This is a genomic window from Vandammella animalimorsus (genome assembly GCF_002285265.1).
Lineage (GTDB): Bacteria > Pseudomonadota > Gammaproteobacteria > Burkholderiales > Burkholderiaceae_C > Lampropedia.
Map to the genome: position 1 here is coordinate 449,399 of NZ_NSJB01000001.1, position 55,550 is coordinate 504,948.

Sequence of the window (55,550 nt, forward strand, 5' to 3'; positions counted from 1 at the left end):
TATGATGAATGCTTGTAAAAATGCAGGCAGCAAGAGGCAAGAAGGCAGCCCTATGCCGCCGACTTCTTGGAAATTATTTTGATAAGGACAAGCTCTGCGCCTCTTCCTCCAGGCGGCGCAGCTTGGCCGTCATGGCATCGGCCTTCTTTTGGCATTGATTGAGCATTTCTTCCATTTCTTTTTTGTTTTGCTTGGCCACATTTTTCAGCCAATAGATTTTGCTTCTGTCCCGATCAGAAATGGATTTCTCGCATGCCTCGGTGTCTGCGGCGATTTTTCGCCTCAGGTTGGGAATCAGATGGTTTTGCAAGTCATGCAGCCGCCGTTTGTCTTGGCTGGCGCGAATTTGCTGGTGCAGCTTCTCGGTTCGGCTCGTTGGCGTGTAGGAATCTTGGTGGTCCGTCTGTTGCGGCGATTGGTAGGCCGGAGTCACCACGATTTTTTCTGCATTGTGGCCGCAAGGGGTCTGGCTGTAGGTGTTGCCGCATTTGTACACTTGTACTTGCGCGATCGTCACTCCAGCGAAAATGCTCAGGAATGCGCCTGCCAGGAATGGTTTGTGCAGAATGTTGGATGAAGTCATCTTGAATCCATGGGGGTATAAAAACATTTTCATTGATCAAGAATGAATTTGATTGGTATGGTTTTTGTATTTTGATTGGGCATTGAGGCAATGCTTTTGGAGCAATGCCGAGCTGCCCCGAAGGGGCTGCTGCAAAGCGGCCTTTGGATTTTTCACCTTTTCGCAATATGCCGCAAGGCATTTGTGGCCATGGAGGGATTACGGCTGCCTCTGAAGGCCGGATGGCAGGGCGAGGGCATCCTCGCTTTCCCTATGAGCGCGCCTTGGCTATGCCTGCGGCGCACCCCGTCAAGGCCATAATCGCTTCCCTCATTGCCATGCCTGCGGCCATGCCCGTGGGCTTTTCACCTTGCATCAAAGGAGTCAACGACCATGAAGACGACATTCAAACTGCTGGCGACCAGCATGGCCGCAGCCTGTGCGCTGGCCGCCCCGGCCCAGGCCGAGACCGTGCGCCTGGGCTTTGCCGCGCCGCTGACGGGCCCGCAGGCCCACTATGGCGAAGACATGCGCAACGGCCTGCAGCTGGCGCTGGAGGAGGCCAATGCGCAGGGCATCGAGCTCGATGGCTCCAAGGCCCAGTTCGAACTGGTCTCCAAGGACGACCAGGCCGACCCGCGCACGGCCGTGCAGGTCGCCCAGCAAATCGTCGATGAGGGCGTGCAGGGCGTGTTGGGGCACTTCAACTCGGGCACGACCATCCCGGCCTCGCGCATCTACAACGACGCTGGCCTGCCGCAGATTGCCATGGCGACCTCGCCCGAGTACACCCAGCAGGGCTACGACACGACCTTCCGCATGATGACCAGCGACACCCAGCAGGGCGCGGCCGTGGGCGTGTTCATGGTCAAGGACCTGGGCGCCAAGAACATTGCCCTGATCGACGACCGCACCGCCTATGGCCAGGGCCTGACCGACCAGGTGGCCAAGGCCGTGCAGCGCGCCGGCGGCACCGTCGTGGCGCGCGAGTACACCACCGACAAGGCCAGCGATTTCACTGCCATCCTGACCAACATCAAGGCCAAGAACGCCGATGCGATCTTCTTTGGCGGGCTGGATGCGCAATCGGGCCCGATGCGCCGCCAGATGGCCACGCTGGAGATCAAGGCCCCGCTGGTCTCGGGCGAGATGACGCGCAGCGACACCTTCCTGCGCCTGGCCGGCGACACGGCCAACGGCACCTATGCCTCGCTGGCGGGCGTGCCCATCGACAGCATGGCCCAGGGCGGCAAGTTCGCTGAGGCCTACAAGAAGCGCTTCAACAAGGAGCCGGGCGTGTACTCGCCCTATGCCTACGACGGCGCCTGGAACATGATCAGCGCCATGCAGCAGGCCGGCTCGGCCAAGCCCGAGAAGTATTTGAGCAAGCTCGCCGGCCTCAAGCGCAGCGGCGCGACCAGCGAAAACATCGCCTACGACGAGCGCGGCGACCTCAATGAGGTGTCGGTGACCATCTACCAAGTCAAGGACGGCAAGTGGGAAATGGTCAAGACCATGGTGGATTCGGCCAAATAAGCCCGCCGCCGCATTGACCTCAATGCACTGAGCTGCCCGCTGCCGCTGCGCACTTTGCGTGGCGGCAGCGGGCAGCTCTGATGGATGGGTTCGCCCTGGCAGCGCTTTTCTTTCGTCTTTTTTCTTCTCGTCGTTTTCTTCGCTGTGGCCGGCTGCGGCCCCGGGGCCTGGAGCGCTCCCGCATGGATACCTTTTTGCAACAAATCATCAACGGGCTGACGGTCGGCAGCGTCTATGCGCTGGTGGCGCTGGGCTACACCATGGTGTACGGCATCATCGGCCTGATCAACTTCGCGCATGGCGATGTGGTCATGGTGGGCGCCATGGTGGCCACCAGCGTGGTGCTGGCGCTGGCCGGCGGCGGCGCGGCCTGGCCGGCGCTGGCGCTGCTGGGCCTGGCGCTGCTGGCGGCCATCCCGGTGTGCATGGCCATCGGCTGGACGGCCGAGCGCTACGCCTACCGCCCGCTGCGCCGCGCGCCACGGCTGGCGGCGCTCATCACCGCCATTGGCGTGTCCATCATCATCCAGAACCTGGCAATGATGTTCTGGGGGCGCGGCTATCTGAACTTCCCGCACGTCATCGAGCCGGTGGTGCTGCAGCTGGGCCAGGCGCGCATCAGCCTGCTGCAGATCGGCATCATCGCCAGCGCCGCGCTCATCATGGGCGCGCTGCTGCTGCTGGTGCTCAAGACTCGGCTGGGCACGGCCATGCGCGCCACGGCGCAAAACCGCGAGGTGGCTGGGCTGATGGGCGTGAACATCAATACCGTGATCTCCGCTGCGTTCCTGATCGGCTCGGCCCTGGCGGCCGTGGCCGGCGTGATGATCACCGCCTACTACGGCGTGGCCCAGTACACCATGGGCTTCATGCTTGGCCTCAAGGCGTTCACGGCGGCGGTGCTCGGCGGCATCGGCAACCTGCCCGGGGCCATGCTCGGCGGGTTGCTGCTGGGCCTGATCGAGGCCCTGGGCGCGGGCTACATCGGCGATCTGACCGGCGGCGTGTTCGGCAGCCATTACCAGGACGTGTTCAGCTTCATCGTGCTGATCGCGGTATTGATTTTCCGCCCATCCGGTTTGCTGGGTGAGCGTGCAGGAGACCGGGCATGAGCGCTGTATCCACTTCCTCCCGACCCGAGCCCGGCGCGCCGCAGCGCCGGGCCATTCCGGCCCGCGTCTGGCTGGGCACGCTGCTCATCGGCGCGGTGCTGCTGGTGCTGCCCTTCGTGCTGGGCAGCGTGGCCGGCCAGGGCTGGGTACGCATTCTGAACTTTGCGCTGCTGTACGTGATGCTGGCGCTGGGGCTGAACATCGTCGTGGGCTTTGCCGGGCTGCTTGACCTGGGCTACATCGCCTTCTATGCCGTGGGCGCCTACGTCTGGGCCATGCTGGCCTCGCCGCATTTTGGCCTGCACCTGCCGTTCTGGGTGGTGCTGCCGCTGGGCGTGATGCTGGCGGCGCTGGCGGGTATGTTGCTGGGCTTTCCGGTGCTGGGCCTGCGCGGCGATTACCTGGCCATCGTCACGCTGGGCTTTGGCGAAATCATCCGCATCTTCATGAACAACCTGGATGCGCCGGTCAACATCACCAACGGCCCGCAGGGCATCAACCGCATCGACACCTTCCGCGTTGGCGACTTCGCCTTCGGCCGGGCCGAGACCATCCTGGGCTGGCGCATCACCGGGCCGGAGAAGTACTACTACCTGCTGATGGCGCTGGTGCTGCTGATCGTTTTCATCTGCGTGCGGTTGCAGAACTCGCGCATCGGCCGCGCCTGGGAGGCCGTGCGCGAAGACGAAGTGGCCGCCAAGGCCATGGGCATCAACACCCGCAACATCAAGCTGCTGGCCTTTGCCATGGGCGCATCTTTTGGCGGCGTGGCCGGCTGCCTGTTCGCCTCGATGCAGGGCTTCGTCAGCCCCGAGAGCTTCGGCCTGACCGAATCGATTGCCATCCTGTGCATGGTGGTGCTCGGCGGCATGGGCCACGTGCCCGGCGTGATCCTTGGCGCGTTGCTGCTGGCCGTGTTCCCCGAATTCCTGCGCGCCGTGGTCGAGCCGCTGCAGCACAGCCTGTTTGGCGCCGTGGTGATCGACCCGGACGCCATTCGCATGCTGCTCTTTGGCCTGGCGCTGGTGCTGGTGATGATCTTCCGCCCCGAAGGCCTGTGGCCCTCGGCCGTGCGCAAGCGTGAGCTGCACGCCAACCAGCAAAGGGGGGGCGGAGCATGATGCAGGCATCGACCACCACCACTGCAGCCAGCGCCAGCCCGGCGCGCCCGGCCATCGGCCAGCCGCTGCTCGTGGCCAGCGGCCTGAGCAAGCGCTTTGGCGGCCTGCAGGCGCTCGATGACGTGGGCTTCACCATCCGCCAGGGCGAGATCTTCGGCCTGATCGGCCCCAACGGCGCGGGCAAGACCACGCTGTTCAACGTCATGACCGCGCTGTACGTGCCCGAGGCGGGCAGCTGCCTGTTCCAGGGCGTGGACTTGACGCGGCTCAAGCCGCACCAGATCGCCCAGCAGGGCCTGGCGCGCACCTTCCAGAACATCCGGCTGTTTGCCAGCCTCAGCGCGCTGGAAAACGTCATGATCGGCCAGCACCTGCGCACCCGCGCTGGCGTGCTGGGCGCCATCCTGCGCGGGCCGCGCACCCGCGCCGAGGAAGCGCGCATCGAAGCGCGCGCGCTGCAGCTGCTGGACTACGTGGGCATCGCCCACTGCGCCAATGAAGTGGCCGCCTCGCTCTCGTATGGCGACCAGCGCCGCCTGGAGATCGCCCGCGCGCTGGCCACCGAGCCCACGCTGCTGGCGCTGGACGAGCCGGCCGCCGGCATGAACCCATCGGAAACCCTGGTGCTGCGCGCGCTGATCGAGAAAATCCGCGCCAGCGGCATCACCGTGCTGCTCATCGAACACGACATGAAACTCGTCATGAACCTGTGCGATCAAGTGCTGGTGCTGGAATACGGCAAAGTGCTGGCCCAGGGCGAGCCCCAGACCGTGCAGCGCAACCCGGCCGTCATCGAAGCCTACCTGGGCAAGGGCGCGGCGCAGGAGCTGGGCCTGCTGCCCGCCAGCGACGCGGCCGCCACAGCCAGCGAGGAGGGCGCGCGCCATGGCTGACACCATTACCGCAACAGCGGCGGCGGCGACCGCCAACGCTGGGCAGCAGCCCATGCTGGAAATTTCGCGCCTGGACGTGGCCTACGGCGGCATCCGCGCCGTGCGCCAGCTCGATCTGCACGTGCACCAGGGCGAACTGGTGGCCCTCATCGGCGCCAACGGCGCGGGCAAAAGCACCACGCTGCGCGCCATCTGCGGCCTGGTGCCCGCCGCCAGCGGCGACATCCGCTACCTGGGCCAAAGCCTGCTTGGCAAGCCCAGCTACACCCTGGTGCGTCAGGGCCTGGTGATGGTGCCCGAGGGGCGCGGCATCTTCCCGCAGCTGACCATCGAGGAAAACCTGCTCATGGGCGCCTACAGCCGCCGCGACCAGGCCGCCATCGCGCAGGACACCGAGCAGGTCTACGCCATGTTCCCGCGCCTGGCCGAGCGCCGCCGCCAGACGGCCGGCACCCTCTCGGGCGGCGAGCAGCAAATGCTGGCCATGGGCCGGGCCATGCTCGCCAAGCCCCGGCTGCTGCTGCTGGACGAGCCCACCATGGGCCTGGCGCCCATCATGGTCGAGAAAATCTTCGAAGTCGTGCGCGGCATCGCCCAATCGGGCGTGACCATCTTGCTCATCGAGCAAAACGCCAAACTGGCGCTGCAGCTGAGCCAGCGCGGCTACGTCATGGAATCGGGCCAGGTCATCCTGCAAGGCCCAGCCGCGCAACTGCTGCACGACCCCAAAGTGCGCGCGGCCTACCTGGGCGAATGAGGCCGCCTGCCCTGGCGGCAGGCCTGCTGCCTGATCGATCGCGTCTCAAAACCGCTTCAGCATCTTGGCGCGGGGGAGGGAAAGAATCGATTGGGGATGGGCCGCAGACTGCCGGCAAGCCATTGAAGCGGGCCATCACATTGGAGCCTTCAAGCAAATGAAGCATGTCAGAAACCCCCATCACATCAGCATTCGCTGCGTACTGGCACCCAAGTACGCTTTGGCAGATGTGGCCACAGCCCTGTTAGAAAAATGGAGGCCTGAGCATCAATTCGTGGCCAAGGGTGGTTTTGATTACGAGCGCGACGAAAAATGGGTTGAGACCTAAAAAGCGCCCATTCGAGATATTTATGCCAATCCGAATAACCGAAAGCTGTGCTTCAGGGTGGCAGATCATTTGCCTCCAAAGCCACGCTGAAAGCCATTATTCTGGGTAGAGTGGAGCCCAATTGGAATATTGATTTTTATGGCAGTAAAAATGAGGTCCCCATTTTTGATTCGCATGCAATGCGCCTTGTCGCCTCGGTACACTTTGGCCGAGGTGGCGACTGCGCTGATTGAACAGTGGATGCCTGCACACAACTTGAAGGCCAATGGAAAATTGGAGTACGGCAAAACCGAAAAAGAAGGCCCGCCCACGCCGGACATATACACCAACCCCGCTTTAAGAGACTTGGTTTTCTCCTCACCAGATCAGTTCGGGAGAGTTTTCCTGCTTACCTACGACGAGCAACGGCGTGGTGACAAGCAAAGAAATACCTTTGGCCACGCTCACTGCATCGCCCTGGATTTAACCGACTTTCTGGATGATCAAGCGCTGTCTCGAGCGCAAACCAGTTTTGCAGCGGCCCACTCGCTGGTGGACTTTCTCTGTGACCACTTCGATGTGCTGGATCTGGTGATGGATCGGGGTCGTAACGGCTTTGCCCCCAGCCCGCCGCTGGCCTATATCGGTGATCTGATTCGCATCGTGCGCAAGAGCGAGGTGGAGGCCGCTTACGAAGACCCATCGGTGTACTGGCAAGCCTGGTCCACGCAGCGTGATCTGGGGGATGGGCGGATGCTGGTGGGCCGCGCGCCTGCGATCATTGATGAGTTGGCCTTCAAGCAGGCAACATACCCCGCGCAATGGCAAATGGCGCGTGCAGCCAAGCCGAAGCTGACCACCTACGGAGCGCTGGCCAGTGGCATGACGGGTTTTTCTGTGAATCCCGAGGAGCAAGACTATTTCCAGCAAGGCCAAGGCATCATCCAGTCCATGCACTACCAGGCCGAAACGCAGACGCTGGATGTGACCGCCTGGGCCGATCCAGGCATTGACATTGCCCCGCGTGAAGTGGCGCAGATTTTGCGCTGGCGCTTCAACAAGCGGCTGGATAAGGGCGAGCCACTGAAGGAGGTGCGCTTTGTCTTTCTCAACCGCGAGCAGGCCGAGGCGCAAAAGCGCGTGTTGCTGGACATGCGCTGCCGTGTCTTTCACATGGGCGCCACGCCCGCCGAGCTGGTGGAAGTGACGGACCGCTGAGGCGCATGAGGCTTATTCATGCGCTGAAGCAAGCACTGAGGATGCGAGCTGGCGTTGCTTGACCAATATTTGCCCGGCCGGATGGCTTGGGATGCGAAAGTTTGCGATTTCATAAAAATGCATTCGCATTTTTATAGGGGCCGGATGACACACATTCTAAAGTTGAGGCTTTTTGCCGAGAAAAGCCTTGCATGCTGATAGGAATCCGCTATTTTTGCTGCAAGATGGTGCAGCCTTGTGTGTCAATGAACGTGACTTTTCCATCGAGGGCGACTTTGGCGAGGCCGTCGCTGAAGCCAATGTCCCATTGTCCTTGGGGGAGGGTGTAACGCGGGCAATGCGCTCGTTGCCTTCGGCGTCGATGAAGCCCCACAGGCCGTTTTTTCTCACGGCGGCCATGCCTTCGGAAAAATGGTTTACACCCCGCTCATAGAGCGCGGCGACGACGATGTTGCCATTGTGGTCTTTGTAGCCGATTTTGCTGAAATCTTCGGTGTGAAATTTGTGCAGCGGGGTGTCGGGGCGGACGTCCCATCGTGGTAGCTCGGTTTCGCGCCCATGGTGGTCTAGCGCGAGATAGTCTTTACCGTTTTTGCTGACCGGTAGCAGCCCGCTGAAATAGCGACGGGCATTTTGATAGCGCGGCTGCACGAGGATTTTTCCGTTGCTGTCGATAATGCCCCAGACTCCGTTGAGCTTGACGGCGGCCTTGCCTTCGGAAAAGCCTTGTGTTTCTTCGAATTGGGCGGCAATGGCGAGGCGGCCTTCGCGATTCACAAAGCCTCAGAGTCCATCTTTTTTGACGGCGAGCAGGCCGTCGTTGAAGCCGTGTAGGCCGGTTTGCGTATAGGCTGCATCAAGGATTGCCGGCTCAGGGCAGGAGTCTGCTTGGGCTGGGAGAATGAGGGCGAGCGTCAGAGCAGGAAGTATTTTGAGCATGGGCTCTCCGTTTTCGTGTAGGACGGGCAAAGCTGGATATTGCGGGTTTTCGTGACTCCAGAAAAGACAAACCCCGCCTAGAGGCGGGGTGTAAATGGTGCATGGACTGTTGTTCGAGTTATTGGGTCGCTGGCCAGGGTTTGGAGGCGGCTCAGCGTGGCCCGGCAGCGCGTGCGCTGGTGAGAAGGTTATCTCAGCGCTTGCGATCGCGTTCGTCGTCGGGCCAGATGCGGGTGCTTTGGGTGTTCATGTCTCTATCCTCAAAAAATCACAATGCATCCCTCAACGCCGCCCCGGCCAGGGCGTTGACAGGTCGCGCAAAAAAATCCGAAAAATTTCCCGCGCGGCGCTGAAGTGCCCTGCGCACTCAGGCCCCGGCCTCTTGTTGCAGGGTCTGCAGGGTTTCCGACAGGCTCAGCCATTGCTCCTCGGCATCGTCGATGGCGCTTTGCAACTCTTTGATTTTCTTGCCACTTTCGGCCCAGTCTGCCGGGCTGCTGTGTTCGCCCAGGCTGGCTTCGAGGGTGGTTTTCTGCGCCTGCCAGTCGTTGAGTTGCTGCTCGATGGTTTGCAGCTTTTTTTTCAGCGGTTGGGTTTTCGCGGCCAGTTGCTGGCGCTTTTGGGCGTCGAGGCGGCGCTGCTCGCGCTGGTTGGCTGGCGGCGGGGCGCTGGCAGCGGCCTGGGCTTGGCCGGGGCGCTGGGCTTCGAGCTGGGCGCGCTGGGCCTTTTGCTGTTCGAGCACGTGTTGCTGGTAATCCTCCAGGTCGCCGTCGAAGTTGCGCACGCTGCCTTGGCTGACCAGCCAGAATTGCTCGCAGACGCTGCGCAGCAGCGCGCGGTCGTGGCTGACCAGCATCAGCGTGCCTTCGAAGCTGTTGAGGGCCAGGCTCAGCGCCTCGCGCGTGCTCAGGTCCAGGTGGTTGGTGGGCTCGTCCAGCAGCAGCAGGCCCGGGCGCTGCCAGACGAGCATGGCCAGCACCAGGCGGGCTTTTTCGCCGCCGCTCATGGTGCCCACGGGCTGGGCGACCATGTCGCCGCTGAACTGGAAGCCGCCGAGGAAGTTGCGCAAATCCTGTTCGCGCGCGGGGTTGGGCGGCTGGGCGCCGTACTGGCGCGCCAGGCGGATGAAGTGCTCCAGCGGGCTGCTGCCAGCGTGCAGCACGTCCAGCTCCTGCTGGGCGAAGTAGCCGATGGCCAGGCCTTTGCCCTGGATGATTTCGCCCGACAGCAGCGGGATGTCGCCGACGATGGATTTGATCAGCGTGGACTTGCCCTGGCCGTTGGCGCCCAGGATGCCGATGCGCTGCCCGGCCTGCACCGAGAGCTTGACGCCGCGCAGAATGGTTTTGTGCTCGCTGCCGTCCTTGCTTTGGTAGCCCATGTCGGCCTGGCGCACGCTGAGCATGGGGTTGGGCAGGGCCAGCGGCTCCTTGAAGCTGAAGCTGAACTCGGCCTCGGCCAGCACGGGGGCGATGCGCTGCATGCGCTCGAGCGCCTTGACGCGGCTTTGCGCCTGGCGGGCCTTGGTGGCCTTGGCCTTGAAGCGGTCGATGAAGTGCTGCAGGTGGGCGATTTGCTCCTGCTGGCGGGCGAAGGCCGCCTGCTGTTGCTCCAGCTTGAGGGCGCGCTGCTCTTCGAAGAAGCTGTAGTTGCCGCCGTAGCGCGTCAGGCCCTGGTGCTCCAGGTGCAGCGTGACCTGGGTGGTGGCGTCGAGGAATTCGCGGTCGTGGCTGATGACCAGCAGTGTGCCGCTGTAGCGCGCCAGCCAGCCTTCGAGCCAGATTAGTGCGTCCAGATCCAGGTGGTTGGTGGGCTCGTCCAGCAGCAGCAGGTCGCTGGGGCTCATCAGCGCGCGCGCCAGCTGCAGGCGCATGCGCCAGCCGCCGGAGAAGCTGTTGACCGGGCGTTCGAGCTCATCGGGCGCAAAGCCCAGGCCGAGGATCAGCGCCTGGGCGCGCGAGCGCGCGTCGTAGGCCCCGGCGTCGGCCAGCTCGGCGTGCAACTGGGCCATGGCCAGGCCATCGCCGGCGGCTTCGGCCTCGGCCAGCCGCGCCTGCAGGGCCTGCAGCTGCGCATCGCCGCCGAGCACGAAATCGGTGGCGCTGGCGGCGGTTTCGGGCATGTCCTGCGCGACCTGCGCAATGCGCCAGCCCGCCGGCATGGAAAAGCTGCCGCCGTCCTCGTGCAGCTGGCCGGTTAGCAGCGCAAACAGGGTGGATTTGCCCGCGCCGTTGCGGCCTACCAGGGCGGCCTTCTCCCCCGGCTGCAGGCTGACGCTGGCGCCATCGAGCAGGACTTTGCTGCCCCGGCGCAGCACGACATTCTTCAAGACGATCATGGTGCGAATTATGAAAGCTCTGCGCACGCCGCAGCGCATGGCATCGCAGCGCAGCGCCGCGCCTCGCGCATCCGCGGATTTGGGCGGTCTGCTGCGTTGCCCGTTATTGCAATGGCAGGCTTTGGGAGCAGACCTTTCTTGTCGGCTGCGGCAGGCCCCTACAATCGCCGCCGCCTGCCCGACTGCCTCAAACCACCATTGCCCCTGCTGCCATGACCCTGCCCGCACACTGCACCACCAACGCCCATGATGGTTGGTACATCGGCCTGATGTCGGGCACCTCGCTGGACGGTGTGGACGCCGTGCTGGCGCGCTTTGCGCCCCGCGCGGCCCAGACGGCGCAGGCCGGGCTGCAGGACGGGGCGCTGGGCGCAGTGACGGTGCAAGTCGGCGGCCACGTGCACCGGCCCTTCGAGGCCAGCCTGCGCGAGGCGCTGATGGCGCTGAATTTCCCCGATCAGGACGAGCTGCATCAGGCGGCGCTGGCGGCCAATGCGCTGGCGCAATGCTGCGCGCAGGCCGTGGCGCGCCTGTGTCAGCAGGCCGGCATCGCGGCGCGGCAGGTGGCGGCCATCGGCGCGCACGGGCAGACGGTGCGCCACCGGCCGCAGGGCGCGCCGCTGCAGCGCTACACCATCCAGCTGAACAACCCGGCCTGGCTGGCCGAGCACAGCGGCATCAGCGTGGTGGCCGACTTCCGCCGCCGCGACATGGCCGCCGGCGGCCAGGGCGCGCCGCTGGCGCCGGCCTTTCACCAGGCGCTGTTCGGCCCTGCCGAGGGCGGCGGCGCTGGCCTGGCGGTGCTGAATCTGGGCGGCATTGCCAACCTCAGCCTGATCGACGCCCAGGGGCGCACGCTGGGCTTTGACTGCGGCCCGGCCAATACGCTGCTGGACGCCTGGTGCCTGCGCCACACCGGCCAGCCCTACGACCGGGACGGCCAATGGGCCGCCAGCGGCCAGGTGCATCAAGGGCTGCTGCGCTGCATGCTGGCGCAGCCGTACTTCCAGCAGCCCGCGCCCAAGAGCACGGGGCTGGATGTGTTCAATCTGGACTGGCTGCAGCAATGCCTGACGCAGTGCGCGCAGGCCGAGGGCGATGCGGCGATTGCGCTGCGCCCCGAGGACGTGCAGGCCAGCCTGGCGGAGTTGACGGCCATCAGCTGCGCCCAGGCCTATGCGCGCTATCAGCAAGGCCAGCCGGTGCTGGGCGTGTGCGGCGGCGGGGCCTACAACCGCCACGTGCTGGCGCGGCTGCAGCACCACCTGGGCGCAGCAGTGGCGGTGCAGAGCACTGCGCAATGGGGCCTGGCGCCCGAGCTGGTCGAGGCCTGCGCCTTTGCCTGGCTGGCGCGCCAGTGCCTGCTGGGCCTGCCGGGCAATCTGCCGGCAGTGACGCAGGCCGCCGGCCCGCGCATTCTGGGCGCGATCTATCCGTGTTGAGCGCCTTCAAGGCCTTGCGCTTGTAAAAGCGCGGCCTTGGGTTTTTGTGGCGCGGTTTTGCACTGTGCAAACCAAATCTCAACAACCCCAAGCCCGCTTTGGGCTGGTCGTTTTTTTCGGATCTAGAGCGTGTTCTGCTCAAATGTTGACGAATCCAAGACCTGGCTGCTGACTGCCATCGCCATCTCGCAGGCGGCTCTCGTCATGCCCGCGAAGGAGGGTATCCAGCGCCACCCTTGCGCACGAGAGGGGGATTGGCAAACGGCAGCGCCGCCCAGTCAGTGTCGCGGCTTCAGAGGCGATTTTTATGCGCCTTGTTGGCCGCACCAAGCCAAAAAACGCGCACGTTGAGGCCTATCTTGTTTCGATGCGGTTGGGCAGTTCGTTGCCGTGCGGGTCCTCGGGTATGCCGTAATGCGTGCGCATTTCCGCGCCGATGTTTTCCAGCAGCTGGCTCAGGGCGCGGACATATTGGCCGCTGCGCATGGCATCAAGCGCTGCGTCGCACAGCGCTTGCCAGCGCGCTTGCGCGACCACGGCGCTGATGCCGCGATCGGCGACGATTTCCAGCCGCCGCTGTGCAAGGTTGACGTAAACAAGCACGCCGCTGCGCGCGGCGGTATCCCACACGCGCAGATGGGCGAAGCAGTCCTCGGCACGCGCGCGCACGTCCTGATGCCAGGCCACGCTCAAGGGCAAGTGGCGCTCGATGAGCAGACGAATTTCGCCGCTGTGGCCGCGCTCGGCTTCGGCCAGCACGCTCTCCAGCGTGTGCATGGCTTTGTCGTTGAGCCAGCGGTGCTGCCAGGGGGCGCTGGTGAGGCTGCGCAGGGTGCGCGAGAGGGATTGTTGCATCGCCATTGCTGCTCCTTACCAGGATCCGCCGGCGCCACCGCCGGAAAAACTGCCGCCGCCGCCGCTGTAGCCGCCACCACTGCCGCCAAAGCCGCCGCCGAAGCCTCCTCCTCCCCCAAAGCCTCCCCCGAAGCCGCCGCTGAACCAGTCGTTGCCATCATCGTCATCGCGTCTGTGGCGACGGCGCGTGGCGTGCGTGTCGCTGTCGCGGGAAAAAGCCAGCCCGAAATAGAACGCCATGCCCAGCGCGAGCAGCAAGACATGGGTGATCTGCCAGGTGATGATGCCGGCAAAGCCGCCGGCGGCAAGGCCAGACAGGCCGCGCGCCACAGCGTTTTTGCGTCGCAGCATGCTCGTGGCGAAGACAAGAATGAAAAAGATCGGCAACAGGCCAAAAAGGCGCACATCGGGGTGGGCCGATGCGGGCGCGGCCCTGCCTGCGGCGCCGGACGATGCCGCTTCGCGATCGGCGGCCACCATTTCCGCCTGCACCTGCGGATCGGCTTGCAAACGGTGCGCTGCCGCTTCCAGCCCGGCGCGCACGCCGCCTGCGTAGTTGCCGTTGCGGAAATAGGGGGTGATGTCTTCGCGGATGATTTTCTTCGCGGAAATGTCGGGCAGCGCGCCTTCGATGCCGCTGCCGGTGACGATGCGCAGATTGCGGTCATTGACGGCCACAAGCAGCAGCAGGCCATTGTCGCGCGCCTTGTCGCCAAGCTGCCAGCGTTTGCCAAGCTGCATGGCGTAATCGAACGCATCCATGCCGTCAGTGGAATCGACCAGCACCACCGCGCCCTGCATCAAGCCCTGGGCATGCCAGCCGCGCAAAAGCGCATTGAGTTCGCGCTCGGCCTCTGGCGCGATCACGCCCGCCTGATCCACCACCGGAGCCTCGAGCTTGAGACTATCGGCAGGTACGGCAAATACCGCCGCCGCGCAGAAGGCCAGCCCCAGGAAAAGGGCGCGCAGCATGTGTCGCATCAGTTGAACTGCACTTGCGGCGCGGTGGAAATCCCCGCCTCGTTCTCGACCGTGAACTGCGCGCGGCGCGACAAGCCGGCCAGGCGCGCAATCAGGCTGGTGGGGAAGGTACGCACCGCAGTATTGAAGGCCTGCACGCCCTCGATATAGTTGCGGCGCGCCGTGGTGATGCGGTTCTCCGTGCCTTCAAGCTGGGTCATCAGATTCTCGAAATTGGTATTGGCCTTGAGCTCGGGGTAATTCTCCGCCACCACCAGCAAACGCGACAGGGCGGAAGTCAGCTCGCTCTGCGCCTGCTGGAAGCGCTGCATTGCAGCCTCGTCGCCGAGCATCTCCGCAGTGAGCGTCACGCTGCCGACCTTGGCGCGCGCCTGGGTCACCTGCGTGAACACCGCTTCCTCGTGGCGCGCATAGCCCTTGACGGTCTCAACCAGATTCGGCACCAGATCGGCGCGGCGCTGGTACTGGCTCACCACTTCCGACCAGCGTGCATTGACATCCTCGTCCAACCCTTGCAAGCGGTTGTAGCCGGGAATGGCAAGCGCCGCCAATGCGGCAATCAGGGCAATGACAATCGCGATACCGCTCAAACCTTTCATGTCTTTCTCCAAAAATGGTATTGGGGCTTGGAGCCTGTTCAAAGTCTCTGCACGGCTGGCAAGAAAGTGGGATTTGGGCGCTTTGCTGCGCCCGCAAAGCCTCACCATAGCCCCAGCCATGGTTGCGTTTTGCGCCTTGCAGCCCATCCCAAACCACTTTTTGCCCGCTCGCGCCGAGACTTTGAACAGGCTCTTAGAAAGCAAACATGTGCTTATCACATGCTAACTGATTGAAGTGCCAAGCAAAAACAGGTACTGCCACCATTCAAACATCAGTGCGGTGAAGTTTCGACATCTTTTGCGCCTGTTTTCCTTGGGCTGCTGCTGGGCCTGGGTGCCCATTTTCGCGCCTGCGCTGCCATCGTGCAGGCAGGCGGGCAGCGCGCTGTGGTGGGTCAGTCCTGCGCGTCGTTGACCAGCACCAGCTTGCCGCGCACGTTGCGCTGGCCCATGCGGGCGTAGGCCTGTGGCAGCTCGCGCATGGGCAGGGTGGCGTCGATCACGGGCTTGATCTTGCCTTGCTGGTACCACTGGGCCAGCTGCTGCAGCATGGCGGCGTTGGCGGCGGGCTCTTTCTGGCTGAATGCGCCCCAGAACACGCCAACGATGGAGGCGCCCTTGAGCAGCGGCAGGTTCAGCGGCAGCGCGGGGATGGGGCCGGCGGCAAAGCCGATCACCAGATAGCGCCCGCGCCAGGCGATGGAGCGAAAGGCCGGCTCGGCCCACGGGCCGCCCACGGGGTCGTAGATCACGTCCGGGCCCTTGCCGTCGGTCAGCGTCTTGAGCGCCTCGCGCAGGTCCTGCTCTTGGTAGTTGATGCTGGCATCGGCGCCGATCTGCTCGCACAGGGCGCATTTCTCGGCGCTGGAGGCCGCGGCGATGACCCGGGCGCCCTGGGCCTTGGCGATCTGGATCGCGGCCGTGCCCACGCCGCCGGCGGCGCCCAGCACCAGCACGGTCTCGCCAGGCTGCAGCGCGCCGCGGTCGATCAGCGCGTGGTGGGAGGTGGCGTAGGTCATGATGAAGGCGGCCGCGTCCTCGAAGCTGAAGGCATCGGGCAGCGGCATGCACAGTCGGGCGTCGACCAGGGTGTGCGTGGCAAAGCCGCCGGTGCCGCTCAAGGCGGCCACGCGCTGGCCGGGCCGCAGGTGCTGCACGCCTTCGCCGATGGCCTCAACCACGCCGGCGTATTCCGAGCCGGGCACGAAGGGCAGGGGCGGCTTGATCTGGTATTTGTTCTGCACGATCAGCAGATCGGGGAAGTTCAGGCTGGCGGCGTGGATGCGCACCAGCGCCTGGCCCTTGCCGGGGCTGGGCGTGGGCTGTTGCTGCCACTGCAGTTTTTCTGGGCCGGATGGGTCGCTGCAAAGCCAGGCGTGCATGGGGATGGGCTCCTTGTGGGTTGGGATGGCGGTGCAGGCAGGTTGCTTGCGGTGCGCAAGTGGTCTGCTGCAAGCGCCTGTTCAAAGAGAAAGCGCGCCATTGCAACGCAAAAAGCGCGGCCCGGCAGTAACCAAGGCATCACTTGGCAGCCCAAGGCGACTTTGGCCTGGGCGCGGCGCGGCTCATGCGTCCAGCGCAGTGGGCTCGGGGCAGGGGCGGGCGCTGCGCGCCTGAGGCTGGGCGGCGGCTTCGGGCGTGCTGCCGGGGCGCTGCAGCAGCAGGGCCTTGGGGTCTTCGGCTTGCAGCACGCTGCGGGCCCAGGGCTGAAGGGCCTGGGTGTCGGCCAGCAGGATGCGCTCTTTGACGGCCAGGATTTGCGCCGGGTGCATGGAGAAGGAGCGCAGCCCCAGGCCCAGCAGCAGCTCGGTCAGTTCGGGCTCGCCGGCGATTTCGCCGCAGACGCACACGGGCTTGCCGCGCGCCTGGCAGCGCTGGATGACGTGGGCGATCAGTTGCAACACGGCCGGGTGGGTGGCGTCGAACAAATGGGCCACGGATTCGTCGGCGCGGTCCACGGCCAGGGTGTATTGCGTCAGGTCGTTGGTGCCCAGGGAGACGAAGTCGAAGCGCTGCAGGAACTGGTCGATGGTCAGCGCGGCGGCGGGCACCTCGATCATTGCGCCCACCAGCACGGGGCCGAATGGCGTCTGGCTGGCGCGCAGTTCCTCGCGGGCCAGCTCCAGCTGGGCCAGCGCCTGCTGGATTTCCTGCCGCTGGCCCAGCATGGGAAAGAGGATGCGCAGCGGCCCGTGCACGGCGGCGCGCAGCAGCGCGCGCAGCTGGGTGCGGAACATGGCCGGGCTGGCCAGGCTCCAGCGGATGGCGCGCAGCCCCAGGGCGGAGTGCTCCTGCATCTGGCGGCTGACGGCCTGGCCGTCCAGCGCCTTGTCCGCGCCGATGTCCACGGTGCGGATGGTCACGGGCAGGCCCTGCATGGCCAGCATGGCGTCGCGGTAGGCGCGGTATTGCTCTTGCTCGTCGGGCAAGGTGCCCTGGCGCCCCATGAAGAGAAATTCGCTGCGAAACAGCCCGACGCCGACGGCGCTGTTGCTCAGCGCGGCGGCGCAGTCGCCGGGCAGCTCGATGTTGGCCAGCAGCTCGATGCCCTGGCCATCGTGCGTGATGGCCGGGGTGTAGCGTAGGCGCTGGCGGCGCTGGCGCACCTGTTGCAGCTGCTGCTGCAGCTGGCGGTAGTGCGCCAGGGTGGCGGCATCGGGATCGACGATGACCTGGCCGGCATCGGCGTGCACGATCAGCAGGCAGTCCTGGGTGATGCGGCCGGTGGCGCTCTTGGCGCCGACCACGGCGGGGATGTCCAGGCTGCGCGCGACGATGGCGGTGTGCGAGGTGGCGCCGCCGGTGTCGACGACGAAGCCGGCAAAGATGTTTTGCCGAAAGTGCAGCATGTCTGCCGGGGCCAGCTCGTGCGCGACGACGATCAGCGGCAGCTCCTCGGCGGCCGGGGCTGGGGCGCTCTGTTCAGCCTGGCCGGCCTGGTCGGCCTGGGGGGGCTGCGCCGCGGCGGGCAGGGGCGGGGCTGCTTGGTGCGCTTGGTGCGCTTGGTGCGCTTGGTGCGCTTGGTGCGCTTGGGGCGCCGGGGCCTTGGGGGCGGCCTGGGCCTGCTGGATGGCGCTGAGGGCCGCGCCCAGCGCGCCCGGCGGCGGCGCGGCGGCCTGGCCGGGGGCCTGGCGGTCCTGCGCCTGGATGCATTGCACGACGCGGGCGATGAGTTGCTCCAGATCGCTCTTGCGCTCGCGCAGGTAGTCGTCGTCCATGGCGTCGAATTCGCGCGCGTACTGGGCCAATTGCTGCATCAGCGCCCATTCGGCGTTGTAGCGGCGCTGGCGCACGAAGGCGGCCGCGCCTTGCTGCAGCGCCTCGTCCTCCAGCAGCATGGCGTGCACGTCCAGCAGCGCATGCAGATCGCTGGAGGCCGGGTCGTCGGCAATGCTGTGCTGCACGCGGCGCAGCTCGCCAATGGCCAGGGCAAAGCCTTTTTCCAGGCGCTGCAGCTCGCGCGCCACCTGGGCCTTGCCGACCAGGTAGTGCTGCACGGGCAGCGGCTCCTTGCCCAGCAGCAGGGCCCGGCCAATGGCGATGCCGCTTGAGACGGCGATGCCTTGGATGGGGGGTTTCATGCGTGTTCTCCTCTCCTCGAAATGTGCCGCGCCGGCTTTGCCGGCCGCGCCCGCTGGCGGCTGTGGCGCGCCGCTCATTCGCCTTCGCCAAAGCGCTCGGCAATCAGCTCCAGCAGGGCCTGCATGGCCTGTTCTTCTTGTTCGCCCTCGGTTTCGAGCTGCACCTGCGCGCCCTGACCGGCGGCCAGCATCATCACGCCCATGATGCTTTTGGCGTTGATGCGACGCCCATTGCGCGCCATCCACACCTGGCAGGGAAAGCTGCTGGCCAACTTGGTCAGCTTGGCGGAGGCGCGCGCGTGCAGGCCCAGTTTGTTGACGATGGTGGCGGTGGCTTGAATCATGCGCAGGCGGGGCAGGTGGATGGGGCTGCGCCGGGCGCGGCGGCAATGCCCTGCACGCCGCCGCTTTGGGCGCGCTCGAGCAGCACGGGCAGCGTTTCGTGGCGGTAGGTCAGGCTGCGCAGCAGCATGGGCAGGTTGACGCCTGCCAGCACTTGGGCGGCAACGCCGCGCGCAGCGCACCATTGCTGCAGCGCGCAGGCCATGTGGTAGGGGGTGGCGCCTACCACGTCGGTGAGCAGCAGCACGGGCGCGGGCGATGCGCCCAGCAGCGCCGGCGCCTGCGCCAGGCCCCAGGCGGTATCGTGCGTGGGCTGCACGTCCAGCGTCAGCACGTGCTGCGCCAGCTCGACCAGCACATGGGCGGCGCAGGCCTTCAGGGCGCTGGCCAGAGGGGCGTGGGCGACGATCAGGATGCGGCAGGCGGGCATGGCAATGACTGGGGAAATGGCGGGTGTGCAAGAGCCTGTGCAAAGCGCAAGCGGTGCGCCGATCATACGCGCTGTGCGCGCCCATCTGGCCCGGCGGCGGGCTGAGGCGGCGGCACGCGCCGCCACAGGAACCAGCCCAGCGCCAGCAGCTTGCACAGCCACAGCAGCAGCATCGCGCCTTGGTAGGCCGCCGACTGCGACCAGCCCAGCGTTTGCAGCAGGTCAATGGCCAGGCCCAGGCCCCATTGCACGAAGAAGGTGCCAGTGAAGATCACCAGGTTGAAGGCCGTCAGCGCCCGCCCGGCCAGCTGGCTGGGAAACAACTGGGCCAGCTTGGGCTGCACCAGGGAGAAGCCGGTCAGGCTCAGGCAATAGAGCGCCCAGTGCGGCCAGCGGCTGTCCGTGCCCTGCCAGACCACCCAGGGCAGCACCAGCAGGCCCAGCAGCATGGTGCCCAGCGTCAGCGACTCCAGCCGCAGGCCGCGCCGCTCCAGCGGCGCGGCCACCAGGCCCCAAGCAAAAAAGGCCAGCATCATGGCGGTGTTGATGCCCAGCAGGCCGGCGGCGGCCTGCTCGGCCGTTTGCCCGGAAACATCGCGCAGCCAGGGGCCGGCCCAGAGCGTCAGGATGGCAAACAGCCCGCCATAGCCGAAAAAGGCCAGCGGGGCGACGCTGATGAAGCGGCGATCGCGCAGTACCACGCCGTAGCCCTTGAGGATGTCCAGCGCCGAGGCCGGCGCGCCCAGGCCGGGCGGGGTCAGCACGCTGCCCGATGCCGACCAGCGCGGCAGGCCCAGCAGCAGCCCCAGCAGCGCCAGCGCGCCCGCGCCGCACCAGGCCCAGAACACGCCGCGCCAGCCCAGCTGCGGCAGCAGCCATTGCACGGGCAGGGTGGACAGCAGCATGCCCAGCGCGCCGACCATTTGCATCCAGGCGTTGGCGCGCACCTGGGCCGCCGGGCTGTACCAGCGGCGGTAGGCCGTCAGCGGCGCCATCAGGCCGGCGGCCAGCCCCAGGCCCAGCAGCGTGCGGCCCAGCAGCATTTGAGGGAAAGTCTGGGCCGCCGCCGTCATGGCGCCGCCCAGCAGCGCCACGCAGAGAAAGGCCACGGCGGTGCGCGGCGGGCCAAAGCGATCCAGGCAAATGCCCAGCGGGATTTGCATCAGGCAAAAGCCGATGAAATAGCTGCCGGCCAGCAGCCCCAGGGCGCCAGAGTCCAGCGCGAAGCTGGCGCTGAGCGCGGGCGCCAGCGTGGCGGTGACGGCCCGCACCAGCATCGAGAGCAGATACACCAGCGCAAACAGCAGGAATACGCGGATGGCGGCAGCGCGCGGCAGAAGCTGGTTCATGGTGTGGCGCGGGGGCTTGCCCGGTCAGGCGCTGGGGCGGGCGCCGAAGATGGCTTGGCCGATGCGCACGATGGTGGCGCCTTCCTCGATGGCCCACTCGAAATCGCCCGACATGCCCATGGACAGCTCGCTGAGCTGCGCGCCCAGGGCCGTCTCCTGCTGCAGCCGTTGCAGCAGCTGGCGCAACTGCACGAAGCAGCCGCGCACCGGCGCCGGGTCGCTGCTGGGCATGGCCAGCGTCATCAGGCCGCGCACGCGCAGCGCGGAACACGGCGCCAGCTGCTGCACAAAGCGCGGCACATCGCTGGCGGGCAGGCCGAACTTGCTGGCCTCGCCCGAGGTGTTGACCTGCACCAGCACGTCCAGGCTGCGGCCGTGCTGCTGCAGACGGCGATCGAGCTCCTGCGCCAGCGCCAGACTGTCCAGGGCCTGGAACTCATCGGCAAACTGGGCCACCTGGCGCGCCTTGTTGCTCTGCAGGTGGCCGATGATGCTCCAGCGCAGCCCGGGCAGATCACTCAGCGCCTGCCATTTGCCGTAGGCCTCCTGCACCTTGTTCTCGCCTAATGTGCGCAGGCCAGCGGCATAGGCCAGGCGCAACTGCTCGGCGGGCACCGTCTTGCTCACTGGCAGCAGGCGCACTTGCGATGGATCACGTCCGGCGCGGGCGCAGGCAGCGGCAATGCGCTGCCGCATGTTGGCAAGATTGCGTTGCATCTGCAGCTGGGCAGGCGGCAGGGCGTCGGAAGAAGGCATGGCAGATGGGCCGGTCAAGGCGTGGGAGCAAAAATGCCGCCGATTGTAGGTGGATGCAGCCGAGGCAACGCCTGCGCGCGGCGTCGGGTCCGGGCCATTCGCCGCAACCCCGATGAACCTGGGCGGGCGCGGCCTGGCATTCAGAGGGCGCAGAGTCTGGCTATAATCGCGCGTTTTTCACGCCGCAGCGCATTTCCTGTTGCGGCGCCTGTGGTAACGGGGGCAGCGGCCCTCAAAAGAAGGAAATTGACATCATGATCGAAGCATCGACCAAGGCCGAACTCATCAAGGACAATGCGCGCAGCGCCAACGACACCGGCAGCCCTGAAGTGCAGGTGGCCCTGCTGACCGCTCGCATCAACGAGCTGACGCCGCACTTCAAGCAACACGCCAAGGACCACCACGGCCGCCGCGGCCTGCTGCGCATGGTCAGCCGCCGTCGCAAGCTGCTGGACTACCTCAAGCGCAAGGACGCGGAGCGCTACACCGCGCTGATCGCCAAGCTGGGTCTGCGCAAGTAATGCCATTTGCCGGTGGCAGCGAGGCGGCAAGTGTGAGCGCAGGCATTGTCAGACCAAGGCCTGCGCGCGCGACTTGGCCATGCTGTCACTGGACATGGGGTTGAACGGATCTCGAATGCAGGAACGCCTGGGTTTGCTCTGAAGCACTCAGGCGTTCCTGCATTTTCTTTTTCTCCGCCTGCTGAGCCAGGCGGGCAGAACAGGGCAGATCGAAGCTGTGTCATTCCATGGGGGTTGACGCCCCGCGCCGACAAGCGTCGGCGCCAGCCTCCATGGAATGGCATCGTGTTCTGCTCTAAGGGCGGGCCCCAGAAGGCCGCAGAGCCCATGTCACACCATACAACCAGGAGCAAACCATGAGCCTTTTCAACAAAGTCACCAAGTCCTTCCAGTGGGGCGACAAGACCGTCGTCATGGAAACGGGCGAGATCGCCCGCCAGGCCACCGGCGCCGTGCTGGTGAGCATCGACGGCACGGTGGTGCTGGCCACGGTGGCCGCCAGCAAGCAGCCCAAGCCGGGGCAGGACTTCTTCCCCCTGACGGTGGACTACATCGAGAAAACCTACGCCGCCGGCAAGATCCCCGGCAGCTTCTTCAAGCGCGAGGCCAAGCCCAGCGAGCTGGAGACATTGACCAGCCGCCTGATCGACCGGCCCATCCGCCCGCTGTTTCCGGAAGGGTTTTTCAATGAAGTGCACGTGGTCATCCACACGCTCTCGCTCAACCCCGAGGTGGATGCCGACATCGCCGCCATGATTGGCGTGAGCGCGGCGCTGTCCATCAGCGGCATTCCCTTCAACGGCCCCATTGGCGCGGCGCGCGTGGGCTACATCAACGGCGAATACGTGCTCAACCCCGGCCCCACGGCGCGCAAGAACAGCCAGCTCGATCTGGTGGTGGCGGGCACCGAGGCGGCCGTGCTGATGGTCGAGTCCGAGGCCGACCAACTCAGTGAAGACGTGATGCTGGGCGCCGTGGTCTTCGGCCACGAACAGGGCAAGATCGCCATCGAGGCCATCCACGAGCTGGTGCGCGAGGCCGGCAAGCCCCTGTGGGCCGAGGACGGCACCTGGACGCCCGAGGCCAAGGACGAGGCCTTCATCGCCAAGGTAACGCAACTGGCCGAAGAAAAGCTGCGCGCTGCCTACCAGATCCGCAGCAAGCAGGCCCGCACCCAGGCCGTGCGCGAGGCCTACGCCGCCATCAAGGCCGCGCTGGCCGCTGAAGAAGCGGCGTACGACGAGGTGAAGCTGGACAACCAGCTCTTCGAGCTGGAGGCGGCCATCGTGCGCGGCCAGATCCTGGCGGGCGAGCCGCGCATCGACGGGCGCGACACGCGCACCGTGCGCCCCATCGAAATCCGCAGCAGCGTGCTGCCGCGCACCCATGGCTCGGCCCTGTTCACGCGCGGCGAGACGCAGGCGCTGGTGGTGACCACGCTGGGCACCGAGCGCGACGCGCAGCGCATCGACGCGCTGGCCGGCGAGTTCGAAGACCGCTTCCTGTTCCACTACAACATGCCGCCCTTTGCCACCGGCGAAGCCGGCCGCATGGGCAGCACCAAGCGCCGCGAAATCGGCCACGGCCGCCTGGCCAAGCGCGCCCTGGTGCCGCTGCTGCCGGCCAAGGACGAGTTCCCCTACACCATCCGCGTGGTCAGCGAGATCACCGAATCCAACGGCTCCTCGTCCATGGCCTCGGTCTGCGGCGGCTGCCTGAGCCTGATGGACGCGGGCGTGCCCATGAAGGCGCACGTGGCCGGCATCGCCATGGGCCTGATCAAAGAGGGCAACCGCTTCGCCGTGCTGACCGACATCCTGGGCGATGAGGACCACCTGGGCGACATGGACTTCAAGGTCGCCGGCACCACCAGCGGCATCACCGCGCTGCAAATGGACATCAAGATCCAGGGCATCACCAAGGAAATCATGCAGGTCGCCCTGGCCCAGGCCAAGGAAGCGCGCATGCACATCCTGGGCAAGATGCAAGAGGCCATGGGTGAGGCGAAAGCCGAGATCAGCAGCTACGCGCCCAAGCTCTACACCATGAAGATCAACCCGGAGAAGATCCGCGACGTGATCGGCAAGGGCGGCGCCACCATCCGCCAGCTGACCGAGGAAACGGGCTGCACCATCGACATTGCCGAGGACGGCACCATCACCATCGCCAGCACCGACAGCGCGCGCGCCGACGAGGCCCGCCGCCGCATCGAGGAAATCACCGCCGAGGCCGAGGTCGGCCAGGTCTATGAAGGCCCGGTGACCAAGCTGCTGGACTTTGGCGCGCTGGTCAACATCCTGCCCGGCAAGGACGGCCTGCTGCACATCAGCCAGATCGCGCACGAGCGCGTGGAAAAAGTGAGCGACTACCTGCAGGAAGGCCAGGTGGTCAAGGTCAAGGTGCTGGAAACCGACGAGAAGGGCCGCATCAAGCTGTCCATGAAGGCCCTGCTGGAGCGCCCCGCGCGCGAAGGCGGCGAAGGCAATGGCTTTGGCGGCAACGGCGACGAGCGCCCGGCGCGCGAACCCCGTGAACCGCGCGAGCCGCGCGAACCCCGTGGCGAGCGCCGCCCGCGCGGCGAACGCGCTGAGCGCGGTGCCGAGCGTGCCGAACGCAGCGAGCGCACCGACGAACGCCAAGACCCCCGTCCCGCCGCCGCCGAGGACGGCCACGGCGGCGAGGCGCCGCAGGCCTGAGCGTGCCCGCGCAGGGCGCGGCCCGTGGTGGCGTTCGCTTCTTCGAGGCGCCGCCGCCCGTGCCCGCCATGCCGATCCACCGCGCCAAGACCATGAAGTGCATCGAGATACGCGCCCCCGGCGGCCCCGAGGTGCTGGTGCCTGCCGAGCGCCCGCGGCCCCAGCCCGGCCCGGGCGAGGCGCTGATCCGCGTGAGCGCCTGCGGCGTGAACCGGCCCGACGTGGTGCAGCGCCTGGGCCTGTACCCGCCGCCGCCCGGCGCCTCCGACCTGCCGGGGCTGGAAGTGGCCGGCGTCATCGAAGCCGGTGACACCGCCGCGCTGGCCCAGGCCGGCCTGGCCGTGGGCGATCGCGTCTGCGCGCTGCTGGCCGGCGGCGGCTATGCGCAGTACTGCGCCGCCCCCGTGGCGCAGTGCCTGCCCGTGCCGCGCGGCTTGCGCGACGCGCAGGCCGCCGCGCTGCCCGAGACTTTCTTCACCGTCTGGAGCAACGTGTTCGACCTGGGCCGCCTGCGGCCGGGCGAAACCCTGCTCGTGCAGGGCGGCACCAGCGGCATCGGCGTGGCCGCCATCCAGCTGGCCAAGGCGGCCGGGGCCACGGTCATCGTCACCGCTGGCTCCGAGGCCAAATGCGCCGCCGCGCGCGAGCTGGGCGCCGACCACGCCATCCCCTACAAGACGGCCGACTTCGCCGAAGAAGCCCGCCGCCTGACTGGCGGCCGGGGCGTGGACGTCATCCTCGACATGGTGGCGGGCGACTACGTGCAGCGCGAAGTCGATTGCCTGGCCGAGGACGGGCGCCTGCTCATCATCGCCGTGCAAGGCGGGGTGAAAAGCGGCTTCAACGCCGCCAAGGTGCTGACGCGGCGCCTGACCATCACCGGCAGCACGCTGCGCCCGCGCCCAGTGGCCTTCAAGGGCGCCATCGCCCAGGCGCTGCGCGCCAGGGTTTGGCCCTGGCTGGAAAGCGGCGCCGTCAAGCCCGTGCTGCATGCCTGCTTTGGTGCCCTGCAAGCGGCTGACGGCCTGCCCAGCGGCGCCGCGCGCGCCCACGCGCTGATGGAATCCAACCAGCACGTCGGCAAGATCGTGCTGACCTGGGAGCATTGACATGAGCAAGAAAAAACTGATTGCCGGCAACTGGAAGATGAACGGCAGCCTGGCCGCCAACGAGGCGCTGGTGCAGGCGCTGCGCCAGGGCATCGCCCAGGCGGCCGGCGATGCCGCCGTGGACGTGGCCGTGTGCCCGCCCGCCGCCTACCTGGCCCAGGTGCAGGCGCTGCTGGCCGGCCAGCAGGCCATTGCGCTGGGCGCGCAGGACGTTTCGCAGCACGAAGGCGGCGCCTTCACCGGCGACGTCTCGGCCGCCATGCTGCGCGAGTTCGGCGTGCGCTACGCCATCGTCGGCCACAGCGAGCGCCGCCAGTACCAGGGCGAGAGCGACGTGCAGGTGGCCGTCAAGACCCAGCGCGCGCTGGCCGCTGGCATCACGCCCATCGTCTGCGTGGGCGAGACGCTGCACGAGCGCGAGCAGGGCATGACCGAGTTCATCGTCAAGCGCCAGCTCTCGGCGGTGATCCACCTCAACGGCCACTGCATCAGCGAAATCGTCGTGGCCTACGAGCCCGTCTGGGCCATCGGCACCGGCCAGACCGCCACGCCCGAGCAGGCCCAGGCCGTGCACGCCGTGCTGCGCGCGCAGCTCAAGGCCGCCACGGCCCACGCCGGGCGCGTGCGCATCCTCTACGGCGGCAGCATGAACGCGGCCAACGCCGCCGCGCTGCTGGCCCAGCCCGACATCGACGGCGGCCTGATCGGCGGGGCGGCGCTCAAGGCGCCGGACTTTCTCAACATCATTGCCGCCGCACGGCCCTGAAACCGCCCCGGGCCAACCACGAATTTTGATTGAACGAAAAAGGGATACGACATGAGCATGACGATGACACTGGTACTGATGGTCCAGATCCTGGCCGCTTTGGTCATGGCGGGCCTGATCCTGCTGCAGCACGGCAAGGGCGCCGACATGGGGGCCGCGTTTGGCAGCGGCAGCTCCGGCAGCCTGTTCGGCGCCACGGGCGGCGCCAACTTCCTCTCGCGCATGACGGCGCTGTGCGCCACGGTGTTCTTTGCCGCCACGCTGGTGCTGGCCTACCTGGGCAGCCAAGGCATGCAGCGCCCCGCCGATGAAGGCGGCAGCAGTGTGCTGGACAGCCTGCCCGCCAGCAGCGCGCCTGCGCCGCTGCCCGAGAGCGGCCCGGCCTCGGCCATTCCTGACGCTTCGGCCCCGGCGACAGCGCCGGCAGCTGCCAGCAACGCCACGGCCGCAGGCGCAGACGCCAGCGGCGCGAATGCCATCCCGGATGCCGCGCCTGCCCAGACGCCGCCAGCGCCTGAGGCTGCCCCTGCCTCCGCCTCCACCGATGCGCCTGCGGCAGCACAACCCGCTGCGGGCGAAGCAGCCGCGGCCAGCAATGCGGCGGATGCCGGCCAGGGCGCAGCAGCCTCGTCCCCTGCCTCTGGCGCGGCCGGTAGCAGCAACAGCCAATGATGGCTGGCTGAAAGCCCGGGCCCAATCCGTGCCCATGCGGTGGTGCGCGCCTGCATGGCAGTTGCGTGCCATCGCGCAAAGGCTTCGAACAGGCGCGGGCACATTGTCATAAAAAGGAAAAAAATAACGGCCCAAGGGGGCGCCCGAAGGCCGCAGGCACGTGAAAACGTGGTTAGAATACGCGTTGTCCTGCAGACGGGACAGGCATTTGCGGGCCTGGGCGTTGGTGGGGCAAACACATAAAGCAAGCACATTGCGCCGTCGTGGTGGAATTGGTAGACACGCTATCTTGAGGGGGTAGTGGCCCATGGCTGTGCGAGTTCGAGTCTCGCCGACGGCACCATAACCAGATTACAAAAGTCCGCGTTGCACAGTATTTGCTGTGCAGTGTCAGGCTTCGCACGATGGCCCTTATCCATGACTCTTGATCAGTATCTGCCCGTCCTGTTGTTCATTCTGGTTGGTGGCCTGGTCGGGGTGGTTCCCCTGGTGCTGGGGTGGATCTTGGGGCCGACGAAGCCCTATGCAGCCAAGAACTCGGCCTACGAGTGCGGCTTCGAGGCTTTTGACGATGCGCGCATGAAGTTCGATGTGCGCTATTACCTGGTGGCAATCCTGTTCATTCTGTTCGATCTGGAGATTGCCTTCCTTTTCCCTTGGGCGGTGGCCTTGCGCGATGTCGGTCTGGTCGGCTTCGTGGCAGTGCTGATATTCCTGACCATTCTGGTGGTGGGTTTTGCCTACGAGTGGGCAAAAGGCGCTCTGACCTGGGAGTGATCGGGTTTCCCGGTTGGCGGATGCGCTCCGCCAAGGAGAACAAAAATGATTGAAGGCGTCCTCAAGCAGGGCTTTGTCACCACGACCTACGATGCGGTGGCGAACTGGGCCAAGTCGGGCTCGCTGTGGCCCGTGACTTTTGGTTTGGCGTGCTGCGCCGTGGAAATGATGCACACCGCAGCAGCGCGCTACGACCTCTCGCGCTTTGGCGCCGAGGTGTTTCGCGCCAGCCCCCGGCAGGCCGATCTGATGATTGTGGCCGGCACGCTGTGCAACAAGATGGCGCCGGCCCTGCGCAAGGTCTACGACCAGATGGCCGAGCCGCGCTGGGTGATCTCCATGGGCTCCTGCGCCAACGGCGGCGGCTATTACCACTACAGCTATTCGGTGGTGCGCGGCTGTGACCGTGTGGTGCCGGTGGATGTGTACGTGCCCGGCTGCCCGCCCACGGCCGAGGCCTTGATGTACGGCATCATCCAGCTGCAGCAGAAGGTGCGCCGCACGAACACCATTGCCAGGGTCTGAGCCTCATGAGCACCACGATGAACAAGCAAGAACCCCTGCAGCCGGCCATGCAGGCCATCGCCCCGGAGATTCTCTGCGCGCAATTGCAAGCCCTGCTGGGCGAGCGGGTGCGGCGCGTGTCACTGTCGCTCGACCAGGTCGTGATCGACGTGCCGGCGGCCAATTACCTGGCGGTGATGCAGCAGTTGCAGCAGGCCCAGGGCTGCCGCTTCGATACCTTGATCGACCTGTGTGGCGTGGACTATTCCGACTATGGCAACGGCCTGTGGGAGGGGCCGCGCTTTGGCGTTGTGGTGCAGCTGCTGTCGGTGCAGCTCAATCAGCGCGTGCGCGTGCGCTGCCTGGCCGAGGACGATGACTTCCCTGTGTTGCCTTCGCTGATCGGCATCTGGCGCTCGGCCAACTGGTATGAGCGCGAGGCCTTCGACCTGTACGGCATCGTCTTCGATGGGCATGACGACCTGCGCCGCATCCTGACCGACTACGGCTTCATTGGCCACCCGTTCCGCAAGGACTTTCCGCTGTCGGGCCACGTCGAGATGCGCTATGACGAGGCGCAGCGGCGCGTGGTGTACCAGCCTGTGACCATCGAGCCGCGCGAGATCACGCCGCGCGTGATCCGTGAGGACACCTATGGAGGCCCGCACTGAATCGGCGCTGCGCGCGCCCGATGGTTGGGAACGACACGATGGCTGAAATCAAGAACTATTCGCTCAACTTTGGCCCGCAGCACCCGGCTGCGCACGGTGTGTTGCGCCTGGTGCTGGAGCTCGATGGCGAGGTGGTGCAGCGCGCCGACCCGCACATCGGCCTGCTGCATCGCGCCACCGAGAAGCTGGCCGAGCACAAGACCTACATCCAATCGCTGCCCTACATGGACCGCCTCGACTACGTGTCCATGATGTGCAACGAGCACGCCTACTGCCTGGCCATCGAGAAGATGCTGGGCATCGAGGTGCCGCTGCGCGCGCAGTACATCCGCGTGATGTTCAGCGAGATCACGCGCATCCTCAATCACCTGATGTGGCTGGGCGGCAATGGCAACGACGCCGGCAGCTCGACCATTCTGATCTACGCCTTCCGCGAGCGCGAGGACCTGTTCGACATCTACGAGGCGGTCTCCGGCGCGCGCATGCACGCGGCCTATTTCCGCCCGGGCGGCGTGTACCGCGATCTGCCCGACTCCATGCCCCAGTACCAGGCCTCCAAGGTGCGCAACCAGCGCAGCGTGGATCGCCTCAACGAAGCGCGCCGCGGCAGCCTGCTGGACTTCATCGACGACTTCACGCAGCGCTTTCCCAAGTGCGTTGACGAATACGAAACGCTGTTGACCGACAACCGCATCTGGAAGCAGCGCACCGTGGGCATTGGCGTGGTCAGCGCCGAGGATGCGCTGAACCTGGGCATGACCGGGCCGATGCTGCGCGGCTCGGGCGTGGCATGGGATCTGCGCAAGATGCAGCCCTACGACGTGTACGACCGCGTCGAGTTCGACGTGCCCGTCGGCGTGACCGGCGACTGCTACGACCGCTATCTGGTGCGCATGCGCGAAATGCGCGAGGCCAACCGCATCATCAAGCAGTGCGTGGACTGGCTGCGCGCCAACCCAGGCCCGGTCATCACCGCAGACCGCAAGGTGGCGCCGCCGCCGCGCGCCAACATGAAGTCGGGCATGGAGGAGCTGATCCACCACTTCAAGCTGTTCACCGAAGGCTTCAAGGTGCCCGAGAGCGAGACCTACGCTGCCGTCGAGCATCCCAAGGGCGAGTTCGGCATCTACATGATCAGCGATGGCGCCAACAAGCCCTACCGCATGAAGATCCGCGCGCCCGGCTTTGCGCACCTGTCGGCCATGGACGCCGTCACGCGCGGCTACATGCTCTCGGATGCAGTGATGATTCTGGGGACGCTGGATATCGTGTTTGGGGAGGTTGACCGATGATTACCGAAGCCACCAAGGCGCGCTTTGCGCGCGAGGTCGCCAAATACCCGCCCGAGCGCAAGCAATCGGCCGTGATGGCCTGCCTGTCCATCGTGCAGCAGGAGCAGGGCTACATCAGCCAGCAAAGCGAGGCCGAGATCGCCGCCTACCTGGATATGCCCGAGATCGCCGTGCATGAGGTCACGACCTTCTACAACATGTACAACCAGCAGCCAGTGGGCAAATTCAAGCTGGCCGTCTGCACCAACCTGCCGTGCCAACTGCGCGGTGGCAAGCAGGCGCTGCAGCACCTGGAGCAGCGCCTGAAAGTGCACATGGGCGAGACCACGGTCGACGGCATGTTCACGCTGCAGCAGTGCGAGTGCCTGGGCGCCTGCGCCGATGCGCCGGTGATGCTGGTCAACGATCGCGACATGTGCAGTTTCATGAGCAACGAGCGCCTCGACCAACTCGTCGACGCCTTGCGTGCGGAGGGCAGCCAATGAGCCTGCGAGACATTCTTCAGCCGTTCAAGTCCACCGGCCGCGAGACCTGCTTTCACGGCCGCCACATCGAGCCGCAGATCTACGCCCATCTTGACGGCAGCAACTGGTCGCTGCGCGATTATCAGAACCGCGGCGGCTACCGCGCGCTGAAAAAGGTGCTGGGCAAGGACGGCGGCCAGGGCCTGAGCCAGGACGACATGGTGGCTCTGCTCAAGGAATCGAGCCTGCGCGGCCGTGGCGGCGCAGGCTTTCCCACCGGGCTGAAGTGGAGCTTCATGCCGCGCAACTTCCCAGGGCAGAAATACGTGGTCTGCAACTCGGACGAGGGCGAGCCGGGCACCTGCAAGGACCGCGACATCCTGATGTACAACCCGCACATCGTCATCGAAGGCATGATCCTGGCGGGCTACACCATGGGCGCCAGCGCGGGCTACAACTACATCCACGGCGAAATCTTCGAGGTCTATGAGCGCTTCGAGGCCGCCCTGGAGGAGGCGCGCGCGGCGGGCTTTCTGGGTCAGAACATCCTGGGCACGGACTTCAGCTTCGAGCTGCATGCCCACCACGGCTTTGGCGCCTACATCTGCGGCGAGGAAACGGCCCTGCTGGAATCGCTGGAGGGCAAGAAAGGCCAGCCGCGCTTCAAGCCGCCATTTCCGGCCAGCTTCGGCCTGTTCGGCAAGCCCACCACCATCAACAACACCGAGACCTTTGCCGCCGTGCCCTGGATCGTGCGCAATGGCGGCCAGGCCTACCTGGAGTGCGGCAAGCCCAACAACGGCGGCACCAAGATCTTCTCGGTCAGCGGCGACGTGCAGCTGCCGGGCAATTACGAGATCCCGATGGGCACGCCCTTTGCCAAGCTGCTGGAGCTCGCCGGCGGCGTGCGCCCAGGGCGCACCCTCAAGGCCGTGATCCCCGGCGGCTCGTCTGCGCCCGTGATCCCGGCGGCCATGATGATGGAATGCACGATGGACTACGACTCCATCGCCAAGGCCGGCTCCATGCTGGGCTCGGGCGCCGTGATCGTCATGGACGACACGCGCTGCATGGTCGAGTCGCTGGCGCGCCTGTCCTACTTCTACGCCCATGAGTCCTGCGGCCAGTGCACGCCCTGCCGCGAGGGCACGGGCTGGCTCTCGCGCGTGGTGCACCGCATCCTGCACGGCCATGGCCGCCCCGGCGATCTGGAGCTGCTGGACTCCGTGGCCGGCAACATCCAGGGCCGCACGATCTGCGCGCTGGGCGATGCCGCGGCGATGCCGGTGCGCGCCATGCTCAAGCACTTCCGCCATGAGTTCGAGGCCAAGATCGCCGCTGCCCAGCCGCAGCTGCAGCCGCCCGAGCCAGTCCTGCCGGGCATGACCGGAGCGCTGCAGGCCGTTGCGGCCGCCCACGCGGCGCAGCGCGCGGCCGCCTGATCGATGATGGAGAACCCGCTCTATGGTTGAAATCGAACTCGACGGCAAAAAAGTGCAGGTGCAAGAAGGCAGCATGATCATGCATGCGGCCGAGAAAGCCGGCACCTACATCCCGCACTTTTGCTACCACAAGAAACTCTCCATCGCCGCCAACTGCCGCATGTGCCTGGTGGACGTGGAAAAAGCCCCCAAGGCCCTGCCGGCCTGCGCCACGCCGGTGACGCAGGGCATGGTGGTGCACACGCACAGCGCCAAGGCCGTACAGGCCCAGCAATCGGTGATGGAGTTCCTGCTCATCAACCACCCGCTGGACTGCCCGATCTGCGATCAGGGCGGTGAGTGCCAACTGCAGGATCTGGCCGTGGGCTATGGCCAGGGCCGCTCGCGCTATCAGGAAGAAAAGCGCGTCGTGCTGCACAAGAACGTCGGCCCGCTGATCTCCATGCAGGAGATGAGCCGCTGCATCCAATGCACGCGCTGCGTGCGCTTCGGCCAGGAAGTGGCCGGCGTGATGGAGCTGGGCATGATCAACCGTGGTGAGCACTCCGAGATCACCACGGTCAAGGGCGATACGGTCGACTCCGAAATCTCCGGCAACATGATCGACATCTGCCCCGTGGGCGCGCTGACCAGCAAGCCCTTCCGCTACAGCGCCCGCACCTGGGAGCTGTCGCGCCGCAAGTCGATCGCGCCGCACGATTCCTCGGGCGCAAACCTGATCGTGCAGGTCAAGAACCACCGCGTCATGCGCGTGCTGCCGTTCGAGAACGAGGCTGTCAACGAATGCTGGATCGCTGACCGCGATCGCTTCTCCTACGAGGCCCTCAACGGCCCCGATCGCCTGCGCACGCCCATGATCAAGCAGGGCGGCCAGTGGCAGGAAGTGGGCTGGCAGCAGGCGCTGGAATACGTGGCGCAAGGCCTGGGCCAGATCAAGGCCGAGCATGGCGCGCACCGCATCGGCGCGCTGGTCAGCCCGCACAGCACCCTTGAAGAACTGATCTTGGCCAAGCAACTGATGCAGGGCCTGGGCAGCGACAGCATCGACCACCGCCTGCGCCATGCCGAATTTGCGCAACAGGCCGGCGTGCGCTGGCTGGGCACCTCGATCGCGACGCTGTCCACGCTGGGCCAGGCGCTGGTCATCGGCTCCAACCTGCGCAAGGAACACCCGCTGTTTGCCGCGCGCATCCGCCAGGCTGCGCGCCATGGCGCGCAGGTCTACGCCTTCACAGAACATGCTTACGACTGGGCCATGCCCGTGGCGCACAACTGGGTCGTGCCCAGCACGCATTGGCTGCCTGAGCTGGCCAGTCTGGCGGCGGCCGTGGCCGCCGAGAAGGGCCTGCCAGCGCCGCTCGAGGCCCCGGTGCACGCGCAGGACCAGGCCCTGGCCAAGCAATTGCTGGCCGGCGCTGGCGGCACGGCCAAGGCCGTGCTGCTGGGCAATGCCGTGGCCCACCATCCGCAGGCCACGGCGCTGCTGGCCCTGGCCAACTGGCTGGCCGAGCACATCGGCGCCAGCGTCGGCTTCCTGACCGAAGCTGCCAATACCGTGGGCGCCCAATGGGCGGCGGCCTTGCCGGGCGCGCATGGCCTGAACGCCGGGCAGATGCTGGCCGGTGGGGCCAAGGCCTTGCTGTTGCTCAACACCGAGCCGCAGTGTGACAGCGCCGCCGGCCAGAATGCCGTGGCCGCCTTGCAGCAGGCCGAGATGGTGGTCACGCTCAGCCCGTTCAAGACCAATCTGGAATTCTCCGACGTGCTGCTGCCGATCTCGCCGTTCACGGAAACCTCCGGCAGCTTCGTCAACGCCGAAGGCCGGGTGCAGAGCTTCCACGCCGTGGTCAAGCCACTGGGCGAAACCCGCCCGGCCTGGAAAGTGCTGCGCGTGCTGGGCAATCTGCTGGGTCTGCCGGGCTTTGACTATGAAGAATCGCCCCAGGTGCTGGCGCGCTTTGCGCGCGAGCGCACTGGCGAGGACAAACCCGCCTTCGTGCCGGCCGCGACATTGAGCAACCGCGCCGACATCACCCAGGTGGACGTGCGCGTGGCTGGCGTGCGCCCGGTCGTGGCCAGCATCTACCAGCTCGACGGCCTGGTGCGCCGTGCCCCGGCCCTGCAGGCCACGGCCGATGCCCGCCTGGGCGAGCGCGCCGGCTGGGCCGAGGCGCAGTGCGATGCAGCGCAGCCCAACTCCCCAACCGCCCGCGCTGTCGATGAGGTGAGCGCATGATCGAATCCTTCTACAACCTGGGCTTCAACGCGATCGACGCCGCCTGGTGGAACGGCTTGGCCTGGCCAGTGCTGTGGAACCTGCTGAAGATCGTGGCCATCGTGGCCCCGCTGATGATTGCCGTGGCCTACCTGACGCTGTGGGAGCGCAAGCTGCTGGGCTGGATGCAGGTGCGTTATGGCCCCAACCGCGTCGGCCCATGGGGTCTGCTGCAGCCCATGGCCGATGGCTTGAAGCTGCTGACCAAGGAAATCATCCGCCCCTCGGCGGCCAGCTTCAAGCTCTACCTGCTCGGGCCGGTGATGGCCATCATGCCGGCGCTGGCTGCCTGGGTCGCCATCCCCTTCGGCCCGGACATGGCGCTGTCCAACGTGCACGCCGGCGTGCTGTTGATCATGGCCATCACCTCCATCGAGGTGTACGGCGTCATCATTGCCGGCTGGGCCTCGAACTCCAAATATCCGTTCCTGGGCGCGATCCGCGCCTCGGCGCAGATGATCAGCTATGAAATCGCGCTGGGCTTTTGCTTCCTGGCGGTGGTCATGGTCACGGGCAGCATGAACCTCAGCGACATCGTGCGCGTGCAGGAGGCGGGCCGCTTTGCCGACATGGGCCTGAACTTCCTGTCCTGGAACTGGCTGCCGCTGCTGCCGCTGTTCGTGGTCTACATGATCTCGGTCGTGGCCGAAACCAATCGCCACCCGTTCGACATGGTCGAGAGCGAGGCCGAGATCGTCGCCGGCCACATGGTCGAGTACTCGGGCATGGGCTTTGCGATCTTCTTCCTGGCCGAATACGCCAGCATGTGGCTGGTGTCGTTCCTGGCGGCCATTTTGTTCCTGGGTGGCTGGGATGCGCCTTTTGCCTTCCTGGATTTCATCCCCGGCTGGATCTGGCTGGGGCTGAAGGCCGCGCTGGTCGTGAGCTGGTTCATCTGGATCCGCGCCACCTTCCCGCGTTTCCGCTACGACCAGGTCATGCGCCTGGGCTGGAAGATTTTTATCCCATTGACACTGGTGTGGGTGGTCGTGGTCGGCATCTGGCTGTTCTCGCCGCTGAACATCTGGCATTGATGGAGCGAACAAGCAAGATGGCACACACCACGCAAGCCAAACCCACGATCTCCGGCAACGCTTTTTCCCTGAAGGATTTTTTCAAGAGCTTCATGCTCTGGGAGTTGCTCAAGGGCATGATGCTGACCGGCCGTTATGCCATGAGCCGCCGCGTCACGGTGCAGTTTCCGGAGGAAAAAACCCCGCTGTCGCCACGCTTTCGCGGCCTGCATGCGCTGCGCCGCTACGAAAACGGCGAAGAGCGCTGCATCGCCTGCAAGCTGTGCGAGGCGGTCTGCCCGGCCATGGCCATCACCATCGAGTCGGACGTGCGCGACGACGGCACGCGCCGCACCACGCGCTATGACATTGACCTGACCAAGTGCATCTTCTGCGGCTTCTGCGAAGAAAGCTGCCCGGTCGATTCGATCGTCGAGACGCAGATCTTCGAATACCACGGTGAAAAGCGCGGCGATCTGTATTTCACCAAGGAAATGCTGCTGGCCGTGGGCGACCGCTACGAGAAAGAGATTGCCGCGGCCAAGGCAGCCGACGCCCCGTACCGCTAAAGCCCTGCGCCCGCAGCGGGCTGGATTTTCAGGGGCGCACATCCCATCCCTTACGAAGACCCTTGCAGCGCCGCGAGGCGCAGGCTGAGAAGAAGACCGTCATGGACGTCAGAAACGCATTCTTTTACCTTTTTGCCGCAGCGCTGCTGTTTGCAGCCTTGCGCGTCATCACGGCGCGCAACCCAGTGCATGCGGTGCTCTACCTCATCTTTGCCTTCTCGCAGGCCGCAGGGGTCTGGCTGTTGATGCGCGCCGAGTTCCTGGCCATCCTGCTGGTGATGGTGTACCTGGGGGCGGTGATGGTGCTGTTCCTGTTCGTCGTGATGATGCTGGACATCCGCATCGAGCGCATGCAAGGCGCACTGAAGAAGAACCTGCCGGCGGCGCTGGTGATCCTGGCCGTGGTCGTGGGCCAGATGGTGGCCGTGCTCTGGCTGGGCTTTCCCGATACCGATGCCGCTGGCGAGCTCATCGCCGCCCAGCCTGGCTACAACAACACGCGTGAGCTGGGCAAGCTGATGTACACCGAATACGTGCTGCCGGTGCAGGTCGCGGGCGTGATCCTGCTGGTGGGCATGATTGCCGCGATTGCGCTGACGCTGCGCACGCGCCGCGACACCAAGGCCATCGACGCCTCGCTGCAGGTGCACGTCAAGGCCGAGGAGCGCATGCGCGTGGTGCAAATGCCTGCGGTGCGCCGCGCAGCTGCGGCCGAGCCGGCACAGGCCGCGCAAGAGGAGATCAAGCCATGAGTCTGACACTGGGGCATTTTCTGTCGCTGGGGGCAATCCTGTTCGCCCTGGCCGTGGTGGGGATCTTCCTCAATCGCAAGAACCTGATCGTGCTGCTGATGGCCATCGAGCTGATGCTGCTGGCCGTGAACATGAACTTTGTGGCGTTTTCCTACTTCCTGGGCGACTTGCACGGGCAGGTGTTCGTGTTCTTCATCATGACCGTGGCGGCGGCCGAGGCGGCCATTGGCCTGGCCATCCTGGTGCAGCTGTTCCGCGCCCGCACCAGCATCAGCGCCGACGACTTGACGACCCTCAAAGGCTGAGCACGAGGCAAGGCAGACCATGACTCCAACACTTTCCGCATCGACCTTGCTCTGGGTGCCGCTGGCCCCATTGATCGGCGCCTTCATCGTCGGCATCTTCGGCACCGCCATGGGCGGCAACTTGCTGGGCCGCAGGGCAGGGCACAGCATCACCATCGCCGGCGTCTTCATCGCCTTCGTGCTCTCGGCCATGACTCTGTGGAAGGTCATGAACGGCGCGCCGGTGCTCAACCAGACGCTCTACCAATGGGCCGTGCTGGGCAATACCGCGATGGAAGTGGGCTTCCAGATCGACAGCCTCTCGGCCATGATGATGGTGGTGGTGACCTTCGTCTCGCTGATGGTGCACCTCTACACCATTGGCTACATGGAGGGCGACCCGGGCTACAACCGCTTCTTCTCCTACATCTCGCTGTTCACCTTCTCCATGCTGATGCTCGTGATGAGCAACAACATGCTGCAGCTGTTCTTCGGTTGGGAGGCCGTGGGTCTGGTGTCCTACCTGCTGATCGGCTTCTGGTACACCAAGCCCACGGCCGTGTTCGCCAACCTCAAGGCCTTTTTGATCAACCGCGTGGGCGATTTCGGCTTCATCCTGGGCATCGGCCTGCTGGTGGCCAGCGTGGGCACCTTCAACTACAGCGAGGTCTTTGCCCGCGCCGACCATCTGGCAACGCTGAACCTGCCGGGCACCGACCGCAGCCTGCTGACGGCGGCGCTGATCTGCCTGTTCATCGGCGCCATGGGCAAGAGCGCGCAGTTCCCGCTGCACGTCTGGCTGCCCGATTCGATGGAAGGCCCCACGCCGATCTCGGCGCTGATCCACGCCGCCACCATGGTCACGGCCGGCATCTTCATGGTGGCGCGCTTCTCGCCGCTGTATGAGCTCTCGGACACGGCGCTGAACTTCATCCTCATCATCGGCTCCATCACGGCCTTTTTCATGGGGTTGCTGGGCCTGATCCAGAACGACATCAAGCGCGTCGTGGCCTATTCCACGCTCTCGCAGCTGGGCTACATGACCGTGGCTCTGGGCGCCTCGGCCTACCACGTGGCGGTGTTCCACCTGATGACGCACGCCTTCTTCAAGGCGCTGCTGTTCCTCGGTGCGGGCTCGGTCATCATGGGCTGCCACCACAACCAGGACATGCGCTACATGGGCGGGCTGTGGAAGTACATGCCGATTACCTGGATCACTTCGCTGTTGGGCTCGCTGGCGCTGATCGGCACGCCATTCTTCTCCGGTTTCTACTCCAAGGACGCCATCATCATGGCCGTGGGCGCCAGCAATCTGCCGGCCTCGGGCCTGGCCTACTGGGCCGTGCTCTCGGGCGTGTTCATCACGGCGTTCTATTCGTTCCGCATGTATTTCCTGGTCTTCCACGGCCGCGAGCGCTACGACCAGGATCCGCACGCGCATGAGCACCACCACGATGACCATGGCCACGGCCATGGCGCCAAGCCGCACGAGTCGCCCTGGGTGGTGACGGTGCCGCTGCTGCTGCTGACCATTCCTTCGGTGGCCATTGGCGCCTGCGTGTTGATGGGCTTTTTGTTCGGCGATTTCTTCAAGGGCGTGATCTTCGTCGATGCGGCCAAGCACCCCGCCATGGCCTACCTGGCCGAGCACATCCAGGGCTGGGTGGAGCTGGGCCTGCACGCCTTCGTCACGGCGCCGTTCTGGCTGGCGCTGGCCGGTGTGGCGGCCGCCTGGTATTGCTACATGGTCAATCCGGCCGTGCCGGCATTCTTCCAGCGCGCTTTCCACCCCGTCTACCGCCTGTTCGAGGAAAAGTACTTCATGGACAAGCTCTGGATCGACGGCATCGCCTGCAGCTTCATGAAGCTGGGCCGGGTGTTCTGGAAGGCGGGCGACCAGGCGCTGATCGATGGCGCCGTGGTCAACGGCTCCTGGCGGCTGGTGGGCTGGCTGGCCGGCGTGGTGCGCTGGTTCCAATCGGGTTTCATTTACTACTACGCGCTGGTCATGATTCTGGGTGTGTTCGCGCTCATGGCGTATTTCGTGTGGCGGAGCTACTAGGAGAACAAGAAAAATGGCTTGGTTAAGTCTCGCGATCTGGGTGCCCATCGTGGCGGGCATCCTGCTGCTGCCCCTGGGCAAGCCAGGGCAGGCCAATCTGGTGCGCTGGCTGGCGCTGGCCGGCGCCGTGCTGGGCCTGCTGGTCACGCTGCCGCTGTACACCGGCTTTGACACCGGCACGGCGCAGATGCAGTTCGTCGAAAAAATGCCCTGGATTGCCGCCTTCAACGTGCACTACCACCTGGGCGTCGATGGCCTGTCGTTCTGGTTCGTGCCGTTGACGGCCTTCATCACCGTCATCGTCGTGATCGCCTCGTGGGAGAGCATCACCGAGCGCGTCAATCAGTACATGGGCGCGTTCCTGATCCTCTCGGGCCTAATGGTGGGCGTGTTCACCGCGCTGGATGGCATGCTGTTCTACGTGTTCTTCGAGGCCACGCTGATCCCGATGTACCTGATCATTGGCGTCTGGGGCGGGCCGCGCAAGATCTACGCCGCGTTCAAGTTCTTCCTCTACACCCTGCTGGGCTCGCTGCTGACGCTGGTGGCGGTGATCTATCTCTACAACGTCTCGGGCGGCAGCTTCGACATCCTGAGCTGGCATGCCCAGCCGCTGTCGCTGTTGGAGCAGACCTGGATCTTCTTTGCCTTCTTCGCCGCCTTTGCCGTGAAGATCCCGATGTGGCCGGTGCACACCTGGCTGCCCGACGTGCACGTGGAAGCGCCCACCGGCGGCTCGGCCGTGCTGGCGGCCATCATGCTCAAGCTGGGCGCCTATGGCTTTTTGCGCTTCTCGCTGCCGATCGCGCCCGATGCCGCGCAGGAATATGCCTGGCTGATGATCGCGCTGTCGCTGATCGCGGTGATCTATGTGGGTCTGGTGGCCATCGTGCAGGAGGACATGAAAAAGCTCGTGGCCTATTCTTCGGTGGCGCACATGGGTTTCGTCAGCCTGGGCTTTTTCCTCTTCAACCAGCTGGGCATGACCGGCGCGCTGGTGCAGATGATTGCGCACGGCTTCGTCTCGGCCGCGATGTTCCTGGCCATCGGCGTGCTCTACGACCGCATGCACACCCGTGAGATCGCCGCCTACGGCGGCGTGGTCAACACCATGCCCAAGTTCGCCGCCTTCGCGCTGTTGTTTGCCATGGCCAATGCCGGCCTGCCCGCCACGGCCGGCTTCATCGGTGAGTGGATGGTCATCCTGGGTTCGGTGCAGCACAGCTTCATCGTGGGCATTCTGGCGGCCACGGCGCTGATCCTGGGCGCGTCCTATTCGCTGCTGATGTACAAGAAGGTCTACCTGGGCGATGTGCGCAACGATGAAGTGCGCGCGCTGCAGGACATCAATGCGCGTGAAATGCTGGTCATGGTCGTGCTGGCCGTGTGCGTGCTCTACATGGGCATTCACCCCAAGCCCTTCACCGACGTGATGGACACCTCCGTCGCCCACCTGCTGGCCCACATCGCGCAGGCCAAGCTGCAGTAATTGCCCAGAAGAGAGTTTTACGATGATTGACAGATATAGCTGGGTGGCCGTGTATCCGGAGCTGGTGCTGATGGTCATGGCCTGTGCCATCACGCTGGTGGACCTGAAGGAAAAACAGCGCCTGCGCCCGACCACGCACTGGCTGACGCTGGCCACGCTGGCCGTGGTGGCCGGCATGAACTTCACCTACGCCAGCCATGGCAATACCTTGTACGGCTTTGGCAACATGATGGTGGTCGATTCCATGGCCAGCTGGCTCAAGGGCTTTGCCGCCGTCAGCGTGCTGGTGGCGCTGGTCTATGCGCGCCCGTATTCGGCCTCGCGCGACATGCTGCGCGGCGGCGAGCTGTTCTCGCTGTCCCTGCTGGCGCTGCTGGGCATCGACTTTATGATCTCGGGCAACAACCTGCTGCTGCTGTACCTCGGCCTGGAGCTGCTGACGCTGTCGAGCTATGCGCTGGTGGCCCTGCGCCGTGACGACAGCCAGGCCACCGAGGCGGCAATGAAGTACTTCGTGCTCGGCGCCATGGCCAGCGGCTTTTTGCTCTATGGCATGTCCATGCTCTACGGCGCCACGGGCTCGCTGGACATTGGGGAGATTTTCCGCGTCATCAACCAGGGCCTGTTCGAGCACAAGCAGGTATTGGTCTTTGGCCTGGTGTTCATCGTCGCCGGTCTGGCCTTCAAGCTGGGGGCCGTGCCCTTCCACATGTGGATCCCCGACGTCTACCAGGGCGCGCCCACGGCCGTGACGCTGCTGATCGCCTCGGCCCCCAAGCTGGCCGCCTTCGGCATCGTCATGCGCATGCTGGTCGATGGCCTGCTGCCCCTGGCCACCGATTGGCAGCAAATGCTGGGCATCCTGGCCATGGCCTCGCTGTTCATCGGCAACCTGGTGGCCATCGCGCAGAAAAACCTCAAGCGCATGCTGGCCTACTCGACCATTTCGCACGTGGGCTTCATCCTGCTGGGCCTGATGTCCGGCGTGCAGGGCGGCGAGTTCAATGCCGACAGCGCCCAGGCCGCCTACGGCTCGGCCATGTTCTATGTGGTGACCTACGTGCTGACCACGCTGGCCACCTTCGGCATCATCATGCTGCTGGCCCGCGAAGGCTTCGAGGCCGACCAGATCACCGACCTGGCCGGCCTGAACCAGCGCAGCCCGCTGTACGCAGGCATCATGGCCTTGTGCATGTTCTCCATGGCCGGCATCCCGCCGCTGGTGGGCTTTTACGCCAAGTTCGCCGTGCTTCAGGCGCTGCTGGCCACGGGCTCCAGCCTGCACATTGCGCTGGCGGTGTTCGCCGTCATCATGTCGCTGATCGGCGCCTTCTACTACCTGCGCGTGGTCAAGGTGATGTACTTCGACGCCCCCGACATCCAGGCCCGCCCGCTTCAGGCCGGTTGGGACGTGAAGCTGGTGCTGACCGCCAATGGTGCGCTGATGCTGGTGCTGGGCCTGTTCCCGGGCGGGCTGATGGCCATTTGCGCCCAGGCCGTGCTCAACGCCTTGCGCACTTGAGGGCGCGCGGCGCGGCATCAAGAGACTGGCCCCTCGCACAACCCCTGCAGCACCTCGGCGGTGCCTGGCAGGGGTTTTTGCTTCACAATCCGATTCGGCCGGCACGCTGCCCCGGTGCGCTCTCGCGCAGGCAAGGCCAGTGCCTACGCCAGGAGTTGGCATCCATGAAAGTTTTCGATCTGCGCTGCGCGCACGGGCATGTGTTTGAAGGCTGGTTCGCCTCGAGCGAGGACTACCAGTCGCAGTGCCAGCGCGGCCTGCTGCAATGCCCGGTGTGCGGCAGCGCGCAAGTCGACAAGCTGCTCAGTGCGCCGCACCTGAAGGCCAAGAGCAACCGCCAGCCCAGCGCCGAGCCACAGCGGCTGCCAGCCGGGGGCGATCAGGCCCCCAGCCAGGTGCAAGCACGTGGCGCTCCCAGCGCGGGCGCGCAGCAGGCCATGGCCGAGCAGCGCAGACGCCAGGCCCAGTGGCTGAGCCAGGCGCGCGCCTTGCTGAAAAATGCCGAAAACGTTGGTGAGCGCTTCACTGCCGAGGCCCGCCGCATCCACGAAGGCCAGGCGCCAGAGCGGCCCATCCACGGCCAGGCCAGCGTGCAGCAAATGCTGCAATTGCTGGACGAAGGCATCCCTGTGCTGCCCCTGCCCGAAGGGGCGGACGAGCCATTGCAATAGCGCGAAATGTCGGGGAAGTGAAAGCAGCCGCAGGCGCGAGGCAATAGGCACCGCGCCTTCTCTGGAGGAGACCCGCTGCCGGGAGCTTTTTCGAGCCTGCTCAAGATTTCGGCGTGGGTGGACACAAGCGGTTTGGGATGTAACGCCAGGCACCGCTTGGAGCACATGACGCAGCCAATAGCACGTGCTATTGGCCAGTTTTGCTTGCGTCGCAGAGCGCCCAAATCCGCTTCATTGTCCGTAGGCAGGGGGGGGAGGGGAGCAGGTTCGCTCTTAGAGCGTGTTCTGCGCGAACGTTGACAAATCCAAGACCCGGCCGCTGACTGGCATCGCCAGCTCGCAAGTCGCTCTGGTCATGCCCGCGAAGGCGGGCATCCAGCGCCACCTTTGCGCACGAGAGGGAATGCAAACAGCAGTGCCGTCTGTCAGTGTCGTGGCTGGGCACCCGCCTGCGCGGGTGTGACGAGAACCAGCGGCGCTTGCAGGAGCTGCCTTCATGAGAGTCGAAACCGCCCTAGCCCTTGCCCGCGCTGGCTTCGTGGGCTGTCGCGCCCTCATTGCCAGCCTCGGGCTGGGGCAGGGCGGCCTCGCCCCCCGGGGCCGGCTGGCCGGCCGCCTCTGCGGCGGTGCCGGCCGGGGGCAGGGGGGCGCTGGGGGCGGCAATGCTGGGCTGGCCCAGCAAGATGGCCAGGTTTTGCGCAATCACGTCACGCAATTGGCGGCGGTCGACGATCAGGTCGATGGCGCCTTTTTCCAGCAGGAATTCGGCGCGTTGGAAGCCCTCGGGCAGTTTGACGCGCACGGTCGATTCGATCACGCGCGGCCCGGCAAAGCCGATCAGGGCCTTGGGCTCGGCAATGACCAGATCGCCCATGAAGGCAAAGCTGGCGCTGACGCCGCCCATGGTGGGGTCGGTCAGCACGCTGACGAAGGGCAGGCGCTGCTGGGCAAAGTGCGTCAGACAGGCGTTGGTCTTGGCCATTTGCATCAGCGACAGCAGCCCTTCCTGCATGCGCGCGCCGCCCGTGGCGGTAAAGCAGATGAAAGGCACTTTTTTGTGCAGCGCGGCCTGCACGGCGCGCACGAAGCGCTCGCCGACCACGCTGCCCATGCTGCCGCCCATGAAGTCGAACTCGAAGCAAGCGGCCACGACCGGCAGGCCATGCAGAGTGCCGCCCATGGCAATGAGCGCATCGCTCTCGTTGGTGGCCTTGTGCGCTTCCTTCAGGCGCTCGGGGTATTTGCGGCTGTCCTTGAACTTGAGCGCATCCAGCGGCGTGACTTCCTGGCCGATTTCGTAGCGGCCCTGCTCGTCCAGAAAGGCCGCCAGGCGCTGGCGCGCGCCAATGCGCTGGTGGGCGCTGCAGTGCGGGCAAACGTTGAGGTTTTTCTCCAGGTCGGCGCGGTAGAGCACGGTTTCACATTCCGGGCACTTGGACCACAGGCCCTCGGGGATTTGGTGGCGCGAGCTGGTTTCCGTGCTGCGAATCAGCCGGGAGGGAATGATTTTGTCAAGCCAGGACATGCGGGAAAAATGGTCGTCGAGAAAACAGCGCGGCTGCAGGGCCGCTATTGCAGTGTGGCCGGGCCTGTGTGCCAGACGCTTGGCGGTTTCGGCGCACTGGGGGCCTGAAAGAGCGCCCAAGGAAACGAGGCGAAGGGGGCCGAAAAGGGTTGAGACAAGAGGGCCGAAAAGGGCGCAAGGGCGCGCCCGATTGTAGTGAAACTATGGCTTGCGCTGACCGCCGCCGGGCAAGGCGGCCAAAGACGGGGCAGGGCGTTTCAGTCCTGTTCGCCGCCGCCTTGATCATCACCGGGCTTGCCGGCGATGCGAAACTGCTCGCTGGCCCAGGCCCCCATGTCGATGCGCTGGCAGCGCTCGCTGCAAAACGGCCGCCAGGGGTTGCTGGGCGCAAAGCGCGTGGGTTGCTGGCATTGGGGGCAGGCCACGATGGGGCCGGCCTTGGCCGGCGGCTCGTTGGTGTTGGGCGGCTGGCCCGGTGGTGGGGGTGAATGGCTCATGGCAAGGCGATGGGGGCGCAGATGCCCAGAGGGCGCGGCTACAGGCCGCAAATGGCCACTTCCAGCGACAAGTCCTTGTGCGTGGGCGTGGGCTTGCCTTCCAGATTGGGCTCCATGAAGCGCACGGAGACCAGCAGGCGGTTGGCGCTGATTTCGGGCGTGACGTCGTCGCGCGGATCGACCCACAGGCGCAGCAGCTGAAAGCCCCGCGTTGGGGGCAGGTTCTGCTGGAATTGCCCGCGGGTGACGGCCACGCGGTGCGCCGTGCCGGTGTCGCGCACCAGCTTGAGCAGCAGGAACACGGTGTCGGCCACCGGCGTGAGGCTGTTGGCCCAGGTCTCCAGATCGCGCAGGCGGGTGGCCGATGGGCGGTGCTTCCAATGGTGAAACAGCGGCAGATCGAAGTTGCAGGTGCCACCCGGGATGCCCATGCGGCTGCGCACGGTGTTGAGCCATTCGTTGTCGGCAATGAGCTGGCCGGGCTTGCCGGGCATGGTGGTGAGGTTCTTGGCGCAGTAATCGATGCGGGTGAAGATGCGGTCGAGCACGCCGTGGTCGATGTCCGGATAGTCCTTGTAGATCTGCAGCGCGGCGCGCTGGCGCTCCAGATCCTTGAGCATGTCGGTTTTCAGATCCGTGCGCGAGGCCACCTCGATGGCTTCAAAGATGGTTTGCAGCGCGTACTGGTGGTCGGTGACATCCGAGCGGTTGAGCAGCTCCTGCAGGCGCAGCAAGAGGTATTCCAGACGCAGATAAGTCCGGATGCGCTCGTTGAAGGGGTATTCGTACAGGATCACGACGGTGGCGGTGAAGGGGCTGGGCGGTATGGCTGCTTGCGCCCGATGGTGCCAGCGGGGCTGGCTCATCGGGCGCGCCCTGGGGCAATCCATGGAGGTTCTTGATGTTCTCTTTGCAAGTCGTTGATTCTAGGGCCTGTTCACACCAACTGTGCAAGGAGGGCGCGTTGGGACCTGCAGGGGCCGGGCCGCAGCGTCAGGGCCGGGCCTTGCCCGCGCCGCCGCCGCTCTCGAAAGGCTGGCCGCGCAGGCGCATGCCCGCGGCAATGCCGCGCTGGGCAAACCAGCCCTGGTTCATCTCCAGCACATAGCGCACCGGCTGCGCCGAGCAGTGCTGCTCGGTGCTCAAGGGCTGCATGTCGGCCAGGTTGACCACCGTGCCATCGTCGGCCAGGAAGGCCGCCGTCAAGGGCAGCGGCGTGTTTTGCATCCAGAAGCACTGCACGCCCGCTTGCTCGAAGACGAACAGCATGCCCTCGTGCTGCGGCATGCTGGGGCGGAACATCAAGCCGATCTGGCGCTGGGCAGGCGTGCTGGCCACCTGGGCATCGATGCGGTACATGTTGACCGACAGCGCCAGCCGGGGCAAATCCAGCTGCGGCTGGCCCGAGGCCTGCGGCGCCTGCGCCTGCAGCGCGGCGGGCAGGGCCAGCGCCAAGGCCAGCGCCGCAGCATGGGCGCGGCGCAACAACAGGGTGGGCGTGTGTTTCAAAGGCATGGCAAAAAGCGTGCAGTGTGTGGTCTTGCTGGGGCGGCATCGTAGCGGCAGTTGCGCGGCGTGCGCTGCAGCGCGGACGTAAAAACTTGTACGTGATGCGCGGGGCCGCGCCCTGCGCCTGCGGGCCATTGCAGGCCGTGCTTTTTCGGCGCGTACCGAGGCCGTCAACAGGTTCTAAAATCGTGCGCCATGAATGTTCCAGAAGCATCCAACCAGCCCATCAAGCCGCCGGCGCCGCCCACGGTGCTGCCGCTGCAGGAAGAAGAAACCGCGGTGGTGGAGCGCCAGCTGCACCGGCCCAAGCAGCCGCCGCTCTATCAGGTGGTGATGATCAACGACGATTTCACGCCCATGGAGTTCGTCATCGCCGTGCTGCAGGAGTTTTTCGGCAAGAACCGCGACATGGCCACGCAGATCATGCTCAAGATCCACCTCGAAGGCCGGGGCGTGTGCGGGGTGTACCCGCACGAGATCGCCGAGACCAAGGTCGATCAGGTCATGGGCGCTGCGGCCAGCGCCGGTCACCCGCTGCAATGCCTGAGCGAGCCGCTGGCCTCATAAGCCGCCATAAGCCTTTGGGTCAGGTTGGCACGACGCGCGACCAGCGCGCTCATCTGGGACATTGGCAGATGGAAAACGCGGCGTTGACGCCATAGGCCAAATGCTTCACCATGCGGCGCGCTCGCTCTGATGCGGGCCAGGGCAGTGGCCAGGGGCCATTGCTTGCGTCAATGACTGGCCCAGGGTCTATTGATTTTCTTCCAGGGCGCCCGCATCTGCCCTGTATCGTATTTTTCGCAAGCACAAGGAGTTCATATCAATGATTGCCCAGGAACTGGAAGTCAGCTTGCAAAAGGCTTTTGTCGAGGCGCGCGAAAAGCGCCATGAGTTCGTCACCGTCGAGCACCTGCTGCTGGCCTTGCTGGACAACCCCAGCGCGGCCGAGGTGCTGCGCGCCTGCAAGGCCAACATCGAGGAGCTGCGCAGCGCGCTGACGGGCTTCATCGACGACAACATGCCGCAAGTGGGCGGCAGCGATGAGGTCGACACCCAGCCCACGCTGGGCTTTCAGCGCGTCGTGCAGCGCGCCATCATGCACGTGCAGTCCACCGGCAATGGCAAGAAAGAGGTCGTGGGCGCCAATGTGCTGGTGGCCATTTTTGGCGAGAAGGACTCGCACGCGGCCTACTTCCTGCAGCTGCAGAACATCACCCGGCTGGACGTGGTGAACTTCATCGCGCACGGCATCCGCAAGGACGAGGCCGGCGACAAGGCCGGCAGCGCCGACGCCATGGGCGGGCAGGAAGAAGGCCAGCAGCCCGGCGGCGAGCGCGGCGAGAAACTCAGCCCGCTGGAGCAGTACACCGTCAACCTGAACCAGGCCGCCGCCCAGGGCCGCATCGATCCGCTGATCGGGCGCCAGCAGGAGGTCGAGCGCACCATCCAGGTGCTGTGCCGCCGCCGCAAGAACAACCCGCTGCTGGTGGGCGAGGCCGGCGTGGGCAAGACCGCTATTGCCGAGGGCCTGGCCTGGCGCATCACGCAAAAGGACGTGCCCGAGGTGCTGGAAAACGCCACGGTGTACGCGCTGGACATGGGCGCGCTGCTGGCGGGCACCAAGTACCGCGGCGATTTCGAGCAGCGCCTCAAGGGCGTGCTCAAAAGCCTGCGCGAAAAGCCCGACGCGGTGCTGTTCATCGACGAAATCCACACGCTGATTGGCGCGGGCGCGGCCTCGGGCGGCACGCTGGACGCCTCCAACCTGCTCAAGCCGGCGCTCTCCAGCGGCCAGCTCAAGTGCATTGGCGCGACCACCTTCACCGAGTACCGCGGCATCTTCGAGAAGGACGCGGCGCTGTCGCGGCGCTTCCAGAAGATCGACGTGGTCGAGCCCACCGTGGCCGAGACCGTGGACATCCTCAAGGGCCTCAAGAGCCGCTTCGAGGAGCACCACAGCGTCAAGTACGCCAATGCCGCCCTGCAGGCCGCGGCCGAGCTCTCGGCGCGCTACATCAACGACCGCCAGCTGCCCGACAAGGCCATCGACGTGATCGACGAGGCCGGCGCGGCGCAGCGCATCCTCGCGCCCTCCAAGCGGCGCAAGACCATCGGCAAGGCCGAGATCGAGGAAATCGTCGCCAAGATCGCGCGCATCCCGCCGGCGGCCGTCTCGCAGGACGACCGCAGCAAGCTCAAGACTCTGGAGCGCGACCTCAAGAGCGTGGTGTTCGGCCAGGACGGCGCGCTGGAGGCCCTGGCCAGCGCCATCAAGATGGCGCGCTCGGGCCTGGGCAAGCCCGACAAGCCCATTGGCGCCTTCCTGTTCTCCGGCCCCACCGGCGTGGGCAAGACCGAGGCCGCGCGCCAGCTGGCCTACATCATGGGCATTGAGCTGATCCGCTTCGACATGTCCGAATACATGGAGCCGCACGCCGTCAGCCGCCTCATCGGCGCGCCGCCGGGCTACGTGGGCTTTGACCAGGGCGGCCTGCTCACCGAGGCCGTGACCAAGAAGCCGCACGCCGTGCTGCTGCTCGACGAGATCGAGAAGGCCCACCCCAGCATCTACAACATCTTGCTGCAGGTGATGGACCACGGCACGCTGACGGACAACAACGGCCGCAAGGCCGACTTCCGCAACGTCATCATCATCATGACGACCAACGCCGGCGCCGAGACCATGAACAAGGCCAGCATCGGCTTCACCAACCCGCGCCAGGCCGGCGACGAAATGGGCGACATCAAGCGCATGTTCACGCCCGAGTTCCGCAACCGGCTCGACGCCATCGTCAGCTTCAAGCCGCTCGATGAGCAAATCATCCTGCGCGTGGTCGATAAATTCCTGCTGCAGCTCGAAAGCCAGCTGGCCGAGAAAAAAGTCGAGGCCAGCTTCACCGACGAGCTGCGCAAGTACCTGGCCAAGAAAGGCTTCGATCCGCTGATGGGCGCGCGCCCCATGCAGCGCCTGATCCAGGACACGATCCGCAAGTCGCTGGCCGACGAGCTGCTGTTTGGCGGCCTGGCCGATGGCGGGCGCGTGCTCATCGGCCTCAAGCAGGTCGATGACGGCCAGGGCGGCGTCAAGGACGAAGTGCAGCTGGACATCACGCCGCTCAAAAAAGAAGCCAAGCCCAAGCCGGAGGAAGAAGAAACCGCCGCCGAATGAGCGCTTGAGCCATGAGCGCGCGCCAGTGGCTGCGCGCCGCTGGCGCCCCAGGGTTGACCGACCAAAGACCAGCAGAAGCGAGCCATGAACAAACCATTTGTGCCCGGCATGCTGCACGCTGCAGCCACGGCTGTGGCGCTGGCCGCGCTAGCCTGGCCGCTGGCGGCGCTGGCGCAGCTGTCCCCAGGGCAGGTGCAGCGCATCCAGCAGCAACAGCAGCGCCAGATCATGCACCAGCACATCATGCAGCAGCACATCCTCCAGCAGCAGCGCATGGGGGGCCAAGGCGCCAATGTGCCGCCCGCCCCGTACCATCCGCCGGTCGACGTGGCCAACCGCAGCCGCGCCTACCAGGTCGTGGTGCTGGGTTACGACCGCGGCTGGGCCGAGGAAAGCCGCCGCGACGGGCTGCGGCGCGAGGAAGGCACGCTGTTCGAAAAGCAGGTGCACTCGCCCAAGACCATGCAGGATGCCGAGAACGAAGCCATGCAGGCATGCCGCGAAGGCCGCCAGGCGCGCGACTGCCACGTGCTGGCGCGCGTGGTCAATGCCTGCGTGGCGATTGCCGAGGGCAGGCACATCCTGGGCCTGGATGAGCACATCTACCGCTATTACGTCAGCCCGCAAAGCCCGCAGGAACAGGCCGTGCTCGACCGTGGCGGGGTGCTCGAGCCCACGCCGCAGGACAAGCAGCGCCACATCGACGCGGCCCTGGCCATGTGCGAGCAAGATCGCATCGCCCGGGCCGATCCGCCTTCGTGCAATGTGCGCGACTACTGCGTCTACGACAGCATCGTCTGGAGCAGCCGCAGGCTGGCGCAATGACGCCCTCGTTCGAACTGACGCAACCAAGGAGAGCCTCATGCGTTGCCTGATCCTCGCCGCGCTGGCAGGTGCCGCCCTGCTGCTGAGCGGCTGCGCCACCGATCTGGCGGGCGGGCCTGCGTCCAAGGCGGCCGCGCCGCCCAGCCCCTCCGTGGCCGACGGCAGCGGCGCCGTGTGGGACTGCAACCGCGGCTGCCGCCGCATCCGCTGACGGGCGCGCGCGGCGCTTGCATATTTCTCGCTCCTGGCATCTCATGCTCGAGTCCTGCCGTCCGCTCGGCTTTGCCGCGCCGCAAACCGTCCAGATCGTGAACAATCCGGAGCCCTCCCGCGCCTGAACAAAGGATTTGCAATGATCACTGGACATGTCTTCATTGCCACCAGTCTGGACGGCTTCATCGCCAGGCCCGATGGCGACATCGACTGGCTGTTGCAGCGCACCGATCCAGTCGAGGATCACGGTTATGCAGACTTCATGGCCGACAAGGACATGATCGTGATGGGGCGCGGCAGCTATGAAAAGCTGCTGAGCTTTGACACCTGGCCTTACGAGCGGCCTGCTCTCGTGCTGTCCAGGCAACTTGCCGGCACGCCAGTGCCCGAGGCGCTGGAAGGCGCGGTTCGTTTCTCAGCTCTCGGGCCCAAGGCTGCAATGCAGGAGCTGGCTTCGCACAACGTGCGCCGGGTCTATGTCGATGGCGGGCAACTGGTGCAATCCTTCCTGCGCGATGGGCTGATCCATGACATGGTGATTACCACGGTGCCCGTGCTGATCGGAGCGGGCAGGCCGCTGTTCGGGGCACTGCCGCAGGACATCGGGCTGACGCTGGTGTCCAGCCGCAGCTTTGCCTCGGGCCTGGTGCAATCAACCTATCGCCTGGCTTGATGTCCCGGCTGCGCGTCCGGCGCGGATCTTGAGCCGGGCCGCGCCTGACCCAAGTCCGGTATGGCGGTGCGCCGCCCATCACCCCCCTCTGCTCCAACAGCGCCAGCGCGCCAACGATCAGCGCCTGCATGCCTTGTTCGAGCTCGGCCTCCATCTCGGCCCGCTGGGCTGCGCGCGCGGCGGCGTTGGCCAGATCCTCCGGCTCGTCGTCGGGCTGGGTCGGGGCGCAGGCCAGGCTGTAGACCGTGTCGGAGACGGCGATGCAGTGAAAGGCCACGGTGCTCAGCAGCCAGCGCGCCTGGGCCGGGCGCAGGCCGTAGATGCGCGCGATGCGCCGGTGGTGGGCCTCGATCTTGTCCAGCATGGCCGGGGTGGCCGCCTGGCGGCGCAGCACATAGGGCGTCAGCCCAGGGTGCGCACGCACGAATGCGCGCGCGGCGCAGCTGAAGTCCAGCAGATAGTCGCGCAGCCCTTGTGGCTGCGCTGACGCTGCGCGCCAGCGTGGCCAACGCCGCCAACAAGACCTATTGGGCCAAGCCGCACTACACCGGCCTGGCGCTGGGCGCGCCGCGCAGCTTCCAGCTCTCGGCCACGGTGGATTTTTTGAGCGGCAAGACATCCCAAGGATCTGTAGCCATGCACGCCCCCATTGACGCAACCATTGACGCCCCCATTCCTTTGCAAGAAACCTTGGCGCAGCTGCGCGAGCACTGGAAGCCGCTCATCCTGAACCGTGGCGATTTTGGCCTGCGCTTCGTGCGCTTTGCGGGCGACTTTGAATGGCACAGCCATGCGCACAGCGACAAGGCCGTGCTGGTGCTCAGCGGCGAAATGGGCATTCGCTTCAAGAATGCGCAGCCGGTGCGCATCCGCGCCGGCGAGCTTTTTGTGCTGCCCAAGGGCATGGAGCATCAGCCCCACGCCGAGCAGGAATGCGCCATCGTGCTGATTGAGCGGGCCGGCCAGGGCGATTGAGCGAGCCCTGTCTTGCCAAGGCTCGCGTTTGCGTCGGCCCTGAGGCCGCGGTGCGTGCAACCTCAAGGCTTGGGCGAGAGGCTGGCGGCCAGGTCGATCAGCTCGATGAAGCTGCGGCGGTAGCCTTGCGGATCCTTGCCCAGGCCCTGCTGGGCCAGGCGCTTGGCGTCGCCATAGCCCCACTGGCCCAAAAAGGGGCTGCCGCGCAGCAACTGACCATAGCCGGCCACGGCGGCGGCAAACTGCCATTCGGCGCTGGGCTGGCCGCTGGCAGCCGCAGCAATGGGCTGGCTCAGCTCAGTGGCGCTGGCCTGGCCGGGCTTTTTGTAGCGGATGCGCAGCTCACCCAGCTCGTTGCGCTTGGCCGCATCGCCCGCTGGCTGCGCGGCTGCGCCTGGCTGGCCGTAGCGGCGCGGCACGTGCAGCGTGGGCTGGCCCACGGGCGTGATTTCGTAGAGCGCGGTGACGCTCTTGCCTGCGCCGATCTCGACCGCATCGACCGCGTCGTTGCGGAAGTCGGCCTCGGCCAGCACACGGTTTTCATAGCCGATCAGACGCCATTCGGCCACGGTGGCGGGGTTGAATTCCAGCTGCAGCTTGACGTCGGCGGCCACGGTGTTGAAGGTGGCCGAGAGCTCCTCGTCGAGCACCTTGCGCGCCTCCTGCAGGCTGTCGATGTAGCTGTAATTGCCATTGCCCACCTGGGCGATCTGCTGCATCAGCGCCTCGTTGTAGTTGCCCGTGCCAAAGCCCAGCGTGGTCAGCGAGACGCCGGATTTGCGCTCGCGCTCGACCATGTCGCGGATTTGGCGCACGTCGCTGATGCCGACGTTGAAGTCGCCATCGGTGGCCAGCAGGATGCGGTTGATGCCGCCCTCGATGAAGCCGGCGCGCGCCTGCTGGTAGGCCAGGCGCAGCGCGGCCTCGCCCGCGGTGGAGCCGCCGGCCTGCAGCCGCTCGATGGCGGCAAGAATCTTTTGCTTGTCTTTGCCGCTGGTGGGCTCGAGCTCCACCGCCGTGCGCCCGGCATAGACCACCAGCGAGACCTTGTCCTGCGGGCGCAGCCGCTCGACCAGCAGGCGCAGGCTGGCCTGCACCAGCGGCAGCTTGTCGGCGGAATTCATCGAGCCGGAGACATCGACCAGAAACACCAGGTTGGCCGGCGGCATAGCGCTGGCCTGTGCCTGCACGGCCTTCACGCCGATCTTGAGCAACTGGTGCTGGGGATTCCAGGGCGCGGCCGCCAGCTCGGTGGTGACGGAAAACGGGTGCGCGCCGCTGGCCGGCGGGTAATCGAAGGGGAAGTAATTGATCAGCTCCTCCACGCGCACGGCGTCCTTGGGCGGCAGGCGGCCAGCTTGGATGAAGCGGCGCATGTTGGCGTAGGCGCCGGTGTCCACATCCAGGCTGAGGGTGGAGACGCTGTCCTGCGCCGTGCGCTTGACCGGGTTGTCCTTGACCTCGTCATAGCGCTCGCGCTCCTGCCTGGGCCGCAGGGCATCGGGCATGGGCTGCGCGCCAGCGACGTAGAGCGTGACCGATTGCTGGGCCATGGGCTTGGTGCTCACGGCGGCATCCATGGCGGATGCGTACTCAGGGGCTGGCGCGGCCAATGGGGCGGGCGGCTGCGGCGCGGACTCGCGCTGCGGGCTGGATGTCGCATGCCCGCCGGGGCTGCCCGAGCAGGCCGCCAGCAGGCTGGCCAGGGCCAGCGCGCCCAGCGCCGGCAAAGCGCGCTGCGGGCGCGAGGTCAACACACCGCCACGGGCCTGGGGCCGCGGCGCGGCGTGGCAATGGGCATGGCATGGCAAACGGGACATGGGGGGGCTCCTTTCGGTCAAGACGGGGGAATGGCTGGAACAAATCCTGCAGCCGGCCAGCGCAGCACACGGACGGCGCCGCGCAGCCTGGCCACATCTTCTTGTACGCTGGGCGGGGCCAAAAAGGGTTAGATGAAAAGCAATCCTACGACGATCGGCCGCACGCCCAGGCCAGGGGCCGCCCACAGAGCCTGCGCTGGGCCACCTTCTCCAGCGCCTACGGGGCCTGACTTTGAAAAGCAGGCCCCCGGCAAAAGTGCCACCAGACTGTACAGAAAATCAGCAGGAAAACCCTGCGGCGGTGCGTCTCATGCAGATTGCCAAAAATGGCTTTTGGGAATTTTTAGAAAAATCGAAAAGAAGGTCTGCAAACCTGGGGGATTTGCATCAGATATATCGTTTGCTGAATATATTGATTGGCGCAATTCATGGATTATGAAAAAGGGTTTTCTTGACAGTGCAGGATTTTGCTGTTATGCTGCAAAGCAATCAATTGGTTTCATTTTGATGGCATTTCAATGACTCTGGTGAGTTGAATGTGTTTTGATGCTTTGTGATCCATTTGAATATTTGTCTTGATTTTTGAATCAGAAAGGAAATTTGTGAACCTCAATACCATCAAAGAGATCCAGTCCAAGCGATCCAACCCCAGCGTCACCATCACGCTGCCCACTTACCGCACCTCGCCCGACAACGACAAGGACCCCATTCGCTTGAAAAACCTGGTGGGCCAGGCCATTGAGCAATTGGAGTCGCAATTTGGCAAGCGCGAAACCCTGGAGATTGCAGACGCCATCCGGCGCATGGCCGATGAGGTCGATCATGAGCACAATCTGGACGGTCTGGTGATTTTTGCCAGTGCTGAATACGCCCAATCCTTCAAGCTGCCTTTCCGCCTGCCGGAGCGGGTGAGCATTGAGGATAACTTCCTCACCCGCGATCTGGTGTACGCCATGAATCGCAGCCCGCTGTATTTGCTGGTGGTTTTGAGTGAGAACGGCACGCGCCTCTTTATCGGCCGCAAGGATTTGCTCAATGAGGTCAACGATTACGGCTTCCCGTTCAGCCTGAAGGGCAGCGTGGCAAGCGCCAACCCCAGCCAGGACATCAGCCATGTGCGCGATCAAATCGTCAGCGACAGCATGCGCGAGGTCGGTGAGGCCATTGCCGCCGCGCAGAAAGACACGCCCGCTCCGGTTGTGGTCGTGGGCGTGGATCGCAATATCGGCCATTTCCGCGACGGCGCGCGCAACAGCGATGAGGTCATGCTCTACATCCACAGCGGCCACCACGATGAGGATGCGCATCAGCTGGCCAAGAAAATCTGGCCGCAAATCAAGCAAGCCCTGGATGAAGAGCGCCAGAAAATCTTCACCGAGCTGGAAAGCGCCAAGAGCAACCATTTGTTCGTCGGCGGCCTCAATGAAGTCTGGCAGGCTGCGATCGATGGCCGTGTCGAGGTGCTGGTGGTCGAGGAGGATTTGAGCATCCCCGCAGAAGTCAGCGAGGATGGCCGCCAGCTCAAGCTGTTGGAGTCGGCAGAGTTGGCCGCCCCCTCCAAGGACAACAACGCCTATGAAGACATCGTCGATGAAATCATCGAGAAAGTCCTTGCCAACAATGGCCGCGTCCGCTTCGTGAATAACGAGAGCATGGCCAGCGTCAACCCGGA

At 65.5% G+C, this 55,550-nt stretch carries 53 protein-coding genes, 1 tRNA gene and 1 pseudogene (1 of these 55 cut by a window edge); 37 read left to right on the top strand and 18 right to left on the bottom strand.

Features of this window, described 5'->3' with window-relative positions:
* Positions 1-73 precede the first annotated feature (73 nt).
* Positions 74-583: a hypothetical protein gene (locus CK625_RS01960; protein WP_095538565.1), complete on the bottom strand. Its 510-nt coding sequence runs from the start codon at positions 581-583 to the stop codon at positions 74-76.
* A 372-nt stretch (positions 584-955) separates the two neighbouring features.
* Between CK625_RS01960 and CK625_RS01965 the strand changes: the two genes are divergently transcribed.
* From CK625_RS01965 to CK625_RS13525, 6 genes are all read left to right on the top strand, one after another.
* Positions 956-2,098 (top strand): branched-chain amino acid ABC transporter substrate-binding protein, encoded by a 1,143-nt coding sequence (locus CK625_RS01965; RefSeq protein WP_095538566.1) that lies wholly within the window; start codon positions 956-958, stop codon positions 2,096-2,098.
* A gap of 182 nt (positions 2,099-2,280) precedes the next feature.
* Positions 2,281-3,210 carry a branched-chain amino acid ABC transporter permease gene (locus tag CK625_RS01970; RefSeq protein ID WP_095538567.1) on the top strand — a complete coding sequence of 310 codons (930 nt, stop codon included), beginning with the start codon at positions 2,281-2,283 and terminating at the stop codon, positions 3,208-3,210.
* The gene (locus CK625_RS01975) at positions 3,207-4,331 is read left to right on the top strand and encodes an ABC transporter permease subunit (protein WP_095538568.1); all 1,125 of its coding nucleotides are present in this window, start codon (positions 3,207-3,209) and stop codon (positions 4,329-4,331) included. Before CK625_RS01970 ends, CK625_RS01975 begins: the two co-directional genes overlap by 4 nt.
* Entirely contained in the window at positions 4,328-5,224 is an 897-nt protein-coding gene (locus CK625_RS01980) for an ABC transporter ATP-binding protein (protein WP_238945459.1), read from the top strand. The genes CK625_RS01975 and CK625_RS01980 overlap by 4 nt, the downstream gene beginning before the upstream one ends.
* Positions 5,217-5,981, top strand: a complete 765-nt coding sequence (locus CK625_RS01985; RefSeq protein WP_095538569.1) for an ABC transporter ATP-binding protein — start codon at positions 5,217-5,219, stop codon at positions 5,979-5,981. The genes CK625_RS01980 and CK625_RS01985 overlap by 8 nt, the downstream gene beginning before the upstream one ends.
* 493 nt (positions 5,982-6,474) lie before the next feature.
* The gene (locus CK625_RS13525) at positions 6,475-7,506 is read left to right on the top strand and encodes a hypothetical protein (RefSeq protein ID WP_143326142.1); all 1,032 of its coding nucleotides are present in this window, start codon (positions 6,475-6,477) and stop codon (positions 7,504-7,506) included.
* Between the two features lie 156 nt (positions 7,507-7,662).
* Here the strand turns inward: CK625_RS13525 and CK625_RS01995 are convergent, their stop codons facing one another.
* The 3 genes from CK625_RS01995 to CK625_RS02000 form a co-directional block, all read right to left on the bottom strand.
* Positions 7,663-8,283: a WG repeat-containing protein gene (locus CK625_RS01995; RefSeq protein ID WP_095538571.1), complete on the bottom strand. Its 621-nt coding sequence runs from the start codon at positions 8,281-8,283 to the stop codon at positions 7,663-7,665.
* A 6-nt stretch (positions 8,284-8,289) separates the two neighbouring features.
* Positions 8,290-8,445, bottom strand: coding sequence for a hypothetical protein (locus tag CK625_RS13855; RefSeq protein ID WP_172425057.1), 156 nt, complete (start codon positions 8,443-8,445; stop codon positions 8,290-8,292).
* Positions 8,446-8,812: 367 nt separating this feature from the next.
* Complete coding sequence (locus tag CK625_RS02000) at positions 8,813-10,783, bottom strand: ABC-F family ATP-binding cassette domain-containing protein (RefSeq protein WP_095538572.1); 1,971 nt, start codon at positions 10,781-10,783, stop codon at positions 8,813-8,815.
* Between the two features lie 212 nt (positions 10,784-10,995).
* Between CK625_RS02000 and CK625_RS02005 the strand changes: the two genes are divergently transcribed.
* Positions 10,996-12,225 carry an anhydro-N-acetylmuramic acid kinase gene (locus CK625_RS02005; RefSeq protein WP_095538573.1) on the top strand — a complete coding sequence of 410 codons (1,230 nt, stop codon included), beginning with the start codon at positions 10,996-10,998 and terminating at the stop codon, positions 12,223-12,225.
* A 354-nt stretch (positions 12,226-12,579) separates the two neighbouring features.
* Here the strand turns inward: CK625_RS02005 and CK625_RS02010 are convergent, their stop codons facing one another.
* The 9 genes from CK625_RS02010 to CK625_RS02050 form a co-directional block, all read right to left on the bottom strand.
* Entirely contained in the window at positions 12,580-13,080 is a 501-nt protein-coding gene (locus CK625_RS02010; RefSeq protein WP_172425058.1) for a TPM domain-containing protein, read from the bottom strand.
* Positions 13,081-13,095: 15 nt separating this feature from the next.
* Positions 13,096-14,052: a TPM domain-containing protein gene (locus tag CK625_RS02015; RefSeq protein WP_172425059.1), complete on the bottom strand. Its 957-nt coding sequence runs from the start codon at positions 14,050-14,052 to the stop codon at positions 13,096-13,098.
* Positions 14,053-14,060: 8 nt separating this feature from the next.
* Positions 14,061-14,660: a LemA family protein gene (locus tag CK625_RS02020; protein WP_095539033.1), complete on the bottom strand. Its 600-nt coding sequence runs from the start codon at positions 14,658-14,660 to the stop codon at positions 14,061-14,063.
* 395 nt (positions 14,661-15,055) lie between these two features.
* Positions 15,056-16,042: an NADPH:quinone oxidoreductase family protein gene (locus CK625_RS02025; protein WP_095538576.1), complete on the bottom strand. Its 987-nt coding sequence runs from the start codon at positions 16,040-16,042 to the stop codon at positions 15,056-15,058.
* A gap of 183 nt (positions 16,043-16,225) precedes the next feature.
* Entirely contained in the window at positions 16,226-18,241 is a 2,016-nt protein-coding gene (gene ptsP, locus CK625_RS02030) for a phosphoenolpyruvate--protein phosphotransferase (protein WP_172425060.1), read from the bottom strand.
* A 74-nt stretch (positions 18,242-18,315) separates the two neighbouring features.
* Entirely contained in the window at positions 18,316-18,585 is a 270-nt protein-coding gene (locus CK625_RS02035) for an HPr family phosphocarrier protein (protein ID WP_095538578.1), read from the bottom strand.
* Entirely contained in the window at positions 18,582-19,013 is a 432-nt protein-coding gene (locus CK625_RS02040; RefSeq protein WP_095538579.1) for a PTS sugar transporter subunit IIA, read from the bottom strand. Before CK625_RS02040 ends, CK625_RS02035 begins: the two co-directional genes overlap by 4 nt.
* 62 nt (positions 19,014-19,075) lie before the next feature.
* The gene (locus CK625_RS02045; protein ID WP_095538580.1) at positions 19,076-20,362 is read right to left on the bottom strand and encodes an MFS transporter; all 1,287 of its coding nucleotides are present in this window, start codon (positions 20,360-20,362) and stop codon (positions 19,076-19,078) included.
* A 24-nt stretch (positions 20,363-20,386) separates the two neighbouring features.
* On the bottom strand, positions 20,387-21,118 hold the full coding sequence (locus CK625_RS02050) for a YggS family pyridoxal phosphate-dependent enzyme (RefSeq protein ID WP_095538581.1): 732 nt from the start codon (positions 21,116-21,118) through the stop codon (positions 20,387-20,389).
* Between the two features lie 254 nt (positions 21,119-21,372).
* On the opposite strand from CK625_RS02050, the gene rpsO reads away from it, so the two are divergent.
* The 21 genes from rpsO (at position 21,373) to CK625_RS02155 (ending at position 42,669) form a co-directional block, all read left to right on the top strand.
* On the top strand, positions 21,373-21,639 hold the full coding sequence (rpsO, locus tag CK625_RS02055; protein WP_095538582.1) for a 30S ribosomal protein S15: 267 nt from the start codon (positions 21,373-21,375) through the stop codon (positions 21,637-21,639).
* A gap of 356 nt (positions 21,640-21,995) precedes the next feature.
* On the top strand, positions 21,996-24,335 hold the full coding sequence (gene pnp, locus CK625_RS02060; RefSeq protein ID WP_095538583.1) for a polyribonucleotide nucleotidyltransferase: 2,340 nt from the start codon (positions 21,996-21,998) through the stop codon (positions 24,333-24,335).
* Between the two features lie 92 nt (positions 24,336-24,427).
* The gene (locus CK625_RS02065) at positions 24,428-25,444 is read left to right on the top strand and encodes an NAD(P)H-quinone oxidoreductase (protein WP_095539034.1); all 1,017 of its coding nucleotides are present in this window, start codon (positions 24,428-24,430) and stop codon (positions 25,442-25,444) included.
* Between the two features lies 1 nt (position 25,445).
* Positions 25,446-26,210: a triose-phosphate isomerase gene (gene tpiA, locus CK625_RS02070; protein ID WP_095538584.1), complete on the top strand. Its 765-nt coding sequence runs from the start codon at positions 25,446-25,448 to the stop codon at positions 26,208-26,210.
* Between the two features lie 63 nt (positions 26,211-26,273).
* Positions 26,274-26,882 (top strand): preprotein translocase subunit SecG, encoded by a 609-nt coding sequence (gene secG / locus CK625_RS14240; RefSeq protein ID WP_343030358.1) that lies wholly within the window; start codon positions 26,274-26,276, stop codon positions 26,880-26,882.
* Positions 26,883-27,139: 257 nt separating this feature from the next.
* A tRNA-Leu gene (locus CK625_RS02080) sits at positions 27,140-27,225 on the top strand.
* A 74-nt stretch (positions 27,226-27,299) separates the two neighbouring features.
* Positions 27,300-27,659, top strand: a complete 360-nt coding sequence (locus CK625_RS02085; RefSeq protein WP_095538586.1) for an NADH-quinone oxidoreductase subunit A — start codon at positions 27,300-27,302, stop codon at positions 27,657-27,659.
* 45 nt (positions 27,660-27,704) lie between these two features.
* A complete protein-coding gene (locus tag CK625_RS02090; RefSeq protein WP_095538587.1) occupies positions 27,705-28,184 on the top strand; it encodes a NuoB/complex I 20 kDa subunit family protein in 480 nt (159 codons plus the stop codon).
* A 47-nt stretch (positions 28,185-28,231) separates the two neighbouring features.
* Positions 28,232-28,834 carry an NADH-quinone oxidoreductase subunit C gene (locus tag CK625_RS02095; RefSeq protein ID WP_095539035.1) on the top strand — a complete coding sequence of 201 codons (603 nt, stop codon included), beginning with the start codon at positions 28,232-28,234 and terminating at the stop codon, positions 28,832-28,834.
* Positions 28,835-28,872: 38 nt separating this feature from the next.
* Positions 28,873-30,126, top strand: a complete 1,254-nt coding sequence (locus CK625_RS02100; RefSeq protein WP_095539036.1) for an NADH-quinone oxidoreductase subunit D — start codon at positions 28,873-28,875, stop codon at positions 30,124-30,126.
* On the top strand, positions 30,123-30,611 hold the full coding sequence (nuoE, locus tag CK625_RS02105; protein WP_095538588.1) for an NADH-quinone oxidoreductase subunit NuoE: 489 nt from the start codon (positions 30,123-30,125) through the stop codon (positions 30,609-30,611). The genes CK625_RS02100 and nuoE overlap by 4 nt, the downstream gene beginning before the upstream one ends.
* Complete coding sequence (nuoF, locus tag CK625_RS02110; protein ID WP_095538589.1) at positions 30,608-32,032, top strand: NADH-quinone oxidoreductase subunit NuoF; 1,425 nt, start codon at positions 30,608-30,610, stop codon at positions 32,030-32,032. Before nuoE ends, nuoF begins: the two co-directional genes overlap by 4 nt.
* 22 nt (positions 32,033-32,054) lie before the next feature.
* Positions 32,055-34,268 (top strand): NADH-quinone oxidoreductase subunit NuoG, encoded by a 2,214-nt coding sequence (gene nuoG / locus CK625_RS02115; protein WP_095538590.1) that lies wholly within the window; start codon positions 32,055-32,057, stop codon positions 34,266-34,268.
* Positions 34,265-35,341 carry an NADH-quinone oxidoreductase subunit NuoH gene (gene nuoH, locus CK625_RS02120; RefSeq protein ID WP_095538591.1) on the top strand — a complete coding sequence of 359 codons (1,077 nt, stop codon included), beginning with the start codon at positions 34,265-34,267 and terminating at the stop codon, positions 35,339-35,341. Before nuoG ends, nuoH begins: the two co-directional genes overlap by 4 nt.
* 17 nt (positions 35,342-35,358) lie before the next feature.
* Complete coding sequence (gene nuoI / locus CK625_RS02125) at positions 35,359-35,889, top strand: NADH-quinone oxidoreductase subunit NuoI (protein ID WP_095538592.1); 531 nt, start codon at positions 35,359-35,361, stop codon at positions 35,887-35,889.
* Positions 35,890-35,990: 101 nt separating this feature from the next.
* Entirely contained in the window at positions 35,991-36,641 is a 651-nt protein-coding gene (locus tag CK625_RS02130) for an NADH-quinone oxidoreductase subunit J (protein ID WP_095539037.1), read from the top strand.
* Positions 36,638-36,946, top strand: coding sequence for an NADH-quinone oxidoreductase subunit NuoK (gene nuoK / locus CK625_RS02135; protein ID WP_095538593.1), 309 nt, complete (start codon positions 36,638-36,640; stop codon positions 36,944-36,946). The genes CK625_RS02130 and nuoK overlap by 4 nt, the downstream gene beginning before the upstream one ends.
* A 19-nt stretch (positions 36,947-36,965) precedes the next feature.
* Positions 36,966-38,987, top strand: coding sequence for an NADH-quinone oxidoreductase subunit L (gene nuoL / locus CK625_RS02140; RefSeq protein ID WP_095538594.1), 2,022 nt, complete (start codon positions 36,966-36,968; stop codon positions 38,985-38,987).
* 13 nt (positions 38,988-39,000) lie between these two features.
* Positions 39,001-40,476, top strand: a complete 1,476-nt coding sequence (locus CK625_RS02145) for an NADH-quinone oxidoreductase subunit M (protein WP_095538595.1) — start codon at positions 39,001-39,003, stop codon at positions 40,474-40,476.
* A 22-nt stretch (positions 40,477-40,498) separates the two neighbouring features.
* Positions 40,499-41,998, top strand: coding sequence for an NADH-quinone oxidoreductase subunit NuoN (gene nuoN / locus CK625_RS02150; RefSeq protein WP_095538596.1), 1,500 nt, complete (start codon positions 40,499-40,501; stop codon positions 41,996-41,998).
* A 164-nt stretch (positions 41,999-42,162) separates the two neighbouring features.
* On the top strand, positions 42,163-42,669 hold the full coding sequence (locus CK625_RS02155) for a DUF1178 family protein (protein WP_095538597.1): 507 nt from the start codon (positions 42,163-42,165) through the stop codon (positions 42,667-42,669).
* Between the two features lie 658 nt (positions 42,670-43,327).
* On the opposite strand, the pseudogene accD reads toward CK625_RS02155, so the two are convergent.
* The 4 genes and pseudogenes from accD to CK625_RS02175 all read right to left on the bottom strand — a co-directional run.
* A pseudogene (accD, locus tag CK625_RS02160) lies at positions 43,328-44,194 on the bottom strand (acetyl-CoA carboxylase, carboxyltransferase subunit beta); the annotation flags it as partial.
* Between the two features lie 257 nt (positions 44,195-44,451).
* Positions 44,452-44,691 carry a DNA gyrase inhibitor YacG gene (locus CK625_RS02165; RefSeq protein ID WP_095538599.1) on the bottom strand — a complete coding sequence of 80 codons (240 nt, stop codon included), beginning with the start codon at positions 44,689-44,691 and terminating at the stop codon, positions 44,452-44,454.
* Positions 44,692-44,729: 38 nt separating this feature from the next.
* Complete coding sequence (gene zapD, locus CK625_RS02170) at positions 44,730-45,488, bottom strand: cell division protein ZapD (protein ID WP_095539038.1); 759 nt, start codon at positions 45,486-45,488, stop codon at positions 44,730-44,732.
* Between the two features lie 196 nt (positions 45,489-45,684).
* Positions 45,685-46,206 (bottom strand): DUF192 domain-containing protein, encoded by a 522-nt coding sequence (locus CK625_RS02175; RefSeq protein WP_095538600.1) that lies wholly within the window; start codon positions 46,204-46,206, stop codon positions 45,685-45,687.
* 189 nt (positions 46,207-46,395) lie between these two features.
* Between CK625_RS02175 and clpS the strand changes: the two genes are divergently transcribed.
* The 7 genes from clpS (at position 46,396) to CK625_RS02205 (ending at position 52,058) form a co-directional block, all read left to right on the top strand.
* Positions 46,396-46,767: an ATP-dependent Clp protease adapter ClpS gene (gene clpS, locus CK625_RS02180; RefSeq protein ID WP_095538601.1), complete on the top strand. Its 372-nt coding sequence runs from the start codon at positions 46,396-46,398 to the stop codon at positions 46,765-46,767.
* A gap of 259 nt (positions 46,768-47,026) precedes the next feature.
* The gene (gene clpA / locus CK625_RS02185; protein ID WP_095538602.1) at positions 47,027-49,372 is read left to right on the top strand and encodes an ATP-dependent Clp protease ATP-binding subunit ClpA; all 2,346 of its coding nucleotides are present in this window, start codon (positions 47,027-47,029) and stop codon (positions 49,370-49,372) included.
* A gap of 84 nt (positions 49,373-49,456) precedes the next feature.
* Positions 49,457-50,197: a DUF4189 domain-containing protein gene (locus CK625_RS02190; RefSeq protein WP_095538603.1), complete on the top strand. Its 741-nt coding sequence runs from the start codon at positions 49,457-49,459 to the stop codon at positions 50,195-50,197.
* A gap of 37 nt (positions 50,198-50,234) precedes the next feature.
* Positions 50,235-50,408 (top strand): hypothetical protein, encoded by a 174-nt coding sequence (locus CK625_RS13860; protein ID WP_172425061.1) that lies wholly within the window; start codon positions 50,235-50,237, stop codon positions 50,406-50,408.
* A gap of 141 nt (positions 50,409-50,549) precedes the next feature.
* Positions 50,550-51,083: a dihydrofolate reductase family protein gene (locus CK625_RS02195; protein ID WP_095538604.1), complete on the top strand. Its 534-nt coding sequence runs from the start codon at positions 50,550-50,552 to the stop codon at positions 51,081-51,083.
* Between the two features lie 133 nt (positions 51,084-51,216).
* Positions 51,217-51,570 carry a hypothetical protein gene (locus CK625_RS02200; RefSeq protein WP_095538605.1) on the top strand — a complete coding sequence of 118 codons (354 nt, stop codon included), beginning with the start codon at positions 51,217-51,219 and terminating at the stop codon, positions 51,568-51,570.
* Positions 51,558-52,058 carry a cupin domain-containing protein gene (locus CK625_RS02205; RefSeq protein ID WP_095538606.1) on the top strand — a complete coding sequence of 167 codons (501 nt, stop codon included), beginning with the start codon at positions 51,558-51,560 and terminating at the stop codon, positions 52,056-52,058. Before CK625_RS02200 ends, CK625_RS02205 begins: the two co-directional genes overlap by 13 nt.
* A 62-nt stretch (positions 52,059-52,120) precedes the next feature.
* Here the strand turns inward: CK625_RS02205 and CK625_RS02210 are convergent, their stop codons facing one another.
* Positions 52,121-53,878: a vWA domain-containing protein gene (locus tag CK625_RS02210; RefSeq protein ID WP_095538607.1), complete on the bottom strand. Its 1,758-nt coding sequence runs from the start codon at positions 53,876-53,878 to the stop codon at positions 52,121-52,123.
* 132 nt (positions 53,879-54,010) lie between these two features.
* Between CK625_RS02210 and CK625_RS13530 the strand changes: the two genes are divergently transcribed.
* Both CK625_RS13530 and CK625_RS02215 read left to right on the top strand, forming a co-directional pair.
* Positions 54,011-54,400 (top strand): hypothetical protein, encoded by a 390-nt coding sequence (locus CK625_RS13530; protein WP_143326143.1) that lies wholly within the window; start codon positions 54,011-54,013, stop codon positions 54,398-54,400.
* Positions 54,401-54,480: 80 nt separating this feature from the next.
* A protein-coding gene (locus CK625_RS02215; RefSeq protein ID WP_095539039.1) for a hypothetical protein crosses the window boundary here: on the top strand, positions 54,481-55,550 show its 5' portion. It continues 31 nt past the right edge of the window; 1,070 of the gene's 1,101 nt are visible here — the first part of the coding sequence; it begins with the start codon at positions 54,481-54,483; its stop codon lies off the right edge, out of view.

Excerpts from the sequence above, each read along its gene's own strand:
- CK625_RS01960 (WP_095538565.1), bottom strand. The coding sequence starts at position 583 with ATGACTTCATCCAACATTCTGCACAAACCATTCCTGGCAGGCGCATTC.
- CK625_RS01965 (WP_095538566.1), top strand. The coding sequence starts at position 956 with ATGAAGACGACATTCAAACTGCTGGCGACCAGCATGGCCGCAGCCTGT.
- CK625_RS01970 (WP_095538567.1), top strand. The coding sequence starts at position 2,281 with ATGGATACCTTTTTGCAACAAATCATCAACGGGCTGACGGTCGGCAGC.
- CK625_RS01975 (WP_095538568.1), top strand. The coding sequence starts at position 3,207 with ATGAGCGCTGTATCCACTTCCTCCCGACCCGAGCCCGGCGCGCCGCAG.
- CK625_RS01980 (WP_238945459.1), top strand. The coding sequence starts at position 4,328 with ATGATGCAGGCATCGACCACCACCACTGCAGCCAGCGCCAGCCCGGCG.
- CK625_RS01985 (WP_095538569.1), top strand. The coding sequence starts at position 5,217 with ATGGCTGACACCATTACCGCAACAGCGGCGGCGGCGACCGCCAACGCT.
- CK625_RS13855 (WP_172425057.1), bottom strand. The coding sequence starts at position 8,445 with ATGCTCAAAATACTTCCTGCTCTGACGCTCGCCCTCATTCTCCCAGCC.
- CK625_RS02000 (WP_095538572.1), bottom strand. The coding sequence starts at position 10,783 with ATGATCGTCTTGAAGAATGTCGTGCTGCGCCGGGGCAGCAAAGTCCTG.
- CK625_RS02005 (WP_095538573.1), top strand. The coding sequence starts at position 10,996 with ATGACCCTGCCCGCACACTGCACCACCAACGCCCATGATGGTTGGTAC.
- CK625_RS02010 (WP_172425058.1), bottom strand. The coding sequence starts at position 13,080 with ATGCAACAATCCCTCTCGCGCACCCTGCGCAGCCTCACCAGCGCCCCC.
- CK625_RS02015 (WP_172425059.1), bottom strand. The coding sequence starts at position 14,052 with ATGCTGCGCGCCCTTTTCCTGGGGCTGGCCTTCTGCGCGGCGGCGGTA.
- CK625_RS02020 (WP_095539033.1), bottom strand. The coding sequence starts at position 14,660 with ATGAAAGGTTTGAGCGGTATCGCGATTGTCATTGCCCTGATTGCCGCA.
- CK625_RS02025 (WP_095538576.1), bottom strand. The coding sequence starts at position 16,042 with ATGCACGCCTGGCTTTGCAGCGACCCATCCGGCCCAGAAAAACTGCAG.
- ptsP (WP_172425060.1), bottom strand. The coding sequence starts at position 18,241 with ATGAAACCCCCCATCCAAGGCATCGCCGTCTCAAGCGGCATCGCCATT.
- CK625_RS02035 (WP_095538578.1), bottom strand. The coding sequence starts at position 18,585 with ATGATTCAAGCCACCGCCACCATCGTCAACAAACTGGGCCTGCACGCG.
- CK625_RS02040 (WP_095538579.1), bottom strand. The coding sequence starts at position 19,013 with ATGCCCGCCTGCCGCATCCTGATCGTCGCCCACGCCCCTCTGGCCAGC.
- CK625_RS02045 (WP_095538580.1), bottom strand. The coding sequence starts at position 20,362 with ATGAACCAGCTTCTGCCGCGCGCTGCCGCCATCCGCGTATTCCTGCTG.
- CK625_RS02050 (WP_095538581.1), bottom strand. The coding sequence starts at position 21,118 with ATGCCTTCTTCCGACGCCCTGCCGCCTGCCCAGCTGCAGATGCAACGC.
- rpsO (WP_095538582.1), top strand. The coding sequence starts at position 21,373 with ATGATCGAAGCATCGACCAAGGCCGAACTCATCAAGGACAATGCGCGC.
- pnp (WP_095538583.1), top strand. The coding sequence starts at position 21,996 with ATGAGCCTTTTCAACAAAGTCACCAAGTCCTTCCAGTGGGGCGACAAG.
- CK625_RS02065 (WP_095539034.1), top strand. The coding sequence starts at position 24,428 with ATGAAGTGCATCGAGATACGCGCCCCCGGCGGCCCCGAGGTGCTGGTG.
- tpiA (WP_095538584.1), top strand. The coding sequence starts at position 25,446 with ATGAGCAAGAAAAAACTGATTGCCGGCAACTGGAAGATGAACGGCAGC.
- secG (WP_343030358.1), top strand. The coding sequence starts at position 26,274 with ATGACACTGGTACTGATGGTCCAGATCCTGGCCGCTTTGGTCATGGCG.
- CK625_RS02085 (WP_095538586.1), top strand. The coding sequence starts at position 27,300 with ATGACTCTTGATCAGTATCTGCCCGTCCTGTTGTTCATTCTGGTTGGT.
- CK625_RS02090 (WP_095538587.1), top strand. The coding sequence starts at position 27,705 with ATGATTGAAGGCGTCCTCAAGCAGGGCTTTGTCACCACGACCTACGAT.
- CK625_RS02095 (WP_095539035.1), top strand. The coding sequence starts at position 28,232 with ATGCAGGCCATCGCCCCGGAGATTCTCTGCGCGCAATTGCAAGCCCTG.
- CK625_RS02100 (WP_095539036.1), top strand. The coding sequence starts at position 28,873 with ATGGCTGAAATCAAGAACTATTCGCTCAACTTTGGCCCGCAGCACCCG.
- nuoE (WP_095538588.1), top strand. The coding sequence starts at position 30,123 with ATGATTACCGAAGCCACCAAGGCGCGCTTTGCGCGCGAGGTCGCCAAA.
- nuoF (WP_095538589.1), top strand. The coding sequence starts at position 30,608 with ATGAGCCTGCGAGACATTCTTCAGCCGTTCAAGTCCACCGGCCGCGAG.
- nuoG (WP_095538590.1), top strand. The coding sequence starts at position 32,055 with ATGGTTGAAATCGAACTCGACGGCAAAAAAGTGCAGGTGCAAGAAGGC.
- nuoH (WP_095538591.1), top strand. The coding sequence starts at position 34,265 with ATGATCGAATCCTTCTACAACCTGGGCTTCAACGCGATCGACGCCGCC.
- nuoI (WP_095538592.1), top strand. The coding sequence starts at position 35,359 with ATGGCACACACCACGCAAGCCAAACCCACGATCTCCGGCAACGCTTTT.
- CK625_RS02130 (WP_095539037.1), top strand. The coding sequence starts at position 35,991 with ATGGACGTCAGAAACGCATTCTTTTACCTTTTTGCCGCAGCGCTGCTG.
- nuoK (WP_095538593.1), top strand. The coding sequence starts at position 36,638 with ATGAGTCTGACACTGGGGCATTTTCTGTCGCTGGGGGCAATCCTGTTC.
- nuoL (WP_095538594.1), top strand. The coding sequence starts at position 36,966 with ATGACTCCAACACTTTCCGCATCGACCTTGCTCTGGGTGCCGCTGGCC.
- CK625_RS02145 (WP_095538595.1), top strand. The coding sequence starts at position 39,001 with ATGGCTTGGTTAAGTCTCGCGATCTGGGTGCCCATCGTGGCGGGCATC.
- nuoN (WP_095538596.1), top strand. The coding sequence starts at position 40,499 with ATGATTGACAGATATAGCTGGGTGGCCGTGTATCCGGAGCTGGTGCTG.
- CK625_RS02155 (WP_095538597.1), top strand. The coding sequence starts at position 42,163 with ATGAAAGTTTTCGATCTGCGCTGCGCGCACGGGCATGTGTTTGAAGGC.
- CK625_RS02165 (WP_095538599.1), bottom strand. The coding sequence starts at position 44,691 with ATGAGCCATTCACCCCCACCACCGGGCCAGCCGCCCAACACCAACGAG.
- CK625_RS02175 (WP_095538600.1), bottom strand. The coding sequence starts at position 46,206 with ATGCCTTTGAAACACACGCCCACCCTGTTGTTGCGCCGCGCCCATGCT.
- clpS (WP_095538601.1), top strand. The coding sequence starts at position 46,396 with ATGAATGTTCCAGAAGCATCCAACCAGCCCATCAAGCCGCCGGCGCCG.
- clpA (WP_095538602.1), top strand. The coding sequence starts at position 47,027 with ATGATTGCCCAGGAACTGGAAGTCAGCTTGCAAAAGGCTTTTGTCGAG.
- CK625_RS02190 (WP_095538603.1), top strand. The coding sequence starts at position 49,457 with ATGAACAAACCATTTGTGCCCGGCATGCTGCACGCTGCAGCCACGGCT.
- CK625_RS13860 (WP_172425061.1), top strand. The coding sequence starts at position 50,235 with ATGCGTTGCCTGATCCTCGCCGCGCTGGCAGGTGCCGCCCTGCTGCTG.
- CK625_RS02195 (WP_095538604.1), top strand. The coding sequence starts at position 50,550 with ATGATCACTGGACATGTCTTCATTGCCACCAGTCTGGACGGCTTCATC.
- CK625_RS02210 (WP_095538607.1), bottom strand. The coding sequence starts at position 53,878 with ATGTCCCGTTTGCCATGCCATGCCCATTGCCACGCCGCGCCGCGGCCC.
- CK625_RS13530 (WP_143326143.1), top strand. The coding sequence starts at position 54,011 with ATGAAAAGCAATCCTACGACGATCGGCCGCACGCCCAGGCCAGGGGCC.